Annotated in this window: 49 protein-coding genes; 22 read left to right on the top strand and 27 right to left on the bottom strand. The window is 64.9% G+C overall.

From position 1 onward, the window contains the following. Positions 1–119: 119 nt before the first annotated feature. Positions 120–710 (bottom strand): TetR/AcrR family transcriptional regulator, encoded by a 591-nt coding sequence (locus tag ACZI8R_RS20275; RefSeq protein ID WP_463381469.1) that lies wholly within the window; start codon positions 708–710, stop codon positions 120–122. A gap of 75 nt (positions 711–785) precedes the next feature. Between ACZI8R_RS20275 and ACZI8R_RS20270 the strand changes: the two genes are divergently transcribed. Together ACZI8R_RS20270 and ACZI8R_RS20265 are read left to right on the top strand one after the other, a co-directional pair. Continuing rightward, positions 786–1,235 (top strand): LIC_13387 family protein, encoded by a 450-nt coding sequence (locus ACZI8R_RS20270; protein WP_463381468.1) that lies wholly within the window; start codon positions 786–788, stop codon positions 1,233–1,235. A gap of 84 nt (positions 1,236–1,319) precedes the next feature. Continuing rightward, positions 1,320–2,723, top strand: a complete 1,404-nt coding sequence (locus ACZI8R_RS20265; RefSeq protein ID WP_463381467.1) for a carotenoid oxygenase family protein — start codon at positions 1,320–1,322, stop codon at positions 2,721–2,723. Between the two features lie 19 nt (positions 2,724–2,742). Here the strand turns inward: ACZI8R_RS20265 and ACZI8R_RS20260 are convergent, their stop codons facing one another. Beyond that, the gene (locus tag ACZI8R_RS20260; RefSeq protein WP_463381466.1) at positions 2,743–3,363 is read right to left on the bottom strand and encodes an NAD(P)-dependent oxidoreductase; all 621 of its coding nucleotides are present in this window, start codon (positions 3,361–3,363) and stop codon (positions 2,743–2,745) included. A gap of 151 nt (positions 3,364–3,514) precedes the next feature. Here ACZI8R_RS20260 and ACZI8R_RS20255 point away from each other — a divergent pair, with 151 nt between their 5' ends. From ACZI8R_RS20255 to ACZI8R_RS20240, 4 genes are all read left to right on the top strand, one after another. Next, the gene (locus tag ACZI8R_RS20255; RefSeq protein WP_463381465.1) at positions 3,515–4,495 is read left to right on the top strand and encodes an AraC family transcriptional regulator; all 981 of its coding nucleotides are present in this window, start codon (positions 3,515–3,517) and stop codon (positions 4,493–4,495) included. Between the two features lie 143 nt (positions 4,496–4,638). Beyond that, on the top strand, positions 4,639–5,757 hold the full coding sequence (locus ACZI8R_RS20250; protein ID WP_463381464.1) for an alkane 1-monooxygenase: 1,119 nt from the start codon (positions 4,639–4,641) through the stop codon (positions 5,755–5,757). 49 nt (positions 5,758–5,806) lie between these two features. Further along, positions 5,807–6,871 carry a DNA polymerase III subunit beta family protein gene (locus tag ACZI8R_RS20245; RefSeq protein WP_463381463.1) on the top strand — a complete coding sequence of 355 codons (1,065 nt, stop codon included), beginning with the start codon at positions 5,807–5,809 and terminating at the stop codon, positions 6,869–6,871. Continuing rightward, on the top strand, positions 6,868–7,362 hold the full coding sequence (locus tag ACZI8R_RS20240) for a hypothetical protein (protein ID WP_463381462.1): 495 nt from the start codon (positions 6,868–6,870) through the stop codon (positions 7,360–7,362). The genes ACZI8R_RS20245 and ACZI8R_RS20240 overlap by 4 nt, the downstream gene beginning before the upstream one ends. 50 nt (positions 7,363–7,412) lie before the next feature. Here ACZI8R_RS20240 and ACZI8R_RS20235 read toward each other — a convergent pair whose 3' ends face one another. Then, entirely contained in the window at positions 7,413–10,760 is a 3,348-nt protein-coding gene (locus ACZI8R_RS20235; protein WP_463381461.1) for a (Fe-S)-binding protein, read from the bottom strand. A 637-nt stretch (positions 10,761–11,397) separates the two neighbouring features. Here ACZI8R_RS20235 and ACZI8R_RS20230 point away from each other — a divergent pair. Continuing rightward, the gene (locus tag ACZI8R_RS20230; RefSeq protein ID WP_463381460.1) at positions 11,398–12,054 is read left to right on the top strand and encodes a DUF456 domain-containing protein; all 657 of its coding nucleotides are present in this window, start codon (positions 11,398–11,400) and stop codon (positions 12,052–12,054) included. 230 nt (positions 12,055–12,284) lie between these two features. On the opposite strand, the gene ACZI8R_RS20225 is transcribed toward ACZI8R_RS20230, so the two are convergent. Then, positions 12,285–13,283, bottom strand: coding sequence for an NAD(P)/FAD-dependent oxidoreductase (locus tag ACZI8R_RS20225; protein ID WP_463381459.1), 999 nt, complete (start codon positions 13,281–13,283; stop codon positions 12,285–12,287). 109 nt (positions 13,284–13,392) lie between these two features. Here ACZI8R_RS20225 and ACZI8R_RS20220 point away from each other — a divergent pair, with 109 nt between their 5' ends. Then, positions 13,393–13,977, top strand: coding sequence for a helix-turn-helix domain-containing protein (locus ACZI8R_RS20220; protein ID WP_463381458.1), 585 nt, complete (start codon positions 13,393–13,395; stop codon positions 13,975–13,977). 25 nt (positions 13,978–14,002) lie between these two features. Here the strand turns inward: ACZI8R_RS20220 and ACZI8R_RS20215 are convergent, their stop codons facing one another. After that, positions 14,003–14,362: an Rv2640c family ArsR-like transcriptional regulator gene (locus tag ACZI8R_RS20215; protein ID WP_463381457.1), complete on the bottom strand. Its 360-nt coding sequence runs from the start codon at positions 14,360–14,362 to the stop codon at positions 14,003–14,005. A gap of 94 nt (positions 14,363–14,456) precedes the next feature. Between ACZI8R_RS20215 and ACZI8R_RS20210 the strand changes: the two genes are divergently transcribed. Next, positions 14,457–14,870: an ArsI/CadI family heavy metal resistance metalloenzyme gene (locus ACZI8R_RS20210; protein ID WP_463381456.1), complete on the top strand. Its 414-nt coding sequence runs from the start codon at positions 14,457–14,459 to the stop codon at positions 14,868–14,870. 12 nt (positions 14,871–14,882) lie between these two features. On the opposite strand, the gene ACZI8R_RS20205 is transcribed toward ACZI8R_RS20210, so the two are convergent. The 9 genes from ACZI8R_RS20205 to ACZI8R_RS20165 form a co-directional block, all read right to left on the bottom strand. Continuing rightward, on the bottom strand, positions 14,883–15,290 hold the full coding sequence (locus ACZI8R_RS20205; RefSeq protein ID WP_463381455.1) for an arsenate-mycothiol transferase ArsC: 408 nt from the start codon (positions 15,288–15,290) through the stop codon (positions 14,883–14,885). Between the two features lie 3 nt (positions 15,291–15,293). Then, positions 15,294–16,358, bottom strand: a complete 1,065-nt coding sequence (gene arsB, locus ACZI8R_RS20200) for an ACR3 family arsenite efflux transporter (protein ID WP_463381454.1) — start codon at positions 16,356–16,358, stop codon at positions 15,294–15,296. Continuing rightward, positions 16,355–16,696 carry an ArsR/SmtB family transcription factor gene (locus tag ACZI8R_RS20195; RefSeq protein WP_463381453.1) on the bottom strand — a complete coding sequence of 114 codons (342 nt, stop codon included), beginning with the start codon at positions 16,694–16,696 and terminating at the stop codon, positions 16,355–16,357. Before ACZI8R_RS20195 ends, arsB begins: the two co-directional genes overlap by 4 nt. A 24-nt stretch (positions 16,697–16,720) precedes the next feature. After that, positions 16,721–17,044 carry a hypothetical protein gene (locus ACZI8R_RS20190; RefSeq protein WP_463381452.1) on the bottom strand — a complete coding sequence of 108 codons (324 nt, stop codon included), beginning with the start codon at positions 17,042–17,044 and terminating at the stop codon, positions 16,721–16,723. 155 nt (positions 17,045–17,199) lie between these two features. Beyond that, positions 17,200–17,514 (bottom strand): helix-turn-helix domain-containing protein, encoded by a 315-nt coding sequence (locus tag ACZI8R_RS20185; RefSeq protein WP_463381451.1) that lies wholly within the window; start codon positions 17,512–17,514, stop codon positions 17,200–17,202. A 243-nt stretch (positions 17,515–17,757) separates the two neighbouring features. Beyond that, positions 17,758–19,029 carry a glycoside hydrolase family 183 protein gene (locus ACZI8R_RS20180; protein WP_463381450.1) on the bottom strand — a complete coding sequence of 424 codons (1,272 nt, stop codon included), beginning with the start codon at positions 19,027–19,029 and terminating at the stop codon, positions 17,758–17,760. A gap of 224 nt (positions 19,030–19,253) precedes the next feature. Further along, a complete protein-coding gene (locus ACZI8R_RS20175; RefSeq protein ID WP_463381449.1) occupies positions 19,254–20,576 on the bottom strand; it encodes a S1 family peptidase in 1,323 nt (440 codons plus the stop codon). 202 nt (positions 20,577–20,778) lie between these two features. After that, positions 20,779–22,098: a S1 family peptidase gene (locus tag ACZI8R_RS20170; protein ID WP_463381448.1), complete on the bottom strand. Its 1,320-nt coding sequence runs from the start codon at positions 22,096–22,098 to the stop codon at positions 20,779–20,781. Between the two features lie 102 nt (positions 22,099–22,200). Continuing rightward, positions 22,201–23,433, bottom strand: a complete 1,233-nt coding sequence (locus ACZI8R_RS20165; RefSeq protein ID WP_463381447.1) for a hypothetical protein — start codon at positions 23,431–23,433, stop codon at positions 22,201–22,203. Between the two features lie 149 nt (positions 23,434–23,582). Here ACZI8R_RS20165 and ACZI8R_RS20160 point away from each other — a divergent pair, with 149 nt between their 5' ends. The 3 genes from ACZI8R_RS20160 (at position 23,583) to ACZI8R_RS20150 (ending at position 26,387) form a co-directional block, all read left to right on the top strand. Then, positions 23,583–24,821, top strand: coding sequence for a hemolysin family protein (locus ACZI8R_RS20160; RefSeq protein WP_463381446.1), 1,239 nt, complete (start codon positions 23,583–23,585; stop codon positions 24,819–24,821). Positions 24,822–24,990: 169 nt separating this feature from the next. Further along, positions 24,991–25,917, top strand: coding sequence for an RNA polymerase sigma-70 factor (locus ACZI8R_RS20155; protein WP_463381445.1), 927 nt, complete (start codon positions 24,991–24,993; stop codon positions 25,915–25,917). Continuing rightward, a complete protein-coding gene (locus ACZI8R_RS20150) occupies positions 25,914–26,387 on the top strand; it encodes a flavodoxin family protein (RefSeq protein ID WP_463381444.1) in 474 nt (157 codons plus the stop codon). The genes ACZI8R_RS20155 and ACZI8R_RS20150 overlap by 4 nt, the downstream gene beginning before the upstream one ends. Positions 26,388–26,463: 76 nt before the next feature. Here ACZI8R_RS20150 and ACZI8R_RS20145 read toward each other — a convergent pair whose 3' ends face one another. From ACZI8R_RS20145 to ACZI8R_RS20125, 5 genes are all read right to left on the bottom strand, one after another. Beyond that, positions 26,464–27,003 (bottom strand): DinB family protein, encoded by a 540-nt coding sequence (locus tag ACZI8R_RS20145; RefSeq protein ID WP_463381443.1) that lies wholly within the window; start codon positions 27,001–27,003, stop codon positions 26,464–26,466. 68 nt (positions 27,004–27,071) lie between these two features. After that, complete coding sequence (locus ACZI8R_RS20140; protein ID WP_463381442.1) at positions 27,072–28,295, bottom strand: RNA polymerase sigma factor; 1,224 nt, start codon at positions 28,293–28,295, stop codon at positions 27,072–27,074. Further along, positions 28,292–28,570: a YciI family protein gene (locus tag ACZI8R_RS20135; protein ID WP_463381441.1), complete on the bottom strand. Its 279-nt coding sequence runs from the start codon at positions 28,568–28,570 to the stop codon at positions 28,292–28,294. Before ACZI8R_RS20135 ends, ACZI8R_RS20140 begins: the two co-directional genes overlap by 4 nt. Before the next feature lie 4 nt (positions 28,571–28,574). Next, positions 28,575–28,961 carry a YciI family protein gene (locus tag ACZI8R_RS20130; RefSeq protein ID WP_463381440.1) on the bottom strand — a complete coding sequence of 129 codons (387 nt, stop codon included), beginning with the start codon at positions 28,959–28,961 and terminating at the stop codon, positions 28,575–28,577. A gap of 10 nt (positions 28,962–28,971) precedes the next feature. Beyond that, positions 28,972–29,721 carry a VOC family protein gene (locus tag ACZI8R_RS20125; protein ID WP_463381439.1) on the bottom strand — a complete coding sequence of 250 codons (750 nt, stop codon included), beginning with the start codon at positions 29,719–29,721 and terminating at the stop codon, positions 28,972–28,974. Positions 29,722–29,813: 92 nt separating this feature from the next. On the opposite strand from ACZI8R_RS20125, the gene ACZI8R_RS20120 reads away from it, so the two are divergent. Then, positions 29,814–30,578, top strand: coding sequence for an ABC transporter permease (locus ACZI8R_RS20120; protein WP_463381438.1), 765 nt, complete (start codon positions 29,814–29,816; stop codon positions 30,576–30,578). Here ACZI8R_RS20120 and ACZI8R_RS20115 read toward each other — a convergent pair whose 3' ends face one another. Then, on the bottom strand, positions 30,579–31,832 hold the full coding sequence (locus tag ACZI8R_RS20115) for a multidrug effflux MFS transporter (protein WP_463381437.1): 1,254 nt from the start codon (positions 31,830–31,832) through the stop codon (positions 30,579–30,581). 99 nt (positions 31,833–31,931) lie between these two features. On the opposite strand from ACZI8R_RS20115, the gene ACZI8R_RS20110 reads away from it, so the two are divergent. Continuing rightward, positions 31,932–32,402, top strand: coding sequence for a MarR family winged helix-turn-helix transcriptional regulator (locus ACZI8R_RS20110; protein WP_463381436.1), 471 nt, complete (start codon positions 31,932–31,934; stop codon positions 32,400–32,402). A 10-nt stretch (positions 32,403–32,412) separates the two neighbouring features. Here ACZI8R_RS20110 and ACZI8R_RS20105 read toward each other — a convergent pair whose 3' ends face one another. The 3 genes from ACZI8R_RS20105 to ACZI8R_RS20095 all read right to left on the bottom strand — a co-directional run bounded on the left by ACZI8R_RS20105 (position 32,413) and on the right by ACZI8R_RS20095 (position 35,548). Then, complete coding sequence (locus ACZI8R_RS20105; protein ID WP_463381435.1) at positions 32,413–33,051, bottom strand: DUF305 domain-containing protein; 639 nt, start codon at positions 33,049–33,051, stop codon at positions 32,413–32,415. 83 nt (positions 33,052–33,134) lie between these two features. Beyond that, positions 33,135–33,572: a DUF6153 family protein gene (locus tag ACZI8R_RS20100; RefSeq protein WP_463381434.1), complete on the bottom strand. Its 438-nt coding sequence runs from the start codon at positions 33,570–33,572 to the stop codon at positions 33,135–33,137. Positions 33,573–33,577: 5 nt separating this feature from the next. Then, on the bottom strand, positions 33,578–35,548 hold the full coding sequence (locus ACZI8R_RS20095) for a heavy metal translocating P-type ATPase (protein WP_463381471.1): 1,971 nt from the start codon (positions 35,546–35,548) through the stop codon (positions 33,578–33,580). A gap of 305 nt (positions 35,549–35,853) precedes the next feature. Here ACZI8R_RS20095 and ACZI8R_RS20090 point away from each other — a divergent pair, with 305 nt between their 5' ends. From ACZI8R_RS20090 to ACZI8R_RS20070, 5 genes are all read left to right on the top strand, one after another. Then, positions 35,854–36,150 (top strand): hypothetical protein, encoded by a 297-nt coding sequence (locus ACZI8R_RS20090; RefSeq protein WP_463381433.1) that lies wholly within the window; start codon positions 35,854–35,856, stop codon positions 36,148–36,150. A gap of 227 nt (positions 36,151–36,377) precedes the next feature. Beyond that, the gene (gene dnaK, locus ACZI8R_RS20085; RefSeq protein ID WP_463381432.1) at positions 36,378–38,231 is read left to right on the top strand and encodes a molecular chaperone DnaK; all 1,854 of its coding nucleotides are present in this window, start codon (positions 36,378–36,380) and stop codon (positions 38,229–38,231) included. Continuing rightward, complete coding sequence (gene grpE, locus ACZI8R_RS20080) at positions 38,228–38,896, top strand: nucleotide exchange factor GrpE (RefSeq protein ID WP_463381431.1); 669 nt, start codon at positions 38,228–38,230, stop codon at positions 38,894–38,896. The genes dnaK and grpE overlap by 4 nt, the downstream gene beginning before the upstream one ends. Positions 38,897–38,920: 24 nt before the next feature. Further along, positions 38,921–40,099, top strand: a complete 1,179-nt coding sequence (gene dnaJ / locus ACZI8R_RS20075) for a molecular chaperone DnaJ (RefSeq protein ID WP_463381430.1) — start codon at positions 38,921–38,923, stop codon at positions 40,097–40,099. Then, positions 40,099–40,512 carry a heat shock protein transcriptional repressor HspR gene (locus ACZI8R_RS20070; protein WP_463381429.1) on the top strand — a complete coding sequence of 138 codons (414 nt, stop codon included), beginning with the start codon at positions 40,099–40,101 and terminating at the stop codon, positions 40,510–40,512. The genes dnaJ and ACZI8R_RS20070 overlap by 1 nt, the downstream gene beginning before the upstream one ends. 65 nt (positions 40,513–40,577) lie before the next feature. Here ACZI8R_RS20070 and ACZI8R_RS20065 read toward each other — a convergent pair whose 3' ends face one another. Both ACZI8R_RS20065 and ACZI8R_RS20060 read right to left on the bottom strand, forming a co-directional pair. Further along, complete coding sequence (locus tag ACZI8R_RS20065; protein WP_463381428.1) at positions 40,578–44,966, bottom strand: amino acid adenylation domain-containing protein; 4,389 nt, start codon at positions 44,964–44,966, stop codon at positions 40,578–40,580. Next, a complete protein-coding gene (locus tag ACZI8R_RS20060; RefSeq protein WP_463381427.1) occupies positions 44,959–45,195 on the bottom strand; it encodes a CDGSH iron-sulfur domain-containing protein in 237 nt (78 codons plus the stop codon). The genes ACZI8R_RS20065 and ACZI8R_RS20060 overlap by 8 nt, the downstream gene beginning before the upstream one ends. Positions 45,196–45,197: 2 nt before the next feature. On the opposite strand from ACZI8R_RS20060, the gene ACZI8R_RS20055 reads away from it, so the two are divergent. Next, positions 45,198–46,253 carry an iron-containing redox enzyme family protein gene (locus ACZI8R_RS20055; RefSeq protein ID WP_463381426.1) on the top strand — a complete coding sequence of 352 codons (1,056 nt, stop codon included), beginning with the start codon at positions 45,198–45,200 and terminating at the stop codon, positions 46,251–46,253. On the opposite strand, the gene ACZI8R_RS20050 is transcribed toward ACZI8R_RS20055, so the two are convergent. Both ACZI8R_RS20050 and ACZI8R_RS20045 read right to left on the bottom strand, forming a co-directional pair. Next, positions 46,229–46,876 carry a HemK2/MTQ2 family protein methyltransferase gene (locus ACZI8R_RS20050; protein WP_463381425.1) on the bottom strand — a complete coding sequence of 216 codons (648 nt, stop codon included), beginning with the start codon at positions 46,874–46,876 and terminating at the stop codon, positions 46,229–46,231. The two genes, ACZI8R_RS20055 and ACZI8R_RS20050, sit on opposite strands and share 25 nt — an antisense overlap. A gap of 229 nt (positions 46,877–47,105) precedes the next feature. After that, positions 47,106–47,585 carry a hypothetical protein gene (locus tag ACZI8R_RS20045; protein WP_463381424.1) on the bottom strand — a complete coding sequence of 160 codons (480 nt, stop codon included), beginning with the start codon at positions 47,583–47,585 and terminating at the stop codon, positions 47,106–47,108. A 154-nt stretch (positions 47,586–47,739) separates the two neighbouring features. Here ACZI8R_RS20045 and ACZI8R_RS20040 point away from each other — a divergent pair, with 154 nt between their 5' ends. Continuing rightward, the gene (locus ACZI8R_RS20040; protein ID WP_463381423.1) at positions 47,740–48,384 is read left to right on the top strand and encodes a response regulator; all 645 of its coding nucleotides are present in this window, start codon (positions 47,740–47,742) and stop codon (positions 48,382–48,384) included. 2 nt (positions 48,385–48,386) lie between these two features. Further along, positions 48,387–49,565, top strand: a complete 1,179-nt coding sequence (locus ACZI8R_RS20035; RefSeq protein ID WP_463381470.1) for a sensor histidine kinase — start codon at positions 48,387–48,389, stop codon at positions 49,563–49,565. The last annotated feature ends 132 nt before the right edge of the window (positions 49,566–49,697 follow it).

The following is a 49,697-nucleotide window of genomic DNA, read 5'->3' as shown; positions in this document are numbered from 1 at the left end:
GGTCGCCGCCGAACTCAACGGGCGACCCCGCAAAACCCTCCTGTGGAACACTCCAACCGAACAACTCAACGAACTACTTGTTGCAACGACTGCGTGAATCCACCGAGTCCAGGGACTCGTCAACCGCGCACGGGCGACGTGAGCGAGAGGTGGATGGAACGGGCGATTCCGTCGAGGAGTTGGTCCGTGACAGGGACGTGAAAGACGAACAGTGCGCCGATCAGCGGGCCGGTGATCATCAGGTGGGCCAGATCGATGTCGATGTCGTCCGCTAGTTCGCCTCGGGCGCGGGCACGCTCGCAGATCTCGCGAACGTCCGCGAGTTCACTGGCGAGAAAGGTGTCCCCGAGTCGTTCGCGGAAGGTGTCGTCCGCAGTGAGTGTCTCGATCAGCGCGGGTAGCGCGATGCGCGCGGCGGGTGTGTTCATGACGGCGTGGACCTGCCCCACCAGGGCGCGCAGATCGGTGTCGAGTCGGCCGGTGTCCGTTGTGGGACCGGTGTCGACGCCGTGCACCGCCGATGCGAACACCATCTCGGCCTTGGATCCGAAGCGGCGGTAGATCGCTGCCTTGCCGACACCTGCCCTGGTTGCCACCTGGTCGACGGTGAAGCGTCCGTAGCCGACTTCGGCGAGAAGTTCGCGCACCGCGACAGGTACCGCCCGGTCGATTCTGTCGTCGCGGGGTCTGCCCGACTGGGACGAATTCATGCTCGCCACTATACGAAACCGTAGTTTCGATACTAGAGTTTCGTATATACCATCTTCCGACGGCAGGAGCAGGTCATGTCCCTCACGAAAGTCGCAGCGGTGAAGCGGCTGCCAACTCGTCTGCACGTCGTCGGAGCGGGTCTGGTGGGGTTCGTCGGCCTCGCGCACATCGCCGTCGTGCATGTCTTCGGTACACCTGGCGACGGCGAGCGGGCGGTGCACGACCTCGCCGAATCCACGCCGGTCCGCATGTTCGAGGGCGGAATCACCCGCAGCGTGCACGACCTCGATACCGGCTACAGCATCGCGATGGGTCTTCTCGCGGCAGGTTTTTCGGCGACATCGATAGCGGCCGTGCGACGGGAGCCGACGCTCGTGGGCAGGCGGTCGCCGTTCTCCTCGGTTTCGACCGCGACGGCCGCGGCGATGTTGGCGGTTGCGGCGAGACGATTCCCCGAGGTGCCCATCGCGGTGATCGGAGTGGGCGTGGCCTGCCTCGGCGCTGCGCAGCTGGCGAGCCCATAGTTTCGATCCATCGGGTTCGATCCATTGGGGCCTAGCGCGGTGTTACCGTGGATTCACACTGTTCAGCGACTCGGCAGGTGCCCGATGAGTGTTGCAGATTCTCAGCCTTCGACCCGTCCAGCTCCGGTGGATGTGGCCCATCACGCACACCTGACCGGTCTGTTCGAGCCTCAGCGCGACGAAGTGGATGTTCGTGGCCTCGACGTCATCGGCGAGCTACCGGCCGATCTCCACGGGGCGTATCTGCGCAACGGCCCGAACCCCCGTTTCGACCCGATCGGAACGTACATCTACCCGCTCGACGGAGACGCCATGGTTCATCGCGTCGAATTGGGTGACGGACCTCCGCGATACACGAACAGGTTCGTTCGTACCCCGATGGTGGCGGCCGAAGAGTCTGCTGGGCACGTGATCTGGCCGGGAGTGACCGATATGTACACGCCCGGCGAGGACGAAGTGGGGCCGGAACTTGCGGGAACACAACGAGAGCTGCCGGATATCAACATCGTCCGTCACGGTGGACGGCTGTTGGCGATGGCCGAGACGACTTTGCCCTTCGGATTGGATGCAGAGCTCCGGACTTTGGGGCGCGAGACCTGTGACGGTGCGCTCGCGGTAGGTAGCACCGCGCACCCGAAGATCGACCCGGTGACCGGCGAGATGGTGCTGTTCAACTATCTGCTCGAGGCCCCGTACCTGACGTGGTCGGTGGTGGGCGCCGACGGGTCGGTGGTCCGGAAGCCGACACCGGTTGCGGGGGTGGACAAGTCGCTGATGATCCACGACATGGCTCTGACGGAGCGCTACGTGGTGCTGATGTTGTGTCCGCTCGTCTTCGACATCGAAGCTGCGATGACCGGCGGGGCGATTCTCGACTGGCGCCGCGACGACGGCACGCGCATCGCGCTGATACCGCGTGATGGCGGCGACGTGCGCTGGGTGGATCGCGAGGCGTTCTGGGTGTGGCACTTCGCCAACGCCTTCGACCTTCCGGACGGCCGTGTCAATGTCGATTACGTGGAGTGGCCGTACCCCGGTGGATTCGCCGAGGAGGACCGGCCGTGCGAGGGAGCCCTGGTGCGCGCGGTCCTGGATCCCATTACAGGCCGGGTCGGCCGCGACGTGGTGTGTGACCGCGACGTGGAGTTCCCGAGGGTGGACGACCGCAGAATCACCCGCGGCCATCGGACGATTGCCACGGTGGGAAAGACCGGAGGACATGCGGGCGGCATGGATTCGCTGTGGTTCTTCGACACGGAGACGGGCTCGGAAGCACATTGGAAACAGGACGGATGCTCGGTGGGAGAACCCATCTTCATGCCGGGCGCCGAGCACGAGTACTGGGGCACCATCGGCACCGACCTCGCCGCCGGGGAGTCGTGGTTCTTCGTGCTGCCCGCCGAGGACCCGGCTTCGGGTCCGCTCGCGAAAGTGCGAATGCCGATCCGAGTCCCGGCCGGGCTTCACGGGGCGTGGCTGCCTGCGTGATCGGACCTCGTCCGAGGCCCTAGTACGAGACTGCCGGCGTCCGACGGAGGTACTCGTCGTCGGTGAGTTGGTCGATGATGAAGTCGGCAACGTCGGCGCGGGAGACCTTCAGCTTCGTCATGCGGTCGTATCCGAATCCGCGCTGATACTTTCCGGTGCGCGCGCCGTCCGTGAAGGCCGAGGGCCGAACGATCGTCCAATCGAGATCGCTGTGTTGCACGTAGCGCTCCTGTTCCACATGGTCGGCGTACGCGTCGCGCAGCAGCAGCCCGAACATGATGCGCTTCCACAAGAAGTTCAGGGTGTCCCAACTGTCGCCGACTCCGAGCGTGGACTGGCAGATCAAGCGCCGCACCCCGGCCTCGTCCATCGCGTCGATGATCGTCTTGGTGCCGCGTGCCCGCACATCGCCCTTCCTGCCGGCGCCGAGCGTGACGATCACGGCGTCCTGCCCGGCGACGGTGCGCAGCACGGCCTTCGGATCGGTGACATCACCCTGAGCGACGGTCAGACGTTCGTGCTGTTGCTGCACTCGAGCGGGGTCGCGGGTGAAGGCGGTGATCTCGTGTCCCTGTTGGAGCGCCTGCGAGGTGACGTGAGTTCCGACGCTGCCGGTGGCTCCGAATACTGCGAGTTTCATGGCTGTTCCTGACTCTGGACTGCTCGGATGGATTGCCTGCAGTCCATTCTTCGAGTCGTCGACTGGCGGAACAATGACTGTTCGTCGCGCAATCCTGCCCATTCGTCCAGCTTCTGTGGACGTGCTGCGATCCAGGTCGCAGACTCAATACATGCGAGGCGAAGATCCCTGGACCACCCCCGACCCGTTGGGCGAGGCGCTGCACGTGCTGCGGATGTCGGGCACGTTCTACTGCCGGTCGGAGCTGACCGCGCCCTGGGGGCTGGACCTGGGTCCCGAGCCCGGGTCGATGTGGTTCCACGTCGTGAACTCCGGCAGTTGCGTGCTGGAACTCGATGGCGACGAGCCGCGGCACCTACAGTCCGGCGACTTCGCTTTGGTACCGCACGGTCAAGGTCACCGGCTGGTCAGCAATGCCGGTGCGCCGTCCGCGAGGGTGGAGAAGCTGGACTACGACTACGCGAGCGATCGCTATGCGATACTGCGGCACGGCGGCGGTGGGGCTCACGCGAGCATCGTGTGTGGCACGGTCCGTTTCGGGCACCCGGCAGCGCGAAACCTGGTGGCGCTGTTGCCCAGAACGGTCGTCATCGAAGGCTCGCTGGGGTCGGCGTCGCCGGAATCCGAATGGATGCGGAGCACGCTCAGACTCATCGCGGCGGAGGGGAGTGCACTTCGGCCCGGCGGCGAGGCGGTGATCACCAGACTGTCGGACATCTTGGTCATCCAGGCGATCCGCGCGTGGATCGACGCTGATCCGGTGGGGCAGACCGGATGGCTGGGGGCGCTGCAGGATCCCCGGATCGGTCGAGCCATGTCACTCGTGCACCACGACCCGGCTCGGCCGTGGTCGGTGGCGTCCCTGGCGCAGGCGACGGCGATGTCGCGATCTGCGTTCGCGGCGCGATTCACGGAACTCGTGGGCGAGTCGGTGATGCAATACGTGACCCGCTGGCGGATGCAGGTGGCACTCGACTGGTTGCAAGCCGACGACGTTCCCATCACCGCCCTCGCCACTCGGTTGGGCTACGCCTCCGAGGCGGCATTCAGTCGGGCTTTCAAACGCACCGTCGGGATCTCTCCGGGTGCCGCGCGGTCGGTCAGGTCGAGCGTTCCTGTCCCAGCCGGGTAGTGCTCGTGGGTGACTGCCAGGTCGAGTTGCCCGCACATTGCCGGAATATTGGGGGATTCTCACAGGTGGATTTCCGGTTCGCGGGTGCTAATATATCGAATCTATAACGGAACGTCGGGCTTCGAGCAGGGACGAAAGACATAGTGGGGGAATCGAACGCGCGCGCGACCGTGTCGCAGGGGCGTACCAAGCGCTATCTGTGGCTGTTCGGTGCCGTGGTGCCCCTCAGCCCCTTTCTGGCGTGGGCCCTCGTGGAGTTGCTCGGCCCAGGCCTCTTCTGGGCCTTCGGTCTGATGCTGATGGCATTCGTCATCCCGCTCGTCGATCTGTTCACCGGCCCCGACAAGCACAACCCGAGCGACGACGAGTTCGAAGCGCTCGAGAACGACGTCTTCTACCGCTGGTGCACCTATCTCTTTCTCCCTGCTCAGTACGCAGGCCTGGTGTTGGCCTGCTACCTGTGGGTCAACGCACCGATGGGCTGGCCGGAGCGGTTGGCCCTGGCTTCCACCGTCGGAGTCGTCGCGGGCATCGGCATCAACGCCGCACACGAGCTCGGACACAAGCGCACCGAACACGAGCGATGGCTGGCGAAGGTTGCTCTCGCGCAGTCGTTCTACGGACACTTCTACGTCGAACACAACCACGGCCACCACCTTCGTGTAGCGACACCGGAAGACGCGGCCTCCGCGCGTTACGGGGAGACTTTCTGGAGGTTTGCTCCCAGGTCGGTAGCGGGCGGTATCCGCTCCGCGTGGGCTCACGAGAGCGCCCGGCTCCGTCGTCGCGGTAAGCGGGTGTGGAGCCTGGAGAACGATGTACTCACGGCGTGGGCCATGAGCGTCGTTCTGTTCGGCGGGCTGATTGCAGCGTTCGGGTGGTCGGTGGCGCCCTGGCTCGTGTTCCAGGCCGGTTTCGCGATCCTGATGCTCGAGTGCGCGAACTACCTCGAGCATTACGGATTGCTGCGTGAGCGCAAGGCCAACGGCCGTTACGAGCGCTGCTCCTACAAGCACAGTTGGAACAGCGACCACCTGTGCAGCAACCTTTTTCTCTATCACCTCCAGCGACACAGCGACCATCACGCCAACCCACTGCGCCGATACCAAACCCTTCGCACGATGCCCGAGGCTCCGCAACTGCCGGCCGGCTATGCCGTGATGATGTGGCTGTGCCTCGTGCCGAGCCTGTGGCGCAAGGTCATGGACCCGCTCCTGCTCGAGCATTACGACGGCGATCTGACGAAGGTGAATCGCGGTTAGCGCAGTCCGGTCTTGACCTTCGACCAACTCGAAGGCTCATGATTGCGGAGTGCCCGATCAACCATTGATGCCCATCGGAGAGTTCGCTCGCGCAAGCGGACTGACGTCCAGTGCACTGCGCTTCTACGCCGATTCCGGTGTGCTGTTGCCCGCCGAGGTGGACGCCGCCTCCGGGTACCGCTTTTACGCCGCCGATCAGCTGCAACGTGCAACGCTGCTTCGTCGTCTGCGTGAGACCGACATGTCACTCGTCTCCGTGGCAGCGGTCCTGGATGCCGACCCGGCCGAGGCTGCGCGACTGATCGACCAACACGTCGGCACGGTCACCGACAGCGCCCGTCGTGCGCAACGCACCGCGACTGGCATCAAGGCCACACTCTCCGACAGCGCGTGCCTGCCCATCGCTGTGTTGAAAGGCCCGGTGCTGGCTTCGGCGGTGGAGCAGATTCTCGCGGCCACGGCGCGGGAACCGGAGCTCCCGATGCTGGGCGGAGTGCGGATCGAGGTTGATCCCGCGTCTGTCACCTTGACGGCCACCGACCGCTATCGGCTGTCGATCCGATCCCTCGTGCCCACGACGTCCATCTCGCCCGCGTGGACGGCCACCGTCGACGGAGACGATCTGCGCGATGCAGTTCCGGAGATTCGCCGCAGCGCATCGGTCGGCCTGGAGGCAACGGAGCACGAACTCCGGCTGGCCACCGACGGCCGCGCCGATCGGCATTGCCGGATCTTGCCGGACGAGTTCCCGGACTATCGGCGAATGTTGGAACTGCTCGGTCCAGCCGTCCAACAGATCACCGTCGACAAGCAGCGGCTCCTCCGCGTACTCGAGGACCATTCGGATGACCGGGTCATGCTGCGGGCGAGTGGCGCCGAGCTTCTTGTTGCCTCCGGTGAACCGGGATCCGAGTGTGCACTGCCCGCGTCGATCGAAGGGAAGAGCGAGACCATCTGGTTCGAGATGACGACGCTCTATCCCGCCGTCGGCACGGCGATCGGGGCCGACGTGATGATCGACATCCGAGATCCGGGCCAGCCCATCACCATCCGTTCCGCGGATCGCGGCGACCTGACGACGGTCGCCATGCCCATCGAAAGTGGAGTCTCATGACCGACACATCTGTCCCAACCAGCACGGACGCCGCGATGGACGCCATCACACGAGCGGTGACAGCCGGTCACGCGGGGGAGACCGAGGACGCTCGTCGGCAACTCCTCGACATCTGGGAGTCGACCGGAGTCACAGGGGACAGCCTCCACCGCTGCACACTCGCGCACTACCTCGCCGACCTGTACGACGACCCCGCTCAGGCACTCACCTGGGACGTGCGGGCTCTGGATGCAGCAGATGCGCTGACCGACACGCGCGTTCAGGAACACCATCGTGATCTACGGGTCGCCGGTTTCTACCCGTCGCTGCATCTCAATCTTGCGGACAATTATCGACGTCTGGGCTCGTTCGAGGCAGCGGCCGAACACATCGACGCTGCCCACAGGCTCGCGCCGAGCCTGGGCAACGACGCGTACGGCGAGATGATTCGCGGAGCAATCGACGCAGTCGGCGCTGCTGTCGAGGCGAAGGATACGACCAAGAGGCACTGAGAAACGACTGCGCCCCACCGGAATCCCGGTGGGGCGCAGTCGTTGTTGTGTTACTTGCCTGGCGGCTTCACGCCCGACTTGAAGCCGAGCCCGCCCTTGGCAGCCGGAGGCGGCTTGGGAGCCGACTTCTCGGTCGCTTCCGTAGCCGGAGCCTCGGGCTCGGTTGCGTCCGCCTTGGGGGCCTCCGCTTCCGGTTCCGGAGCGTCCTGCTTCGGCTCGTCCTTCGGCGCCGCTGCGGGTGCCGCCGGAGCTGTGGCCTTGCCGGCGCCCGGTGCCTTCGCTCCACCCTTGAATCCGAGGCCGTTCTTGGCGGCCGGCGGAGCCTTGGGAGCCTCTGCCTTCGCTTCGGGCTCGGAAGCTTCGGACTTGGGGCCCTCGGTGTCGGGCTCCTCTGTCTTGGCTTCGTCTGCCTTCGGTGCGGAAGCTGCCGCCGCTGCGGCTCCGGCAACCCCAGCGCCTGCAGCGGCTCCGGCAGCAGCCTTGCCTGCGCCCGGTGCCTTGGCGCCGCCCTTCATCGCCAGTCCACCCTTGGCTGCGGGGGGACCCTTCGGCTTCTCGGCTGCGGGTGCCTCGGCGGCTGTCGCCTCCGAAGTCGACGCGGACTCTGCGGATTCCGTGGCATCGGCTGCAGGAGCCTTGGCTCCCGGAGCCTTTCCGGCGCCCTTCATCTGCAGACCCTTGCCACCGGGTGCCTTGCCTCCACCCTTCATGGCGAGACCACCCTTGGCTGCTGGTGCGGCCTTGGGCTTGTCCGACTGTGCTGCGTTGTCCGACTCTGCTGTGTCGTCCGAGCCTGCTGCAGCAGCGGGTGCCTCCGCCTTCGCTCCGGGCGCCTTGCCGCCGCCCTTCATGGCGAGTCCGCCGCCAGGGGCCTTCGCTCCCGGCGTTTTTCCGCCGCCCTTCATGGCGAGTCCGCCGCCACCGGGGGCCTTCGCACCCGGCGCCTTGCCGCCGCCCTTCATGGCGAGTCCGCCGCCACCGGGGGCCTTCGCACCCGGCGCCTTGCCGCCGCCCTTCATAGCGAGTCCGCCACCGGCAGGTGCTGCCTTCTCGGTCTCGGCTGCTTCCTCGACCTCTTCGACGCGATCCTGCTCGACGGTCTCGGCCTTCGCCTCTGCTGCCTTGGCAGGTTCGGCGGGCTTCTCGCGGGGGATGACCTTGATGTTCTCGGTCAGTGTCTTCGGCTCGAGGCGCGTGATCGAGGACAGCATCAGCTGCGCGACGTCCACGACCTCGACGCCTTCGCCCTGGCCCGATTCCTGACGTGCGGTGACACCGTCGGTGAGCATCACACGGCAGAAGGGGCAACCGGTCGCGATCTTCTTGGTGTTGGTGGTGAGCGCCTCGTCGACCCGGTCGATGTTGATGCGCTTACCGATGTTCTCTTCCATCCACATGCGGGCGCCACCGGCACCACAGCACATCGAACGCTCACCGTGACGCGGCATCTCCTTCAAGGTGCTGCCGGACGCTTCCATCAGCTCACGCGGAGCGTCGTACACCTTGTTGTGACGGCCCAGGAAGCACGGGTCGTGGTAGGTGACGTCTTCGCCGACGGAGGCCACCGGGATCAGCTGCTTCTGCCGCACGAGGCGGTTGAGTAGCTGCGTGTGGTGGACGACCTCGTATTGGCCGCCCATCTCCGGGTACTCGTTGCCCAGAGCGTTGAAGCAGTGGGCGCAGGTGACGACGATCTTGCGCTTGCGCTGCTCGACCCCCTCGAACACCGTGTTGAACGTTTCGATGTTCTGCATGGCGAGCTGCTGGAAGAGGAACTCGTTGCCCGCACGACGAGCGGAGTCGCCGGTGCAGGTCTCGTCGGCGCCGAGAACCATGAACTTGGTTCCGGCGGTGGCGAGGAGCTCGGCCACGGCCTTGGTTGTCTTCTTCGCACGGTCTTCGTAGGCGCCGGCGCAACCGACCCAGAAGAGGTATTCGTAATCCTCGAAGCTGTCGGCATCCTGGCCGAACACGGGGATGTCGAAGTCCATCTCGCTGATCCAGTTGAGACGGTCCTTGGAGTTCTGACCCCAGGGGTTGCCCTTGTTCTCGAGGTTCTTGAACAGACCGGCCAGCTCGGACGGGAACTCCGACTCGATGAGCACCTGGTAGCGGCGCATGTCGATGATGTGGTCGACGTGCTCGATGTCCACCGGGCACTGCTCGACACAAGCACCACAGTTGGTGCAGCTCCACAGAGTCTCGGCGTCGATGACGGGCTCGAGTTCGCCGGCCTCGAGCAATTTCTCGGTGTCACCGACGAGCTTGCGTCCGGCTTCGGCACGCGCATCCTCGGAGATGGCGCCGAGCTTGTCCTCGAGGACGTTGCCTTCGGCGTCGACCAGTCCGACCTCGTCGCCGCCCATGTCCGTGCGGCCACCGGCCAGCAGGTAGGGAGCCTTGGCCTGGCCGTGGTCACGCAGCGACATGATGAGCAGCTTCGGCGACAGCGGCTTGCCGGTGTTCCACGCGGGGCACTGCGACTGGCAACGGCCACACTCGGTACAGGTCGTGAAGTCCAGCCAGCCCTTCCAGGAGAAGTCCTCGATGTTTCCGGCACCGAACGTGTCGTTGTCGGGATCGGCTTCTTCCATGTCGATGGGCTTGCCACCGGACATCATGGGCTTCGCTGCGCCGAGTGCGACGCTGCCGTCGTCTTCACGCTTGAAGTAGATGTTGAAGAAGGCGGAGAACCGGTGCCATGCGACACCCCAGTTGATATTGCGACCGACGACGTACAGCCAGACCATCGCGGACATCAGCTTCACGAAGGCGAAGACGGACACCATCTCGGGGCTGGCGGGCAGCAGCTTCGCGACGTTCATCGTGAAGAAGTCGGTCCAGGCGTTGGCGTGGCCGTAGGTCGCGATCTTGCCGGCCTTGACCAGGATCATGCCGAGGCCCTCGATGAGGACGACGAATTCGACGAAGTACGCGGCGCGGAAATTGGATCCGCTGAAACGCGAGAGACGTGCGGGCACTCGCGGGTGGTTGAGCTGGCGAATGATGATCAGCGTGATGCCACCGATGACGGTGCCGATGCCGAGCAGCTCGTCGATGAAGTGGTAGACGCCGGTTCCACCGATGAGCGGCCAGTGACCTTCTGGGTTGAAGGTCTGGATGTAGGCCTCCATCGCAACGATGGATCCGAGCAGGAAGCCGATCATGACCAGCCAGTGCGCCCAGCCGACCGTTCGGAACTTGTTCATGCGCGTGTGCGCGAGGAACTCCACCACCAACTGCTTGAAGCGTGGGAAGAACGGGCGCCATCTGTCCGGAGCGGGCTGGCCGATCCGGATGGCGCTGACGATCTTCCATACGCCGCTGAAGAACGACCCCCAGGCGGGAATGCTCAGCAGAACGCCGATGGTGCCCAACGTAATCGTCAGGGCATTCATGTCGCGGCCTTTCGTTCGGGGCGGCGGTCGGCCACCGCGGGACTGCACGTGATCCTAAACCCGCGCAAGTTACTCATGGGTAACTTTAGCGATGCTACCGCTCGGTAACAAGGTTCGAGATGAGCAGCGGACACATCTGAGTGATCACGTTATGCCGTCTGGTATGGGTGGTTCACCGAAGGATCACCTAACTGTGGGCGCGGCGGTCGGGATCGCTCGGCCGGCTCGCGATCCAACGTCGCCGCCACCGCGTGGCGTTATCGAATCGTGAATGCGCAGTTGTGTCTTTACGGGCATATGGGTGAAGTAAAGGACAACAATGTAATTAGCGCGGGTATGAATGGGGTTGAAACCCGGTGTCGGTCGTTCGAATTATTGCATTCTTCAACCAGTCCCTGTAGCTCGCTGACCTGGAGTGGGTCGAGAGTGGCAACACTACCGAGCGGTAGCTTGGTTGAATTCGAGAGTTCTGTCTTCAATGTGAAGAGTGTCCAATTCTCCTGCTACTATGACTTCGGTTTCAGCCCAATTTCCGCACGCGGGAACTGAGAAGCTGTTCAGCCTCCATGTCAGTCTGGGGGGTGCCGTTCGTTCGGGGGGCGCGCACCAACATTCAGAGAACGGAAACAAGAGACACATGAAGCTCCGCAAGTTCGCCGCTGTGGCGACCATGATGGTGGCGTCGATGGGCGTTGCCACCGGAACGTCTTACGCAGATCCCGCCCCTGCTCCTACGCAGCCCGGGATCGACTACAAGTCCGAGATCGAGGACAAGTCCGTCGTCACCACTATCGACGCAGGCGCGTTCAAGGTTGCCGGCGATGGTGAAAACGTCGAGATCAAGGACAACCAGGGCAACACGGTCGTGTCGCTTCCGCTCGCGGTTCAGCTGAACGGTCTCGAGTTCCCGTTGGACGAGAAGGTCAGCGACGACGGTCGCACCCTCACGCTCACGCCTGACCTGAACCCGGCCAGTGCCACCGTGGTGCCCGCCGACAAGCATATCGAGGGTATCGCGCTCAAGGATGTCGCCTCCCCCGAGGAGAACCTGATTGCACAGGAAACATTCGGTGCGCAGTTGGGTATCGCCACCGCTACCGGTGGCCTGATCGGGACCATCGCCGGTGCCGTTGTGGGTGGGTTGCTGTTCCCGGCCATCGGCATCATTCCGGGTGCTGGAGTCGGCGCCATCCTCGGCACGATCATCGTCGGTGGGCCCACGCTGATCGTCGCGGGCATCGGCCTTGGTCAGACTCTGCTGGCAGAGCCCGGCACCACGGCCTACGCGAAGTAGTCCGTCTCCAATCAGTCTCCGTTCGTAACCAGAGCTAGGAATTACTCATGGATATCCTCAGCGTCCTGCTCGACGTCGTCGGCTATGTGATCACCATCGCCTTCAACGCGCCTGTCCTGAGCTGACCGGTCGACCTCTCGACACACGAGGCGGGCCCGCTACCGAAGAAGGTAGCGGGCCCGCCTCGTGTCGTGGGAGGGGTCATGCAGTAGTTGGAGCGGCGCTCGGCATCAACCGGCGACAGCCGGAACATCTGAGTCCCATCCGATCTCGTCGCTTGCCCGAACTTCAGCTTCGGCGGCCACTGCGCGGTCGAGGTCCTTCATCATCAGGTCGGTATTGATGTGCTGGGCGGCTCGGGCCCCGTCGGCAGCGGCATTACTGACCTGTGCGCCGATGTCGGAGGAGTTGCCGGCGGCCCATACCCCTGGCACCGAGGTGGCGCCGAACTGGTCGGTCTCGATGAACGCCCCGGCTGGATGGGTCTTCGGCTCGATACCGATTCCGGCGAAAACCTCTGTGCGGGCGACCATCTGCGTCGACACCACCACCGCGTCGACTTCGACGACCTGGTCGTTCTCGAGTCGCACACCACTCACGTGATCGTCCTCGATCTCCAACCGTGCGATCTTGCCGACGACGACTGGGACGTCGAGCGCATCGAGTTTGGCGCGGTCCGTCGGTTCGAGCTCTTGGTCGTGGGCGAGGAACACCACATCGGAACTCCATTGACGAAACAGCATGGCCTTGTGCAACGCCATCGGGTCGGTTCCCAGGACACCGATCTTGCGGTCGCGGACTTCCCAACCGTGGCAGTAGGGGCAGTGCAGAACGCCGCGGCCCCACTGCTCGCGCACACCTGGCACGTCCGGCAGTTCGTCGACCAGTCCGGTTGCAATCAGGAGGCGACGCGCAGAAAGGACGGCGCCGCCGCGAAGCGTGACCGAGAAGCCATACGAAGTGCAGGAAACGTCGATCACCTCGCCCGTGAGGATCTCGCCGCCGAAGCTGCGAACCTCGTCACGTCCGCGCGCCAGCAGCTCCACCGGGCTCACGCCTTCGAGACCGAGCAGCCCGTGCACACCGTCAGCGGGTGCGTTCCTCGGCTCGCCTGCATCGACGACCGTCACCGAACGGCGCGCCCTCGCCAGCGTCAACGCAGCACTGAGACCGGCTGCGCCGCCCCCGACCACCACTACGTCTCGAACTTCTTCCGTTGGATCTGCCATGTCGGTCCTCCCAGAATTCGGTGGATGTCAGCGCGACAACCCTCTTCCGAGAATGGCTATCACCGGGCCTATTGGCAAACCTCATTGCCGAATGGCAAAGTGCTTTCGTATGGACAACTCGACCGACCGCACCCTCGACGCAGTGGGACCACGGCTGAAGCAGCTGCGACAGCGGCGCGAAGTCACCCTGACCGACCTCGCCGCGGAGACCGGTATTTCGACCAGTACGTTGTCCAGGCTCGAGGTCGGGCTTCGGCGTCCGACCCTGGAGCAGTTGCTGCCGCTGGCGCGCGCGTACGGCGTCACGCTGGACGAGCTCGTGGACGCGCCACCGACCGGCGACCCGCGCATCAACTTGCGTCCGATCCCCACCGACGACGGTCGATTCATCCTGCCGTTGAGCCGCAGAGCCGGCGGCATCCAGGCGTACAAATTCATCCTGCCGACCGGACGCGACGACGCCGAGCCCGACTTGCGCACCCACGAGGGCTACGACTGGGCTTTTGTTCTCAATGGCAAACTCAGGCTCGTCCTCGGCGAGCACGACCTGATCCTCGAACCTGGGGAGGCCGCCGAGTTCGACACTCGCACACCGCATTGGTTCGGTGCCACCAGTTCGGGACCGGTGGAGTTCCTCAGTCTTGTCGGCAAACAGGGAGAACGCGCGCACGTCCGCGCCGCGCCCAAGCAGTAGAGGTCGAACTGGAGGCGGCTGAACTTCAGGTGCAGCAGTTGGGGTCGAGCACGAGTCGGAGTGCGTCGAGGGCCTCGCTGCGGGCGCGGTGGTAGACGTTCATTCCCCGGCGCTCGGATTCGACCATGCCGGCCTTGCGGAGTTGGCCGAGGTGGTGGCTGACGGTCGACTCGCCCAGATCGACGCCCGTCGCGAGGTCGCACGTGCACACGGCGCCTTCGCTGGCGGTGAGCAGGATCGACATCAGCTTGATCCGGACCGGATCTGCGAGTGCTTTCAGTCGTAGTGCCAGCTGTAGGGCGTCGTCGTCGCTCATCGGAGCGGCGGAGACCGGCGCGCAACAGATGGGCGCGCTGACATCGATGACCGGCAATGCTTTCGGCATGGCAACCAGCATACCGAACCATCTTGACTTATGTCGAAAAGGTGGCATTCTGTCAGCGTAAGCACTTCGACATATATCGAATAGGTGGATGGTCATGTCACGCGCACAACTCGCTCTCAACGTCGACGACCTGCAGTCGGCGGTCACGTTCTACTCCAAGCTCTTCGGCACGCAGCCGGCCAAGGTCAAGCCGGGATACGCGAACTTCGCGATCGTCGAGCCGCCGCTCAAGCTCGTACTGCTCGAAAACCCAGGCAAGGGCGGCACGATCAACCACCTCGGTGTGGAGGTCGAATCGTCGGAGAAGGTGCACGCGGAGATCGCGCGCCTCACCGACGAGGGACTGTTCACCGACGAGGAAATCGGCACGACCTGTTGCTTCGCGACCCAGGACAAGGTGTGGGTCACGGGACCGGCGGGGGAGAAGTGGGAGGTCTACACCGTCCTCGCCGACTCTGACACCTTCGGAACGGGGCCGAAGGAGCAGACCGAGAACGCCTGCTGCTGAACGTTGGTGGTGTCAGTGACGGAGTCGGGCGGCGAGCTCGTCGACACGAGCGGCGATGTCGTCTCGAACCAACCGCATCCGCTCGATTCCGTCGATGCCGCGTTCGGACGGCTCGTCGGTGTCCCAGTTCTCGAACGCGGGCCCCGGCACCGATTCGACGCGGGCCTCGCGGCCGAGGGTGACCACCAGGTCGACGTCGCGGACCAGCTGCGGATCGAGCAGTTTGGGTGTCTCGCCGGAGATGTCGATGCCGACCTCGCGGAGAGATTCGGCCGAGAGGTCGTTGATCGCGGTGCCGGGTTTGGTTCCGGCCGAGTGGACATCGACGGTGTCGCCGGCGGCAGCGCGCATCAGCGCGGCCGCCATCTGCGACTTGCCGCCGTTCTTCACGCACACGAACAACACGCTCGGTGTGGACATGATTCAGGACTCCTTACGGGTGAACCGTTTGCGCAGCGCCAGTGAGACATAGACCAGACCGACCAGAACCGGGACCTCGATCAGCGGGCCGACCACGCCGGCGAGTGCCTGCCCCGAGGTGACGCCGTAGGTCGCGATCGCCACGGCGATCGCGAGTTCGAAGTTGTTGCCGGCGGCGGTGAACGCGAGCGTGGTGGTGCGTTCGTAGCCGAGGCCCATCACGGCGCCGAGGACGAAGCCGCCGCCCCACATGAGCGCGAAGTACGCGAGCAGCGGGATCGCGATTCGCGCGACATCGAGCGGCCGTGAAGTGATCTGTTCACCCTGCAGAGCGAACAGGACCACGATCGTGAACAACAGCCCGTAGAGCGCCCACGGTCCGATTCGGGGAAGGAACTTCTCCTCGTACCAGCTGCGCCCCTTGGCTTTCTCCCCGAAATGGCGGGTGAGGAACCCGGCGAGCAACGGGATGCCGAGGAAGATCGACACGGACTTCGCGATCTGCCACGGGGAGGTGTCGATAGTGGTCTGCTCGAGTCCCAGCCAGCCCGGCAGCACCGAGAGGTAGAACCAGCCGAGCACGGCGAACATCACGACCTGGAACACCGAGTTGATGGCCACCAGTACGGCAGCGGCCTCCCGGTCGCCGCAGGCGAGGTCGTTCCAGATGATCACCATGGCGATGCACCGGGCCAGGCCGACGATTATCAGTCCGGTCCGATACTCGGGCAGGTCCGGGAGGAGAGTCCAGGCGAGCGCGAACATCAGCGCCGGGCCGAGGACCCAATTCAGTAGCAGCGATCCGAGCAGCATCTTGCGGTCGCCGGTGACGGTGTCGAGGCGGTCGTAGCGGACCTTCGCGAGCACCGGATACATCATGATCAGCAGGCCGATCGCAATCGGCAGCGAGATGCCGTCCAACTCGACGGTGCTCAGGGCGTCCCCGAGCCCCGGGATCATCCGCCCCAGCAGCAAGCCCGCGACCATCGCCACCCCGATCCACACCGGGAGGAATCGGTCCAGGGTCGAGAGCTTTCCGACGACGGGTTGGGTGGTCGTCTCGGTCACTGCGCCACCACCAGCACTGCAGACAGTCGGTCAAGCGCGGACGGGATCACCCGGTAGTACACCCAAGTCCCGCGTCGCTCACAGTCGAGCAGCCCCGCTTCTCGCAGCACCTTGAGGTGGTGCGAGATAGTCGGCTGTGACAGCTCGAACGCCGGTGAGATGTCGCACACGCAACTCTCGCCACCTTCGTGACTGGCGATCAGGCTCAGCATCCGTAGACGCACCGGATCACCGATGGCTTTGAACATACGAGCCAGATCCTCGGCCCAGTCCTCGCTCAACGGTTCACGCGCGAGCGGGGCGCAGCAGGCCTCGCCATCAACTTCTTGTATCGACACTCGTCGATATTGACAGATATCGAATCAGCGTTCAAATGACTGGTCGGGATCTTCCCGTCTTACAACGTATGCCGTGCCGGATGGGTCGATGGGGCGGTCCGGTATCTCGCGCAGGGTGTTGGCGATTTTTCGCCACCGGGCGCGGTCGGCAGCAAGGGCGCGATGTGCTCCCTGTCGGGACGCTACAGCCAGCTCCGCTCCGGGGTCTGGGGGAGTCTTGGTGAACCGTTGGATTTCAGCGTCGAGTGCATCGATCTCCACCTGGATACCCGCGAGGACTTGTTCCGCTGCATTGGCGAGGGGCGTGTCGATCGGCAGCATCTCCGCAAATCGGGCTGCAGCGCCCATGAGTTCCTTGCTGTGTCCGTACATAGAAAGCAATCTTCCACGATGACGAGGGGTTGGTCGCTGTACTCAATCTGGGTGGCGATGACTCAGGTCGAATGGTGGATAGGGTCCTGTTCGGGACCAGGTAGTGCCGCGAGCTGCGTTATGTGCCGTGCTCACCCCAAGGTCAAGGACCGGTCTCCAAAGTCTGCCACTACGCGTAGACGACCACCAAGGGCTTCTACGTAGGACTCCAAAGTTCCGAGCTGGGCGTGTCGGAGGTCGCCTCGCTCGATCTGGGAGACCCGAGACTGGGAAATTCCCATCACCTCGGCCACCGTCTCCTGGCGAGTCCATCCTTGTTCGCGACGGATCTCGACCAGGCGGTGGGCTCGGACCTCCTCGTGCATGGTCTTGCTGGCATCGCCGACGGCCTGCTCGTCGAGTCGCTCGGCGACCTCAGCTCGCACCTCGCGCCAGTTTCGCGCCATTTCCCGCACCTCCTGGGGGATATTGTCGGTGTACCACTGCTTCCATTCGCCAGCCTTGTCGCCTGCGACTAGCAGGACCGACTGTCGCTGAGGACCAGTGAATCACCAAAAGTATAACCTTTACCTTCTATTTTCGATAGAGATGCTCCTTATAGGGGTCTCGACGCAGATCCCCCAACGGCGCCATCTACAAGCTGACCGCGCAAGTGTTGTCCGAGCCGAGCGACCACCGGCCCAGTCGCGTTACTCGCCCGGGAAGTCGACGCCCACCACTCGGGCCTCTCCGGTGGCAACGGGATCGGGTCGATCGACCGAATCAGTGGCAGTCATCTGTAGGCCGTCCAGGTCGGTACGCATGTAGATCACGTTGTAGCGATTCCATGTGGTGGCAACGAAGTGCAGGTTCTGCCCGCTCGATTGCGGGTGCATGAAACCGCCGTAGAGGCCGGGCAACATCGCCGCGTTGAGCAAGGTCTGTGTGCCACTCCACGGGCCCTCGAGCCGGTCGGCCTGCCGGATCACCAGCCCCTTGGCCGGGTCGGTGTACATCGCGACGTACTTGTTCAGGTAGTCGTTCCACTGCACGGACAGTTCGCTCACCGTGCCCGGGATCACCTCGGCGGCTGCCGTGATGTCACGCTCCCACGACGATCCGTTCCAATACTCGTACGCGGCCAGATCGTTGATCTGGGCACCCTGCACACGAGAGAGCCGCGCCGGCCCGAATCGCCCTGAAGGCGTTCCGAATTCGTAAACCCAGCCGTCGGAGCCGGATACGAAAGCGCTCTGCTGGAAGTTCTCGTTACCGGCGGAGATGGCAGGGATGCCAGGGATTTCCAGTCCGGACGCGTTCACTCGCGCGGTCGACGGCTCGGTCGTCCAGGTCTCGCCGTTGTCGGTGGATCTGGCGAGACCCGAATAGTTGGTGGTCCAGTCTCCGGGTGTGTCCCAGCTGCGCACGGACATGTACCGCACGTATTGGTCGGCCCCGACTGCAACACCCGCTGTCGGAATGACCGTGTACTCGACCGGGCTGCCCGGTGGCAGGTCGAGTAGGCCGTTGATGATCTGCTTGGAGTGATTCGGCGCATCGAGCGGCGAACTGTCGATCCTCATCCCGTCCGTGATGTCGGCGTCGTTGCTACGGAACAGCACGTTGCTGCGCCAGTCGGCCCCCGAGGTGGCGCAGTCACCGACGGTATCGCCGAACGCCATGAGAACGTCGCCGTTGCGTCCGTCCCACATGATCCCCAGGTCGGTGCCGGAGACGCTGAAGCGATCGATCGTGTTGTTCGGGCTGCCGGGGCCCGTCACCATCTCGATGGCCTTCGTCCGGCCGATCAGCTGAGGTAAGCCACCGTCCGGCGGGCCCGTCAACCAGGGCAGGCCGAAGTCGCGAAGCAGGCCACTCGAACTACCCAGCGCGGCGCTGCCGCTACTCCCGGACGACTGACCGCAGGGCCCGCCCTGCGCTGCGGCCGAGGATCCGGTCGCCACCGACAGAGACACTGCCATTGCGGCGACCGCGGCCACCGATAAGCATCTTTTCACCTGCACGAACCTGTCCCTTCGACGTACCGGTTTCGCGCATGATCGAATCACGGCCGATGCGAACCTGTGTGACCTGTGTGAATATTGTTACAAAAGGGACATGGCGGCCAGCCTCGGAGGACCATCGCCCCTGAACACAACTGTGGCCCGGCAGCGATTGCTGCCGGGCCACAATGTTCGGTGAGTGACTACGAAGTGCGCAGTTTCAGTCCCGGGTTCTCGCCGAGCACCGTGTTGATCGGTGTCGCGTAGAGCTCCGGTCCTTCTCCGAGGATGAAGGTGACCAAGCTGGCGACCTCGCACAGCGGGTACTGGCCGACGTTGGAGGCGCTCGAGATACCGAGAGCCTGCGTGCCCGTCACGATCGTTCCGCCACTGTCACCCTGCAGGGCGCAGATGTTGGTGGAGAAACCGTTGGTGAGCGTGCGATCGCCGACCGACACCGTCTGGTTGGCGGCGGTGACGACACCACAGTTGAAGCCTGTGGTGAGGCCGGACTTGCAGGCAGGTGCACCGACCACAGGCTCTGCAGTTCCGGTGATGCCGAGCGGGGCTGCACCGGGAACGCGGACGCCGTTGTTCTCGAGGCGGTGGCCTGCGCCGTCGTCAGCGCGGATGAGGGCATAGTCGTGGTTCGCGAGGCTCGTCTTGGCGAAGGTGCCGATGCGCTGTCCGGCGCCACCGTCGGGCGCGAGGGTGAATGCTTCGGATGCCCCAGGCGTGCCGGCAGCCGCGCGGTTGGGATCGCAGTGGCCCGCCGTGATGTTGACCGGCTGTCCCGAACCGTTGGTGGCGTTGAAGCCGAGCGAACAACGGAGTCCGACGTCGCCACCGATCGCGCCGTAGGCGTCGCCGCCGAGCAGCGAGTCCGCAGGGGGCGGTCCCGCAATGGGTGTCAGGTCGGTCGACGGTGCCGGCGTCTGAGGTGCCGGGGACGGGACGATGCGCGCGCCCGTCAGGAAGTCGGGCAGCTGCAGACCGGCACTGGTGTCGGCGCGAAGCACAAGATTGTTGTGAACGATGTCCACGGCGAAGCCGCGGACGATGTCTGCCACTGCGGGAGGCTGGTTGTCGAGCCAGCCGTCGAGCTTGTCGGCCTGCTCGCGCAGTTCCCGTTCGCTCTGTGCGACGTCGGTGACCGTGAAACCGGCGCCCTCCGCAGCCTTGCGGGCAGCGGGCTTGTCTTTGCCGTCGGCGAGTGCGACGACGGCCTTGCCGCCTTCGTCGAGCCAGGTGCCCGCGAAGGCATCCGGGTACTGCATGCGCGCGATCTTCGTGAACTCGGCAAGCTTCTGGCCGAGCTCGGACTGCTCCACGTACTGATCAGGGCTCAGCTTCAGGTCGCGCTGGATTGCGTCGACGAGCTCGGCGGGGAGCTTGGCAGCCTGGTCGGAGACCTGGGGCTCGACGGGCTCTACAGGCTCGGCCTGGGCGATAGTGGTCGCCGGTCCGAGTAGCAGGAGCGCGGCGGAGCCGAATACGGCGGCACGACGTGCGATGGAGCTTCGCATGGGGGCCTTTCTATGGGTCAGGTCGGGCGACTCCTGGAAGGGAGTGCGCACGACAACGACCCCCCGTTTGGAAAGCCGTTCAGAGTCGCAGTCGACTATATGGGTTCGGAGCCGGTATTCCCACCCGCAACAGAGGTGAGCAGTAACAAAAATCGGCCCGCCTCCCCGACAGCTCGAGGAGGCGGGCCGATTGGAACGAGAATCAGCTGTTCACTGTGCGAACTTGGAGGCCGTTTCCGGCGGCAGAAACTATGTCCTCGACCGGAATTCCCAGATTGGCGGTGCCGCCCTCGGGGGCCAGAACGAGGTTCGCCTCCGTGCAGTTGGGGGCGCCGCTGGCATTGGAGCCACTGGTGATTCCGAGGGCGAGAGTGCCCGACACGATGGCCCCGCCGCTGTCGCCAGCGAGGGTGCAGGCGGTACCGGCGAATCCGCGGATGGTTCGCGAGGATCCGTCGTGCACGTGCAGTTGGGTCTCGACGTGGTCGGCGGCGACGATTCCGCAGGTGAACGACGAGCTCTGCCCCGACTTGCAGATCGGTGCGCCGACGACCGGACGTGCGGTGCCGGTGATCTGCAGGGTGGTGCCGTTGGCGCCGCGGACGGTGGGACGGTCGAGGCCGGCCTTCACGCCCTTGTCGTTCAGCGCGATCACGGAGTAGTCGAGGCCGTTGGCCGGGTCGCCCACGGACGACTGCGAGAACGAGCCGACCTTGGTGCTGTTGTCGATGTTCTGCGGATCGGGCAGGTAGACCGGCGAGGGTTCCCCGAGAGCCGGGTTGCAGTGGCCGGCACTGATGTTCACCGCGTCGCCGTTGCCGTCGACCCCGTTGAATCCGAGTGAGCACACGGAGATCTGCCCCAGCTCGGTGTCCCGGATCTCGCCTGGCGTGGTGATGTAGGTGTCGCCGCCCATCGGGCCGTGATCGACCGGGCCGCCGCCACCCGGGCTGAGCATGACCTTGACGTTGGCCAGCAGGGTTGGCAGGTTGAGTGCCTGTCCCACAGGGCTGTTGACGACATCGATGACGATTCGGTTGTCGAGGTAGTCGATCGAGGTCGAATTGATCTGGGACGAGATGTCTTTCGGGAGCCCGCCGATCCAGTTGTTCAGATCCGAGAGGCTCTTCTCGAGTCCGTTCGCGGAAACGGGAGACATGCGGGTGTTGTAGCCGGCGGCCGATGCGCGGCTCGCAGCCTCGTCGGAGGTGACGGCGACGACAGGCTTGCCGTCGAGACCGATCCACGCGCCCGCGAACTCGTTGGGATGCTGCTGACGGAAGTCCTGGGCGTAGGAGCCGAGGTCCTGCGCCTTCGCGGCGCGGTCCAGGTACTCCTCGGGGCTGATCTTCAGATCGCGCTGGATCGCCTCGACGAGCTCTGCCGGCAACTCCTGGGCGCTGAGCTGATCGACACCGTTCTGCGTAACAGGTTCCGCCTGGGCAGTGCCCGTGAACGAGAAAAGAATGAGCGCCGCCGCGGCGCTCACAGCTGCGGCGCGAGGCGCCAGCTTGTTACGCATGAAGTCCCTTCGGGTCGAAGTATCAGCGACCCAGCTTAATTATGCTGCCGCGCAACTTCAGCGCCGGGTGTGATCTCCGACTCGGACACGCCGACAAAACGGTCAGGGCAGAAGCGTGTCGGCGACCGCGACCCTCTTTGCACCCTCTTCTTCGCTGGGATCGGCAGGGTCCGGGACGTCCGGATTCTCAGGATCCGCTGGGTCTGTCGATTCGTCCGGAGTCGTCGTTTCGGGTGGAGTGGTCGGCTCCGTGGTCGTCGTTTCGGTGGGGGTTTCGGTGGTCGGAGCAGGCGGTTCCACGGTGGTGGGCGCAGGCGGCGCTGCCGTCGGAATCTGGACGGGGGGCGCGGCAGGAACGGGCTGCTCCACTACCACCGGCAACGGGTCCGCTACCTGGTGCGGGATCGGCGCCTCGTGGACTGCGGCCTCGTGCGGCGCGACCGTGGGGAACTTGATCGGCGCGTTCCGGGTAGTCGTGGAGGTGGCATCGGCCTGGGTCACATCCCGGATGGGCGGGGCATCGGTGGAGCCGGTGTAGCCGAATGCCAGCGCGGCGGCGATGCCGGCCAAGGTCAGGATTCCGGCTGCTGCGCCCGCGAGGAGCAGTGGTTTGCGCGCCGGGACGGGTACGTCTTTCTCGATGGGTGCGGCTTGCGCCGCAGCCGGAGTGGCGGCCGGGAGCGCGGTGCCGATGTCTGCCGCGACGAAATGCTCCGAAGCCGGGATGACGATGGCTTGCGAGTAGGCCATCGCCTCCTCGCGCGGAACGGCCGGGAACGAGTCCGTGTCGAACGGTTGTGCGTTGCGTGGAAGCCGGACGCCGGAGCCGATCAATGCACCACCGTGGGCGGCGGCCCAGCCGGGGCGGCTGTCGGATACGGCCGAGTCGGCCTCGTCGTCGGTGGCGTACGACTCCGCGGAGACGGCGACCGCTTCTTCGGCGGAGACCAGCTTGGCGTGCTGCAGGCCCATGTAGTCGAGCGATTCACGGAGTGCTCGGGTTGCGTCCTCCGACCAGCCGCAGGGATGGGCGGCCACCACGTCCACGTCACCGTGCAGACCTGTGGCGAGGTCGCGGAAGAGGCAGAACATGGCGGTGGCGATCAGGTCCTCGGCGCGAGTCTCGGCCCCGGCGTACCGGATCCCTTCTGTCGCGCCGACCTTGCTCACGAACCCTTCGACGGAATCGTTGGAGCGCGTCCCCAGTTCGACGCCGCCGTCCGGTCCCGGTGTCAGCACCGTGGCACGCTCGACGGTGCGCAGGGCGGCTCCGGGGGTGGTTACCACCGCGACGCTTTGTGTCTCCCCGACATAGAGCCCGACTCCGGTAGCCATCACATTCCTCACGGTTCGTTCCGGGTGCGCCGCTTGGTGCGCCGTGACCTGTGTGTCGCGTCGGGGGCGCGAATGGTTACAGAAACTTCCATGTCCGAAATGTCGGTATTGCTCTAGACTGAGTGCACTCGACCGAGGATGCACCCGAGATGACTCAACCGCTCGTCGCCAACCTCGTGCTGGTCCTGGTGTTCATCCTGGTCGGAGGCGTGTTCGCCGGGGCCGAGATTGCCCTCGTCACGTTGCGCGACAGCCAGATTGCGAATCTGGAGAGCCGGGGATCACGCGGTGCGCGGACCGCCGCCCTGGCCCGTGACCCGAACCGCTTCCTCTCCGCCGTCCAGGTTGGCGTCACCGTCGCCGGCTTCTTCTCTGCGGCCTACGGTGCTTCCGCCGTCGCACCGGACCTGGTGCCGACCCTCGAACAGTGGGGCCTTTCACCGGGAGTGGCGAACGCATGTGCCCTCGTCGGGACAACCCTCGTCATCGCTTACGTGTCACTGATACTCGGCGAACTGGTGCCCAAGCGCATCGGGCTGCAACGGGCCACCGGCGTCGCGCTGGCAGTCGGTCCGGTCATCGATCGATTCGCGGTGGTGATGAGGCCAGTCATAGCGATGCTGTCCGCGTCGACGGACCTGTGCGTGCGCCTGCTCGGCGGAGACCCGACGAAGAAGAGCGAGAGCATCACTCACGCCGAACTGCGTGACCTGGTGACCGGCCACACCGCGCTCGGTGACGACGAACGCCGCATCCTCGCAGACGTTTTCGACACTCAGCAGCGCTCTCTGGCGGAGGTGATGCGTCCACGCACCGAAGTCGAATTCATCGATGCGGGTACGCCCGTCGACGACGCACGCGCGCAGGCGCTGCACGGCGGACACACTCGCTACCCGGTCAACCGCGACTCGCTCGACGACGTCGTCGGAGTGGTCCACGTTCGTGATCTCCTCGTTGCGGGTGCGGGCGTATCGACTGCTCGCGACGTGACGACCGAGATTCTGCACCTACCCGGGTCGAAACCGGCCCTGTCCGCCCTGTCGGTGATGCGAACCGAGAACATGAGAATGGCTGTGGTGGTGGACGAATACGGCGGCACCGCAGGGATCGTCACGTTCGAGGACATCGTCGAGGAGCTGATCGGCGAGATCGGGGCAGGCCGCGAGAGCGCACCTCGAGTGGACGGGCTGCTGATCATCGAGGAGTTCGGCGAACGCACCGGCATCGTGATTCCGGAGGGTCCGTACGAGACCGTTGCGGGGTTCGTGATGTTCGAACTTCGTCGAGTTCCGCATGCCGGAGACAGTGTGGTGGTCGGCGACCATCGGCTGACCGTCACGCGCATGGACGGGAGGCGGATTGCCCAACTGGGTATCGCGCCGATGTGACCCCCCGCCCCTGACCAATGTCACACCGGTTCAGCTGACGCGAACCGGTGTGACATTGGTCAGGGGAAATGGGGAGGGAAACCGGGCGAATCCGGCCTGTTGTCACATCTTCGCGACGGTCGGTGTCCATACGTTGTCGGACCGACCGGCGAAAAGGTAAGGAGGTCGTATGCCAGACGCGACCACAGAGGTGTTCACAGAGTGCCGTCCGCTGCTGTTCACCATCGCATACGAGATTCTGGGCAGCGCCGCAGACGCGGAGGACGTCGTGCAGGAGAGCTACCTACGCTGGTCTGCCGTCGATGCGACGACGATCGAGAGTCCACGCGCATTTCTGGCGCAAATCGTCACCAGGCAGGCGCTCAATCTGTCGCGAGGGGCACGGCGCCGCCGCGAGGACTACGTGGGCAGCTGGCTCCCCGAACCGATCAGCACTGCGCCCGAGGTCGACGAGGATGCTCTTCTCGCCGAGTCGGTATCGATCGCGATGTTGTTGGTGCTCGAGACGCTCGGTCCACACGAGCGGGCCGTGTTCGTTCTCAGCGAGGTGTTCGGGTACAGCCACAAGGAAATTGCCGTCATGGTGGACAAATCCGATGCGGCCGTTCGGCAGATTGCGCATCGTGCCCGTGGGCACGTCCATGCACGTCGGCCGCGCTTCCGGCCCGATCGAGAGTCGAGTGACACCATCGTCGGACAGTTCCTCCTCGCTGCCAGAAACGGGGACGTGCGACAACTGATGGATCTGATGGCGCCAGGGGTCGTCGAGATCACCGATGGCGGCGGAAAGGTGACTGCGGCACGTAAACCCGTCGTCGGGTCCGAACGGGTTGCCCGCTTCATCGTCGGTCTCGCATGTAAGTCCATGGCGGGATTCGGGGCGACCCTGACGACTTTCAATGCGCTACCCGCTCTGTTGATCACCGACGAGGGACAGACCGATTCCGTGCTCGTATTCGACATCCACGACGGGCTCGTGCACGGCCTCTACGTCGTCCGGAACCCCGACAAGCTCGGCGATAGCAGTACCTTGCGCCCGCTCACACGCGTGACACGACCCGACGAGAACTCGAAATCGACAGGAGACCCACTGTGAAGACACTGATCGTGTGCACGTCCGTTTCGCACGGAAATACTCGCAAGGTCGCCGACGCCATGGGCGACGTGCTGTCGGCTCGGGTCCTGACTCCCGAACAAGTCGATCCAGCCACGTTGGGAGATTACGACCTGGTGGGCCTCGGATCCGGGATCTTTCACATGTCTTTTCACCCGCAGCTACGAGAATTCATCCGAACCATGCCCTCGCAGCGCGGAACCCCAGCGTTCATCTTCTGCACCAGCGGGTTTCCCGAGCCGCCCTTTCGGCGGTACAGCCGTTCTCTCGCACGACTGGTCAGTGACAGGGGGCTGACCGTGGTCGACACGTTCTCGTGCCGGGCGTTCGACACCTGGGCGCCGTTGAAGTTGGTCGGCGGGGTGAGGAAGGGCCGGCCGGACGCCGACGATCTGCAGGCCGCCCGCGCGTTCGCCCAGGGTCTGAAGACGCAGATAGCCACCGCATCCTGACTCCCGCCCCCTGACCAATGTCACACCGGTTCGCGTGAGCTGAACCGGTGTGACATTGGTCAGGGAAAGGGTTGGGTCAGAACTCCATCCCGGCGTCCGCGCCCATCTGCATCGTGGTGTTCGCGCCGTCCAGGGATTCGCGAATGATGTCCGCGTGCCCCGAGTGGTGCGAGGTCTCCCTGATGATGTGCAGCAGGACCTTTCGGGCCGTCCACCATTCGCGCTCGGGTGCCCACGGAGCGGTGGGCAGCGGCACCAGCACGTCCAGGTCGTCGAGGCCGGCGATCGTATCTCTTGTCCGCTGTGCCACCGCCTCGTACTTCTTCACCTGCTCGGAGAACAACTCGCTTTCGTTGAGCTGGTAGGTGTCCATCGCGGACTCCATGTCGAACTCGGCGTTCTCGTCCGGTTCGAGAATCTTGGTGATCCAATCACCTTCGACGTGGGCGAGATGTTTGACGAGCCCACCGAGCGTCAACGTGCTCACGGTGGTCCGCGCGAGTGCCTGCTCCTGATCGAGCCCGCGCAGGGTGATGAGGAAGTTGTGCCGCTGATCTTCGAGAATCGCCAGCAGGTCTGCGCGTTCACCGGTGAGTGCCGAGGCCGTGTTGCTCATGTCGCGTGCTCCTTCGAGTTGGTGGTGATGGCTACGCTATGGGGGATTGAGGTCAGGAACGGTCCTAGTTAAACGTCTCGACCCTTCTTTTCCAGATATCGCTGTTCGGGGAGGCTGGTAGTGCGGCGCGCGGCCTCTTCGTAGGCCGTCCGAGCGGCGGCCGAATCGCCGGCGAGGTCGAGAAGGTGAGCGCGCACCGCGAACCACCGGTGATGTTCGGTGATTCGCGCATCGCCGGTCATCGAATCCAGGGCGAGGAGACCGGTCTGCGGTCCGTCGGCCATCGCCAGTGCGACAGCCCGATTGAGCGACACCATCGGCCCGTCGTCGAACTGCGCGAGAAGGTCGTACAACGCCACGATCTGTGGCCAGTCGGTATCCGAGGAGTTCGACGCTTCGCAGTGGATCGCAGCGATCGCGGCCTGTAATTGATAGGGGCCGAGCGGGTTGCGCGCCAACGCTGCAGTGATCAGGTCGATTCCCTCGCTGATCTGGTCGCGGTCCCACGAACCGCGGTCCTGTTCGTCCAGCGGAACGAGTGTGCCGTCGGCGCGAGTACGTGCCTCCGACCGGGCATCCGTGAGAAGCATCAACGCGAGTAGCCCGGCAACCTCGCCGTCGTCGGGAAGCAGGCGACGCACTGTTCGGGTGAGGCGAATGGCCTCGGCGGTCAACTCCGGGGAGTGCAGGTCCTTCCCCGAGGTGGACGTGTAGCCCTCGTTGAAGATCAGATAGAGCACGTGCAGAACGGCCCTCATACGGTCGGCATCCACGCGTGTCGGCATCTCGAAACGGGCGCCCGCACGTTTGATGCTCTGCTTGGCCCGGCTGATCCGTTGGGCCATGGTCGTTTCCGGAACGAGAAACGCACCCGCGATCTGCGCAGTGGTCAGGCCGACAACAGCGCGGAGAGTGAGCGCGATCTGCGACGCCGAGGACAGCGACGGGTGACAGCACAGCACCAGCAGCGAGAGGGTGTCCTCTACCCCTGATGTGGGCGAGTGTTCATCGGCAACCAGCGGGGCAGTCAGTGCCGCGACATTCATTTCGCGGGTTCGTCGCGCGCTGTCGCTGCGCAACTGGTCCATCTGTCGCCGAGCGGCCACCGTGATCAGCCAGCCGAGTGGATTCTCCGGCAAGTCCTCCGCTTGCCACTGATTCGACGCGACCAGCAGGGCTTCTTGGACCGCATCCTCGGCGGTATCGAAATGCCCGTAGCGGCGGACCACCGCACCGAGAACCTGTGGTGCCAACTCCCGCAACAAGTCCTCGGTGGGGCGGTCCGCTGTCACATCTCCATTCCTGCCGCGCGCATGACCGGCCGAATCGCGATTTCGGTAGACCGGTCGGTCAGGGTGCGTGCGATTCCGCGGGCCCGATCCATCGATTCGCATTCGACCACGACGTACCCGGAAAGAGTTGCGCCGGTGCCATGTTCGCGCGTGCCGAGACTCGGATGCGCAAGCACCGCCAAGTCGATGAGCTCACCGGACGAAGTGATCGCATCGACCGACGACTCGTCGAACTCCACTGGGCTGTCGCCGTGTGCGAGGAGTATGTATCGCATTGCGCTACTCGGGTTTCGGCCAGATCACGTCGTCCTCGCCGCGGGTGAACGACTCCAGGATCGGCCGCACTTCGACCGCGTTGTAGCGCGCATCCGGAATGCGTGAGGCGATGTCGATCGCTTCCTGTTCGGTGTCGCACTCCACCACGTAGTAGCCCGCGAGCTGTTCCTTGGACTCCGCATACGGACCGTCGGTCACGGTCGGCACTCCGCCGCGCACGACGACGCTCTTGGTCGTGCCGGGCTCGTCGAGCCTGCCCGTGTGGACGAGGTCGCCCCGGTCGATCAGCGGATTCCCGACTGTACGGTGCTCGTCCATCATGGCGTCGAAACGTTGGTTGACCACGGCGGACGACTCCGGGTTGTGCAGGATGAGCAGTAGATACTTCATCGAATCTCTCCTAGTCGTCCTGCAGCACGGACAGGACGTTGCCCGAGGGGTCGGTGAACCAGGCGATCAGTGGTCCGCCGCCTCGGAAGATTCCCTTCTCGTCGGCGGGCATGTGCTCGTACTTCTCGAACGTCACGCCCCGCGAACTCAGTTCGTCGACCGCCTGCTCGATGTCGGGAACGGGCAGATTGAGGATCGTGTAGCCGGCGGGCTGGTGATCGGGCTTGGGGTAGAGCAGGACGGTGTGCGTGCCGCCCAGGTGCAGCCCGAGGGTTCCCATGTCCTCGTCCGTGACCTCGAGACCGATCGTGTCGGTGTAGAAACGCTTCGCCTCGTCGGTGTCGCGAACTGCGAACCCACTGAAGGGCCGGCGTGCCAAGGGTAATGCTCCTGCTGGTTGCTGTGTCGCGTAGTAGTCCGGCTTCATTCCGATGATCTGGACGTAGTTACCGTCCGGGTCGACGACGGTGCCGAACAGGCCGGGACCGCGGTCTTCGACGTGTGCCAGCCAGTTCACGCCGAGGGTGTTCAGGTTCGATTCGGCTGCGCGTACGTTGTCGGGATTGAAGTTCAGGATGACCCGTCCGGGTTCGGGAGTGGTGGTCGCGACGTCGTCCCGATGCTCGAAGAGGATGCCGACCTCCCCGAACAGGACCGGGCCGTTTCCGGTATCGGTACCGCCGAAAGCATCGATGTACCAGGAGCGCAGTCGGTCGGGGTTGGTGCTGCCGAGCAGAATGGAGCCGAGTGGGGTGTTCATGTCGTCCTCCTGAGGTGGTTGGTACAGGGAACGTCGAACCAGTGTGCTCGATCTCGACATCCGCCACGGATCTTTTGGGGAAGACTGAGCCGGTGAGTACGTCATTGGCCGACCCCGGTGTCGCGCTCGCCGTTCTGTGCGTGGTCATGCTCGTGTGCGCAGCGGTCGTCTATCGCGTCACGGCGCTGGGGCGACCGTGGGTACCGCCCGCCGCAGCGGCGCGCGGAGCGCTTCAGCTCGCCGCTGTGTCGCTGGTGCTGACGGCAGCGCTCACGCACCTGTGGTCGTCGATTCTGGTCCTGGTGGTGATGCTCGGGGCCGCGGTGTTCACGTCCGTACGGAGGGCGAACGCAGGGCGCTCGGCGTGGTGGCTGGCCGTTGCGCTCGTCTCCGGGATCGGCGCGGTGCTTCCCATGATGTTGATCAGTGGGGTGGTGCCCTTCGAAGGAGTCGCACTGGTGCCGGTCGGTGGCATCGTGCTCGGGAACGCGATGACCGCCACCTCCCTTGCTGCCCGAAAAGGACTCGACGCGGTCGGGCAGCGATGGGGTGAGGTGGAGGCCGCCATGAGCTTGGGGATGACCGACCGCGACGCACGACTCGAAGTGGTCCGTCCGGCCGCCTCCGACGCGTTGCTCCCGGGGCTGGACCAGACTCGGACGGTGGGTCTGGTGACGCTGCCCGGTGCCTTCGTCGGTGTGTTGCTGGCCAGCGGTTCGGCAGTTCAGGCGGGAGCCGTCCAGATCCTCGTTCTCGTCGGACTGCTACTGGCCCAGACCATCACGGTGGCGGTCACCATCGAACTGGTGGCTCGTGGAACGGTGGCAAGGACATCCGCGACCGCCCGGAGAAGCTGATCAGCCGACGGTGGCCACGGACTCGGTGTCGACATCGATGTCATCGGTGGTGGCACCTCGGGCGGTCATGGTGAACATCGCACCGGCCACGAACGCGGCAACGACCATGGCGACCGCCATCGGTGCGGCGGTGTTTTCGCCACCGAGTCCGACGATCGGGGAAATGATCGCGGCCAGACCGAACTGCACCGCACCGAGTACAGCCGAGCCGGTACCTGCACTTCCCGGAACTTCGAGGGTGGCCAGGGTCGCGGCATTGGCGAAGATGAAGCCCAAGCTCAGAACGGTGAAGAACAGCAACACCAGGGCAGGCCACAGGCTGATGCCCACCAGTACCCACACCAACAGCGCCGTGGTGGTCACCGCAAGTGCCAGGATGCCGACGCCGAGCATGCCGCGGAGACTGAAGCGATTGGCCAGCCCCGCTGCGAGCGAGCTCGAGAGCATCAAGCCCAGCGAGTTCACGGCGAACACCACCGCATACATACCGGCGGACAACCCGAAGATGTTCTGTAGCACGAACGGCGAGGCCGAGATGTACGCGAAGAACGCGGTGAAGGCGAATCCGAAGGCCAGCGTGTACCCCATATACGTGCGGTTGCGCACGACCTTGCCGACGCTGACGAGCAGGTTGGACAGTCCGCCGGCGTGACGGTCTTCGGCGGGCAGGGACTCTGGGACGAACAGGGTTGCTGCGACCACCATGAGAGCCGTCAGGCCCGAAAGAATCCAGAACACCCCCCGCCACCCGATGGAATCGATCAGGAGCCCACCGACCAGTGGGGCCACGACGGGTGCGACACCGCCGATGATCATCAACAAACCGAACAATTGTGCTGCGCGTGGCCCCTGTGTGCGATCGGCGACGATTGCGCGAGCGAGTACTACACCTGCCGCGCCGGCGAACCCTTGGACGAAGCGTGCGGTGATGAGCATTTCGATCGAGGGTGCCAGCGCCGTGCCGATGCCGGCGACGAGGCAGACGACAGAGCCGATGAGCAGCGGAGTCCGTCGGCCCCACTGATCCGAGAGGGGCCCGATCACCAATTGTCCCAATGCCATTCCGATGAAGAAGGCGGTCAGGGTCAATTGGATGCTGCTGGCGCCGGTGCCGAGATCTTCTGCCATCGCGGGGAATCCGGGCAGGTACATGTCCGTGGCCAGTGGCGGCACGGCGGTCAGCAGAGCCAGTACGGCCATCAGTAGCGCCGAAGGGGGCAGGGGCGCCGAACGTTCGACGACGGAGGTAGTCATGGGGCTGAAGGGATCCAATCGAGCATGAGGAGTGGCGGACCAGGCCGGTCCAGTTACCTATTGAAACATAGGCTATTGGTTCATTGGTAATATCGCGGGATGCCCAGCACCGATCGCGTCGCCGATCCCACTCAGGACCTCGCTGCGATTCTGCGTGATCTGAGCTGGCTGATTCAGCGCCGGGAACCGGTGGAAACAGTCGGATTGAAAGCGCTTCCCGCCCCCGAGCTTGCGGTCCTCAAAACCGTTCACGACCAGCCCGGGATCAGCGTCTCGGCCGCAGCGGCCGGACTGGCGATGCATCCGAACAACGTCAGCGCCGCGGTCCGGGCACTGGTCGCGGAGGGCCTGGTCAGGCGCAGCCCCGCACCCCATGACAAGCGGATAGTCGAACTGCACCCCACTGCAACCTCGATCCGGCACCGCGACATGATCAGGGCGGCATGGTCGCAACACATCGCCGAGGTGATCGATCGGCTCGATGCAGACCACCGCCGGCAACTGCTCGATGCGCTGCCGGCGGTGGAGGCGTTGGTCGCCGAGCTGCGCACGACGTCCCCGGAAAAATAGCCCGGTCGTACTACTTCTGCGACAACATGGCATTCATGGTGGTGATTTCAGCCTGCTGCGCCTCGATGATCGCGGTGGCCATGTTCTTGGCGTCGGTGTTCTCGCCATCCGCGAGTTCCGTCTCCGCCATGTCGATGGCACCGGCGTGATGATCGACCATCATCGTCAGCCACATGGTGTCGAACTCGGCGCCACTCTTGCCGGCGAGTTCGGTCATCTGCCCGTCGGTCATCATCCCGCTCATATGGCCACTGCCGTGATCCATGCCGCCCATCTCGGGTGCGGGTTTGCCCCATTGCTGGAGCAGGGTGGTCATCTCTTTCATCTCGGGTCCCTGAGCGGCCTCGATGTCGTTGGCCAGATCGATAACCTGCTGGTCGGTTGTGCGGCCGTCGACCATGTTCGCCATCTCGACGGCTTGCTCGTGATGCGGATACATCATCTGCAGGAACTCCGCGTCGGCATCGTTGAACGCAGCGGACTCGCTCTCCGCGTTCGCGGTCTCGGATTGGACGGCGGACGTGCCAGGCATGTCGCTCATATCGTGCCCGTCGTTGTTGTCGTCACTACAGCCGGCAACGGCAAGCACTGCGATGGCAGCTCCGGCGGTCACGGCGAACTTGGCGCGGTCGAAACGGTTGATCCACATGATGAAGCTCCTCGGAAGTCGAAGTAAGAAGGGGTGTTCGGGCAGATGTGCCCGGTCGGTGACCCACCGCGGTGGGTCACCTGTCACACCCTCGAGATCGACAGTTGAGTGAGGGTCGGGGTGGTCCAAGGTGGTGCTCGGGGCTCCCCGCGTCGTAGCCAGGAGACTCGGGGACGCAGATTCCGTTCGGCGGGAGCAGCGACGAGATGCAGACGTGAGATCGACAGCAGCGCGGCGACCACCACCACAGCCATGCACAGGTGCAGCCCCGTGTGCTGAGAGCAGTGGCCGCCCTCGCATCCGTTCTCGGAGGCTGCGGCGATCGACGACGCGCCTGTGCGGTTCTGGTCCGCGCGCTCCGATGATGCGACGCCGTGATGCCCGGTGGAATCGGGGGCGGGGGAAACGAGAGGAGCCGAATGCATGAACACGATGCCCAGCAGGACCGCCCCGACCGCGATCAGTCGAGACAGTTGCCGTCGAGGGCGTGTCGGTGACCCTGGAACCGACGAGGTTGGCATCAGATTCATTGTCGCATGAGCCGGTCGGGGTCCAGGTCGAGGCGACGCAGTAGTTGTGCGTTGAGTGCGACGACGATCGTCGAGATCGACATCAACACGGCTGCGACTGCAGGGGAGATCGCGATGCCGGCGAAGGCGAGCACTCCGGCGGCCAGGGGGACCGCGATGATGTTGTAGCCGGTGGCCCAGACCAGGTTCTGCCACATCTTCCGGTAACTGGCATGGGAGAGGTCGACGATCGACAGCACCGCTCGCGGATCGTTGCCCGCCAGGACCACGCCGGCCGATTCGATCGCCACGTCGGTGCCTGCGCCGATCGCGATCCCGACGTCGGCCCGCGCCAGGGCGGGGGCGTCGTTGACGCCGTCCCCGACCATCGCCACTGTGTGGCCGCGGCCCTGTAGCTCGGCGACCTCGGTGTCCTTGTTTTCTGGGAGGACCTCCGCGAACACCTCGTCTATGCCGAGGTCGGCGGCGACGGCGTCGGCGACCTGACGGGCGTCGCCGGTGATCATCGCGACTTGGAGTCCGCGCTCGTGCAGGGCGTCGACGGCCTGACGCGATTCGTCGCGGACGGTGTCCTCGAGAGCGATCGCCCCGACGACCCGGCCGTCACGCACGACGTGCAGCACCGAGGCGCCGCGTGCCACCCACCGCTCGGTCACTCGGGCCACCTCCGGCGGCGCGCTGGTTTCGAGATCGGCAAGCATCGCGGGCCCGCCCACGCTGACCTCGGCATCGTCGACCGTGGCACGTACCCCGCGCCCGGGCAGTGACTGGAATCCTTCGGCACGGCGTTGTGTTCCGGCGGGGGCCTTCGACCCGGCGGCGGCGACGATGGCCCGGGCGACGGGGTGTTCGCTGTCAGCTTCGACTGCGGCGGCGAGCAGGAGCAGTTCGTCTTCGTCGGTGCCGTCGGCGGCGGTGATCCCTGTGACGGCGTGCTTTCCCTGCGTCAGGGTGCCGGTCTTGTCGAACAGGACCACATCGACGGTGCGCATCCGTTCCAGCGAGAGGCGGTCCTTGACCAGCACACCGGCCTTGGCTGCGCGTTCTGTGGAAATCGCGATCACCAGAGGGATGGCCAGACCCAGAGCGTGCGGGCAGGCGATGACCAGAACGGTCACGGTTCGGACCACGGCCTCGTCGAGGTTGCCCAATGCTGCCCACACGGCGAACGTGATTGTCGCTGCGCCGCTGGCGAAATAGAACAGGAAGGCGGCGGCCCGGTCGGCCAATGCCTGGGCCCGCGACGACGACTCCTGGGCGTCGGCGACCATGCGTTGGATGCCGGCCAGCGCGGTGTCCTCGCCGACTGCGTCGACCGTGACCCGTAGTGCGCTGTCGGTAGCGACGGTCCCGGCGACCAAGGTGTCACCGACCCGGCGGGTGACCGGCTTGGATTCGCCCGTGATCATCGACTCGTCGACCTCGGCGCTGCCCTCGATCACGGTGCCATCAGCCGGCACCCGTGCCCCCGCGCGGACAAGAACGACATCGCCGGTCTCGAGGTCGGAGATCGAGACTTCCACGACGCCGTCGTCGGTGACCTTGTCCGCGGAGTCCGGTAGCAGTGCGGCCAAGGCGTCGAGTGCTCCCGAGGCCGAGCCCAGTGCGCGCATCTCCAGCCAGTGCCCCAGCAACATGATCACGATCAGCAGCGCCAGCTCCCACCAGAAATCGAGATCGAAGCCGCCGATCTCGAGGGTCGTGATCCAGGACGCGATGAAGGACACCGAGATGGCCATGCCGATCAACAACATCATTCCGGGTCGGCGCGATCGCATCTCGGCGACTGCGCCGGTCAGGAACGGCATGCCGCCGTAGACGAAGATCACCGTGCCCAGCACCGGTGCGACCCACCCCGCCCCGGGGAAGTCCGGCACCGAATACCCGAGTAGGTCGGCGAACATGTGACTGAAGCCCACTACCGGTATCGACAGGGCAAGGCTCACCCAGAACTTGCGCCGGAACATCTCCCCGTGAGCCCCGTGAGCCCCGTGTCCCTGGTGTTCGTCGTGCCCCTGGTGCTCGGCGGGTACGTGTTCGTGCTGTGTGGTGGTCGCCGAATGCGAGCTCGGATGTTCCACTTCTCCTCCTCGAATCAGCGTCTCCGCCTGCCCGGGCGGCGTGATCTGGTAGTGCAAACCATACCCCCCTACCGTATACGTGTCGATAGGTTTCGAGTTGCGAGCCAGGGTCGGCTCGGGGTCGATTTCTCAGGGGCGGAATCAGGTGCTTCCTGGATGTTGTTGTTCCTGGTGAGACGAAAGATCGAACTATGAACATTCGAAGCGCATTGACAGGTTCGGCCACCCTCGTTGCATCGGTCGCTCTGGCGTCGGTGGGAATCGGCGCGGCAGTGGCTCTGGCTCCGCCGGCGGGCGCCGACCCGGTGGTCTACTGCAGTGCTTCGGTGCCCGGGGGATCGAACGATCCCTACGACCCGGACCCGCACTACGGCGGCACCAGCAACGACGAATACGACCCCGATCCGTACTACGGGGGGTCCTCGGCGGACGAGTACGACCCCGATCCGCATTATGGCGGAACGGTCAACGACTACTGCACGATCTGAGCTGATGCCTCACCGAGCTGGGGATTCTCCGCGGCGGGAACAATCCTGTCGCGTGCTCCGTTGAGCCCTATGACAGAGTTGAGCGCAAGCGACTCAGGTTCGAGTTGACGCCGGAAAGCCTTCGGGTGCAAACTTGAGCGGAGGGCGCTCACCAGCGTCACACACAAGCGCCCACCGCAGCATTCACGCAAGTCCACCAGCTGCAATACGAAAGTGAGGAAACACTTATGGCTCGTGCCGTCGGTATCGACCTCGGTACTACAAACTCGGTCGTGTCTGTGCTGGAAGGCGGCGAGCCCGTAGTGGTCGCCAACGCCGAAGGTTCACGCACCACCCCGTCGGTCGTCGCATTCGCGAAGAACGGTGAGGTCCTGGTCGGTCAGCCCGCCAAGAACCAGGCCGTCACGAACGTCGATCGCACCATCCGCTCCGTCAAGCGCCACGTCGGCACCGACTGGAACGTGGAGATCGACGACAAGAAGTACACGTCGCAGGAGATCAGCGCCCGCACGCTCATGAAGCTCAAGCGTGACGCGGAGGCGTACCTCGGCGAGGACATCACGGACGCCGTCATCACGGTTCCCGCGTACTTCGAGGACGCTCAGCGCCAGGCCACCAAGGAAGCCGGCCAGATCGCCGGCCTCAACGTGCTGCGCATCGTCAACGAGCCCACCGCCGCCGCACTCGCGTACGGCCTGGACAAGGGCGACAAAGAGCAGACCATCCTGGTGTTCGACCTCGGTGGCGGCACCTTCGACGTCTCGCTGCTCGAAATCGGCGACGGCGTCGTCGAGGTTCGCGCGACCTCCGGTGACAACCACCTCGGTGGCGACGACTGGGACGAGCGCATCGTCAGCTGGCTCGTCGACAAGTTCAAGGCGCAGAACGGCATCGACCTGACCAAGGACAAGATGGCCCTGCAGCGTCTGCGTGAGGCTGCAGAGAAGGCCAAGATCGAACTGTCCTCCGGCCAGAGCACCTCGATCAACCTGCCGTACATCACCGTCGACGCGGACAAGAACCCGCTGTTCCTCGACGAGCAGCTGTCCCGCAGCGAGTTCCAGAAGATCACCTCCGATCTGCTGGACCGCACCCGCGCGCCGTTCCAGGCCGTCGTGAAGGACAGCGGCATCGCCGTCAAGGACATCGACCACGTCGTGCTCGTCGGTGGCTCCACCCGTATGCCCGCAGTGTCCGAGCTCGTGAAGGAACTGACCGGCGGACGCGAGCCCAACAAGGGCGTCAACCCGGACGAGGTCGTCGCCGTCGGCGCCGCACTGCAGGCCGGTGTCCTCAAGGGCGAGGTCAAGGACGTTCTGCTCCTCGACGTCACCCCGCTGTCCCTCGGTATCGAGACCAAGGGTGGCGTGATGACCAAGCTCATCGAGCGCAACACCACCATCCCCACCAAGCGGTCCGAGACCTTCACCACGGCTGACGACAATCAGCCTTCGGTGCAGATCCAGGTGTTCCAGGGTGAGCGCGAAATCGCCTCGCACAACAAGCTGCTCGGCTCCTTCGAGCTGGCCGACCTGCCGCCCGCCCCGCGTGGCGTGCCGCAGATCGAGGTCACCTTCGACATCGACGCCAACGGCATCGTGCACGTGACCGCCAAGGACAAGGGCACGGGCAAGGAGAACACGATCAAGATCCAGGACGGCTCCGGTCTGTCCAAGGACGAGATCGACCGCATGGTCAAGGACGCCGAGGCTCACGCCGAGGAGGACAAGACCCGCCGCGAAGAGGCCGAGACCCGCAACCAGGCCGAGTCGCTCGTGCACCAGACCGAGAAGTTCATCAAGGACAACGAGGAGAAGGTGCCCGCCGAGACCAAGGAAAAGGTCGAGGCAGCGATCAAGGAAGCACAGGAATCGCTTGCAGGCACGGACATCTCGGCAGTCAAGGCAGCCGTCGAGAAGCTGAGCACGGAGTCGCAGGCACTCGGACAGGCCATCTACGAGGCAAGCGCTGCCGAGGAAGCGTCCAACACGGATGGCGCATCCGCGGACGGCCAGGGTGACGACGTAGTCGACGCCGAGGTTGTCGACGAGCCGTCCGAGTCCGACTCGGAGAAGAAGTGACGTCCGAGAATTCCGAGCAGGAGCCGGTAACTTTCGTGGACAAGCGAAAGATCGACCCCGATACCGGTGAAGTACGGGAAGCGGCTGGGGAAGCTCAGCCGCTTGCCGGCTCGGAAGTTGCAGGGGACGCAGCAGAGGGCGTTGCTCCGGAGGCCGACGAAGCCGTAGCCGAGGTGGTGGAACCGGAGAACACCGAACTCGCCGAGCGCACCGCTGATCTGCAGCGTCTGCAGGCCGAGTACGCCAACTACCGCCGCCGTGTGCAGCGGGACAAGCAGGCCGACATCGCCGGCGCCAAGGCGTCGGTGGTGAGCGAACTGCTCGGCGTTCTCGACGACCTGGATCGTGCTCGGGCCCACGGTGATCTCGATTCGGGGCCGCTGAGGAGTGTTGCGGACAAGCTGACCGGTAGTCTCACTTCGCTCGGTCTGAGCGAGTTCGGTGCCGAGGGCGATCCGTTCGACCCGGAGCTGCACGAAGCGGTCCAGCACGAAGGTGAGGGCAGCGATCCTGTTCTCGGCACGGTGATGCGTAAGGGCTACAAGTTCGGTGATCGCGTTCTGCGACATGCGATGGTGGCCGTGACGGATCGTGCCGACGGGGCTGCTCCTGCCGACCCGATCGACACCGACGAGGCATCCGCTGCCGAGTCGGAACAACAGTAAGAAGCGAGAGGAGGGAGACGCCCAGTGAGTCAACGGGAGTGGATCGAGAAGGACTTCTACAAGGAGCTGGGCGTCTCCTCCGACGCCTCGCAGGACGAGATCACGCGGGCATACCGCAAGTTGGCCTCGAGCCTGCACCCCGACAAGAACCCCGGCGACACGAAAGCCGAAGAGCGGTTCAAGACGGTAAGTGAAGCAAAAGCAGTGCTCGGCGATCCGGCCAAGCGCAAGGAGTACGACGAAGCGCGGCGTCTGTTCGCCAGCGGCGGTTTCAGTCGTGGCGGCGGTGGGGGCTTCAGCCCCGGCGCCGGCGGCGGCGGTTTCCAGGGCGGCTTCGACATCAACGACCTGTTCGGTGGCGGTGCAGGCGACGGCGGCCTGGGAGACATCTTCGGTGGCATGTTCAACCGGGGCGGAGCGCCCGGCGGGGGAACCCGTACCAGCCGCCCGCGTCGCGGCAGCGACGTCGAGACCGAGACCTCTCTCGACTTCCGTGAAGCCGCACTCGGCGTCACGGTTCCGCTCCGGCTGACCAGCCCGTCCCCCTGCACCACGTGCCACGGCAGTGGCGCCAAGCCGGGGACCAGCCCGCGAGTGTGCCCCCACTGCAACGGGTCCGGCGTAGTGAGCCGCAACCAGGGCGCATTCGGGTTCAGTGAGCCGTGTGACGACTGCCGGGGGACCGGATCGATCATCGATTCGCCGTGTGACGACTGCAGAGGAAGCGGAGTCACCAACCGCACTCGCACCATCACCGTCCGTGTTCCCTCCGGCGTCAGCGACGGGCAGAAGATTCGTCTCGCCGGTCAAGGTGAGGCCGGTCTGCGCGGTGCGCCGTCGGGCGATCTGTTCGTCACCGTTCGCGTTCGCTCCGACAAGGTGTTCGGGCGTACCGGCGACGATCTCACGCTCGTCGTTCCGGTCAGCTACGGCGAACTGGTTCTCGGCACCACCGTCTCCGTTCCGACTCTCGAAGGCCGCGTCGGAGTGAAGATTCCGGCAGGCACAGCGGACGGACGGATCCTGCGTGTTCGCGGCCGCGGTGTTCCCAAGCGCGGTGGCGGAAGCGGTGATCTGCTCGTCACGGTGAAGGTCGCCGTCCCGCAGAAGCTGGACGATCCCGCGACCGAAGCATTGAAGACGTATCTGGAAGCTGAACAGGCCAGTGGATTCGATCCTAGGGCCGGGTGGGCAGGTGTCTGATGAACGATCGCTCACGCGATGCGCGCGAAACGGCCATCGATCCTGACGCCCAGATCTTCGTGATCTCGGTTGCGGCAGAGCTGGCAGGGATGCATGCGCAGACGCTGCGCAACTACGACCGTCTCGGTCTCGTCATCCCGCACCGCACAACAGGCGGCGGGCGCCGTTACTCACCCCGCGACGTCGCCATGCTTCGTGAGGTACAAAGACTTTCACAGGACGAAGGCGTCAACCTCGCCGGCATCAAACGCATCATCGCTCTCACCAATCAGGTGGAAGCATTACAACACCGAGTGCGGGAGTTGGCAGACGAGATCGCCCGCCTGCACGGCGGCTACCGAGGTGACCTCGTGCCGATTCCGCGGAGCACCGCGCTGGTCGTGTGGAAGCCGAAACATCAGCGCGATCGCTGATTCTCTCTCCCCACCCCTGACCAATGTCACACCGGTTCAGCTCAGCTGAACCGGTGTGACATTGGTCAGGTGCCGGCGTCGAGGATCGTGCCGAGGGTCTTCACCATCACCTTGACTGTCGATTCGTCGAAGAGGTCGGCTGCATACAGCGCATGGCCGTCGATTCCCGTGGGTGCGCCATTGTCGTCGAACCGCTCCGTGAAGTAGAAATGCACGTCGCATTTCGCGATGCGCGGCTGAGCGGGAGTGACGTCGAAAACCAGTCCGTCCAGCTCGAGCCGGGCGGGGGCGAAGTTCTCCAGGGACATCGCCACTTGGAAGAACGGGTGCAGCGCCGGTGAACGGGGTGGATCGAGCAGTTCCACCAGACGTTCGAACGGAATGTCGGATCGGGCGAACCCCTCCAGCTCGGTGTCGCGGGCCGCGTCGACGACGTCGATGAACGACATCTGCGGCACCACCTCGGTGCGAAGGACGACTGTGTTGACGAACATGCCGACCATCTCGTCGAGCTCGGGACGTCCACGCCCCGAGACCGGCACTCCGACAGTGACGTCCGAACTACGGGTCAGTCTCGACACCAGAACTGCCACCGCAGCGTGCAACACCGAATGAACCCCTGTTCGTCGGCTGCGTGCGACGTCGACGACGGATCGGTGTCGTGCGGAGTCCAGGGTGAAGTCCACCCGACCTCCTTCGTATGTCCATCGCTGTGTCCGTGGGCGGTCGGTGGGTAGCCCCGTCCCGGACAGCCCGTTCAGTCGGTCCCGCCAGTAGACGATCTGCGAGGCAGCGGTACTCGACGAGTCCGCTTCGTAGCCGAGTGTGGCCAGCCGCCACATCGTGTAGTCGGCGAATGTGATGTCGGACTGCGGCCACCGGGGTGCGCCACCGTGCGCCCGCGCGGAGTACGCGGCGATCAGGTCACGAGCGATCACGGCCATGGACCATCCGTCCACGGAGATGTGGTGGACGGCGCATGCGACCGTGTGATCGGTCGTGCTGTTCTCGAAGACGACGATCCGCAGCGGAGGCTCCACTCGCACATCGAACCCGGCGTGCAGAACTCGATCCATCGTCTCCGAATCCAGGGCCGCAATCTCGAGCCGGGAAGTGACGTCGTCCACCGGGAGGACCTGCTGGTGCGGGCCGGTCGGGGAGTCCGGGTAGATGGTTCGCAGGGTGCGATGCCGACGCACGACGTCACCGAGCGCAGCTCTGAACGCGTCTGGGTCCAGAACGCCTCGCACGCCCACCGTGAACGCAATGTTGTACAGGGCAGGCTCGATCGTCTCTCGGTCGATGAACTGTTGCGACGGTGCGAGCGGGACCATTTCCGGTACGTCGAGGGCGCCCAGCTTCGTGGCGTTCTCGGCCGAGGCGGTTGCGGGCAGCCGCGCTGCGAGGCTCGCAACGGTGGGGGCGTCGAACAATTCGCGAACTCCCAGGTCGGTTCCCCACCGATCGTTTATGCGGGCCACCACTCTGGTTGCGGAGAGCGAGTCGCCGCCGAGGTCGAAGAAGGACTGCTCCGCGTCGAGGTTGTGGACAGCGAGGACTTCGGAGAATGCCTCTGCCACCACATGCTCGGTTGGAGCTTCGGGGGAGCGGCACGTACTCCGGCCGAACCGTGGCTCGGGGAGGGCGGATCGATCCAGCTTGCCGGTGGGTGTCAACGGAATCGAGTCGATCACGGTGACGACCGCGGGCACCATGTACTCCGGCAAACACTCTCGGAGCGTCGACCGCAGCACATCCAGATCGATCGTGGAATTCTCCGTGGGCACGACGTACGACGCAAGGAACGGATCGGTGCCCTCTGGACGGCGCACCATCGTCACGGCGAACGTGACGTCAGAGAATCCTCCGAGTGCAGCATCGATTTCGCCGAGTTCGATGCGCAACCCGCGAAGCTTCACCTGTCCGTCCGATCGGCCACGAAACTCGAGATCGTCTTCGTCGTCCCATCTGACGTGGTCACCGCTTCGGAACGCACGTGCACCGGGCTTTCCGCCCGGATCGGCAACGAACTTGGTGGCGGTGAGGCCAGGTCGCCGGTGGTAGCCACGGGCAAGGCTGGGGCCGGAAATGTACAGCTCCCCGTACACACCTGGCGGAACCGGCCGGAGACGAGAGTCTCTGACCGTGGCCGCCACACCGCGCATGAGGCCACCGATGGATACGGCGCGATCAGGGTCCAGCGGATCGGTGATCGTCACGCTGCACGTGGTTTCGGTGGGACCGTACGCGTTTCGCATCGCGCGCCGCTCGGCCCACCGATCGACGAGTGCGGGAGGGCACGGCTCTCCGCCCACGATCACGAGATTCAGATCGTTCAGTCCGTCGGGGTCGGCAGTGGCGAGGGCAGACGGTGTGGCGAGCAGGTGGGTGATGCGCTCGTCGCGTAGAAGCCGCGTCAGTGCCTCGCCGCCGAAGGACATCGTGGGGGCGACGACGAGTGTGGCACCGGCCATCGCTGCGGAAAGGACTTCCACGACAGCCGTATCGAAGGTCGGTGAAGCGAGATGGAGTACGCGGGAATCGGAGGTGATGCCGTACTTCTCGGTGATCACTGCGGCGAGGTCTGCCAGTCCGGAATGGGTGACCGCAACGCCTTTGGGTCTTCCCGTGGATCCCGAGGTGTAGATGATGTAGGCGGGGTTCCGATGATCGAGCGGCACAACTCGATCGGATCCGGACAGCGGTTCGTTCGGTCCGCGACGTTCGAAATCGGGACCGTCGATCGCGATCCATTCGAGGGAACGGGGCAGTGTCCCCAACTCGTCGGACACGGTGAGCCCGCAGGCGGCCCCGGAGTCGTCGAGCATGTACTTGATTCGGTGATCCGGGTGACGCGGGTCCACAGGAAGGTACGCGACGCCGGCCTTCGCGGCCGCCCAGAATGCGATCACCGAGAGTCGAGATCGTGAGATTGCCACGGCAACGACATCTTCCGGTCCGAGGCCACGGTCGACGAGTGCGCGAGCAAGCCGATCGGACGCGCGGTCCAGGTCTTCGTAGGTGAGCGTGCCACGGTCGTCCGCCAAGGCGATTGCGTCGGGGGACCGCTCCACCATGCCTGTGAGTAGCCGGTCCAATGTGGTCGGTGAGCGGGACGGCTCACCGTGCAACCGCGCATGACTGCGGCGTTCATCGGAATCGAAAGGATCGAGATCGGTGACCGGGGTGGACTGTTCGGCTGCCGCGAATTCGTCGAGGAACCGCATGAAGCGACGGTGATGGGTGCCGAGTTCCGCTCTCGTGTACGCAGCACTGTTGCCTTCGAAGTCGAGGCGGGGCTTCGTCCCTCTCGCGCCCGGGTAGACGTTGACGGCGAGGTCGGGAATGGGGCCGGTCGTCAGCACCTGGATACGGCCGGTCACCTCGCCGAGGTCGATCCGCTGTTCGAACATCATCAGGTTCACGACCGGCCCGAACTGCGCTGGATCGGTGGACCCCGTCGCATACTGGCGTCCGATGTCTTCGCGCCGGTAGCGCTGGTGGCGCAGCACCGAGACCAACGCCGCTTCGGTCCGGGCGACGATCTCGGCGACGGTGCAGGAAGTGACGTCGCGGATGTGGAGCGGCAGGACGTTCGACACCGAACCCGCCGACGCTCGGAGTAATGCCGAGGTGCGGGCCGTGACCGGGAGGGTGAGGAGTACGTCGTCGGTCTCCGTGCACACCGCGACGAACGTGGCGAAGGCGGCGATGATGCGGGCCGCGGACCGAAGGCCGCTTCCAGCCAGCTCGTCGGTGGATACGGATCCGCTCACAGTGTGGGAGGTCGTGGACGCAGAACCAGGGGCAAGGGCCCGGCTCAGGCCCACGCCGGGTGGCAGGTCGTTCGCCTGCGCGCGCCAGAAGGACTTGTCCCTGTCCCGGCGCGACGACGACCGATACGCGCGGTCCTCCTCCAGCATTCGACTCGGGGACGCGGCGGTGAACGGCGTGGGCGTGGAACCCGAGCTTCGAGACGCGTAGACCTGCGCGGTCCGCTCGATCAACCGCATGGCGCCATAGCCGTCGAGAGCGATGTGATGTGCGCGCGAGTACCAGAAACAATGGTCGTCTCCGGTTCGAAGGAGATACGAGACGACGAGATGTTCGTCGTACATGTCCAGTCGGCGACGGTGATCGTTCGTCATCCACTCGAGCGCCGCATCGACGGGGGCCCCGGCGTCCCGCAGGTCCACGACCGTCACGGGCGCATCGGCGGTGAGATCCGGGACGGTGTGGGGCGTGCCCTCGATGTCGACCAGACGGCATCCGACGTGCAGTTCGAGGTATGCCCTGCGATACGCCGCCACCAGGAGGTCGATGTTCAGACGGCCGTGGAGTTCCGCGTACTGCGCGATCACGAACGGGACGTCGGGGGCGATCCTCTGCGCGAACCAGATCGCCGATTGGGCCGCAGTGAGGGCCAGGGGTTCCGTGACCGTCCGGTCAGTCATCGCTACCCGCCGGATTCCTGCGCACCTTCTTCTTGTGCGAACTGTCGCAGAACGGCGCAATGGACGTACGGCCGCAGCGGCACAGCGCAACGGTCGCCCGGTTGTTCGGGATTGGGTTACCGTCGGTGTCGAGGATTGTCGGCGCACCACGTACGAGTAGCGGCCCGTCGGCGCAGACCGTGATCGTGACGTCGGGTTCGGTGTCGCCGGACCCGGGGACGGAGTTCATGAATGACCACCTCGGACTCGCATTCGATGCCTGTTCCGGCTCCGCGTGGGCCGATGAGCGAGCTCCTCGTCTCCATTCTCCTCGGACACGGCCGTAATGCATGCGAGCTGACTGCTCTGATCGAGACCCTCGTCGCCGAGCCTGCTGCTGATCCAGTGGAGATCGTCCACGACGGCGACATCCAGATCTGCCTCACCGTGCTGTACGAGCTGCATCTGCAGGGTGTCGTCGGCGTGGGTGACGGATGGGAATGGAACCCGGACCTCCTGGCTGCGAGGAGCGCGCTCGAAGCTCCGTTCGCGGCGGGAATCCGTGCGCTGGCAGACCCGCCTGCCGTCGGTGCGAACGTGGTACAGGCACTGTGGGACCTCACCGCGCCCAGCGTGGGGCCGGGTCTCGCCGGCTTCATGGCCACCGAGGCGACCGAAGACCAGTATCGCGAGCTGTTGATTCACCGCTCCCTCAACCAACTCCGCGAAGCCGACGTCCACACCCTCGGGATCCCGCGACTGGCCGGAGGTCCCAAAGCGGCGCTCGTCGAGGTGCAGTCCGACGAATACGGAGGCGGACGCGCCGAGCGAATGCACTCCACGTTGTTCGCCACCACCATGCGGGAGCTCGGGCTTCGCGACGACTACGCCCGTTACGTCGATGCCGTGCCTGCGGTCACGTTGGCTTCGTTGAACGCGTTGTCCATGTTCGGCCTGCATCGCAGTCGAATCGGTGCTCTCGTCGGACACCTGTGTGCGGTGGAAGCGACCTCGGCATTGCCGTGCAAGAAGTACAGCGCCGGACTGCGTCGTCTGGGATTCGGCAAGGAGGCGACGCGATTCTTCGACGAACACGTCGAGGCCGACTCGATGCACGAGCAGATCGTGATCCGAGACCTGGCCGGTGGCCTCGTCGCCGACCGTCCCGAGGTTGCCGACGACGTTCTTCTCGGTGCCGCGGCGTGTCTCGCGTTCGACGACCTGCTCGGTGATCACCTCACCGAAAGCTGGAGTGCCGGGAGAAGTTCGCTGCGCACAACCGATCATTTGACGGCCCTGAGTACGTAGAGCGTCTCCGAATCCTGCCCGGGTGAAGTGAAACCCTGTGCTTCGAGCAGTTCTCGCCGGCTTCCGAGAACCGGGCCGAACGGAATACAGGTGGTCTTCGGGACCGATACGCGAAGCCCGGCCTCTTCCAGCATGTTTCGAGTCTTCTCTACGTCGCTCATCTCGGATTGTGCGAGCAGGAGCACGCCGTCGGGTGCGAGGAGATCGGGCACGTCCTCGCAGATCCGGTCCAGCAGTGCGCGCCCGTTCCTGCCCGCGTCCCACGCACGGCTCGGCCCGCTGGTGGGCAGTGCGTCGACCGGAGCGGGAACATAGGGCGGATTACTGACCACCAGATCGAACCGCTCGTGCTGCACGTCAGCGATGAGATCTCCTCGGATTGCACGAATCCGCGTCGCGGCCAGGACCGCATTGATGCGGGCGTTCAATACGGCTCGGCGTGAGATGTCGACAGCGGTGACGTGACCGGCACCCGCTTTCGAAGCGCGTATCCCGAGCGCGCCGGTGCCGGTGCAGACGTCGAGTACGCGTGACTGTGGACCGAGGTCTTCGTCGTCGATCTGGCCGGCCAGCAGCCAGGTGTCTTCCCGAGGCCCGTACACGCCCGGAAACCGCAACAGCATGTCGACTCCTCGCGTTGTCGATCGGGCCCGGAGTTCGGGTCCCGACCATTCGACGATACTGATCCGGCGTCCTCACGGCACCCCGAAAGCTGGATGAACCGCGTGTCCACCTGGACGTTTGTCCACCGAAATACGCGGTGCGCGAGCATTGTCTGTTTCTCTCCTCCCCGCCCCTGACCAATGTCACACCGGTTCAGCTGACGCGAACCGGTGTGACATTGGTCAGGCGTCAGGGGCGGGGTGTTGCGCAGTGAAGGCGGTACTCGAGCGCCATCGCGGGGTAGCAGGTGTCGATTCGCGTGCTGATCCCGTATCGCGCGCGGTTCGCGCCCTCGATCCTGGTCCCGGCTATGTCCGCGCCGTAAGGGGTGCGGTTGCCTGCGCTGAATACGGCTTCGACGTCTCGCACCGCATATCTGACCCCGAAGTTGAGGCCGTCGAGGCCGTCGAGGCCGTTGCTCCATGCAGACACCATCGCAGTGGACCGGGGCGGGAGCGTCGCGGGTGGTGCGACGACCCAACGTCCTCGGGGATTCGACGAGCCCACCAGGGTCATCTCCGCGTCGGTGTCGTTCGTGATCGTCATGGACACCGTGGTTCCGGTGCCCTGCAAGCCCTGGGGGCGGGACCGACTGGTGGCCGCCACGAAGAGTCCGGTGAGGGCCGGAACCGTGACGAACGTGGTCAATCGGCGGCGAAGGGTGTGCATGGAGACTCCTCGAATCGGTGTGATCTCACTATCCGGCGAATCCGAACTCCCGTATGTCGGACGTTCGGCTCTTTCCGTGGACCACCTGTTTGTCCCCCGATCGGTGGACCCTGCGTCCGCGCACGTGCGATCCTGAGCTGAGGAGATGGTCCGGATGGCACCGAATCAGAACGTGCGCGCCGTGGTCGGAGACGATCACCCGCTGTTCCGTGACGGTGTCGTGCGTGCCCTCACCGCCAGCGGAGTGGTGGACGTCGTCGGTGAAGCGGACGACGGCGCCGCCGCCCTCGAGATGATTCGCGAACTACGTCCGCAGGTCGCCGTCGTCGACTACCGGATGCCGCACCTCGACGGAACGCAGGTCGCCGCTGCTGTCCGCGACGAAGAACTCCCCACTCGGGTTCTCCTTCTCTCCGCGCACGACGAGGCCGCGATCGTCTATCGCGCACTCGCGGACGGCGCCGCGGGCTTTCTGCCCAAGGAGTCGACTCGCGCCGACATCGTGCGTGCCGTACTCGACTGTGCGGGCGGGCGCGACGTATTGCCGTCGGGACTCGCGGCCGGTCTGGTGGGAGAGGTGCGACGACGTCATCGGCCGGAGGGTCCCGCTCTCAGTGCCCGTGAACGAGAGGTGCTGGCCATGATCGCCCGCGGAATGTCGGTGCCGGCCATCGCCGCCGAACTCTTCCTCGCACCCTCCACAGTGAAGACTCACGTGCAACGTCTCTACGAGAAGCTAGGTGTCAACGATCGTGGTGCGGCGGTCGCGGAAGCGATGCGCAGCGGATTGTTGGAGTGATGTTGCCCCACGACGAGAAGCTGGGCATCCTCAGGCACCACACCCGAGAAGCGGTGCGGGTCATCGCAGTTCTACGGTTGCCGCTTCTCGGGCTGATGGCGTTGTTGGGCACTGTAATTCAGGTGACGCATTGGCAACCACACGTGTTCACCGCACTGCTGATCGCGTACGGCGCGTTCTCCGTGGTGTGGGTGATCGTCGTGTTCACAGTGGACCTCGGTACGTGGTCCGGCTGGGCGTCGACCGTCGTGGATGTCGTTGCGGTGGTGGGCTTGTGCGTGGCATCCGGCGGCGCGACCGCGCTGTTGTTGCCGGTCTTCTTTCTGCTCCCGATATCGGTGGCGTTCCAGTACCGGCCGGTGCTCACGGCCGTCGTCGGGCTCTGCACGGCAGTCGGTTACCAGATCGTCTGGGTCGTCTACTCCAAACGTGACGACACCGTGGGATTTCCCGACGAGGTCTACCTCTACTTCGGTTTCCTGCTCTGGTTGGCGGCGGCCACCACCGCACTGTCGTACGTATTGGTGCGGCGTTCCGCTACTGTCGCAGCACTTCTCGACATTCGGAGGCGGCTCGTCGCGGAATCGATGAACGCAGAGCAGCGCGAACGCCGTCAACTGGCCGAGCATCTTCACGACGGGCCGCTGCAGAGCGTGTTGGTGGCGCGGATGGACGTCGAGGAAGTGCGTGAGAACCATCCGAACGCGATTCTCGACGCGGCGGAGACAACCCTCCGAGACGCGGCCTCGCAACTGCGATCCACTGTCACGACGCTGCACCCGCAGGTACTGGCACAGTTGGGGCTCACGGCGGCTCTGCGCGAACTCGCCGAGTTTCACAGCCGTCGGGACGTGGAGGTCACGCCCCACGTCGAAGAGGTGGGGCACCCCCAGAACGAAGAACTGATCTATCAGGTGGCTCGCGAACTGCTCACCAACGTGACCAAACATGCGGGCGCCACGGCTGTGAATCTCGACCTCGCCGTGACCGATGGGCCGATGGTGCTGACGGTTGCCGACAACGGGCGAGGATTCGATCTGGACGTGGTGTCGGAGCGCGTTGCCGAGGGGCACATCGGTCTGGCGTCGCACTTGGTTCGCGTCGAGAACGTCGGCGGCACCTTCGACGTCACCTCGGCCCCTGGTTCCGGCACGACCGTCGTAGCCACTTTCCCCATCTGATGGTGCCGACCAATGTCACACCGGTTCGCGTCAGGCGGTTTCAAGTGGTGGATGCACCGATGAGCTCAGCGAACTTTTCGACTGGTGGGCGGTAGCCTAGCGCCGCCCTGGGGCGTTCGTTGAGTTCGGTGG

It is taken from the genome of Rhodococcus huquni, from assembly GCF_055231055.1.
The sequence above is the reverse complement of the archived record's forward strand: the minus strand, read 5'-3'. Positions and strand labels throughout refer to the sequence as shown.

Coding starts and splice junctions, on each gene's coding strand:
- ACZI8R_RS20275 (WP_463381469.1), bottom strand. CDS start 710: ATGAATTCGTCCCAGTCGGGCAGACCCCGCGACGACAGAATCGACCGG.
- ACZI8R_RS20270 (WP_463381468.1), top strand. CDS start 786: ATGTCCCTCACGAAAGTCGCAGCGGTGAAGCGGCTGCCAACTCGTCTG.
- ACZI8R_RS20265 (WP_463381467.1), top strand. CDS start 1,320: ATGAGTGTTGCAGATTCTCAGCCTTCGACCCGTCCAGCTCCGGTGGAT.
- ACZI8R_RS20260 (WP_463381466.1), bottom strand. CDS start 3,363: ATGAAACTCGCAGTATTCGGAGCCACCGGCAGCGTCGGAACTCACGTC.
- ACZI8R_RS20255 (WP_463381465.1), top strand. CDS start 3,515: ATGCGAGGCGAAGATCCCTGGACCACCCCCGACCCGTTGGGCGAGGCG.
- ACZI8R_RS20240 (WP_463381462.1), top strand. CDS start 6,868: ATGACCGACACATCTGTCCCAACCAGCACGGACGCCGCGATGGACGCC.
- ACZI8R_RS20235 (WP_463381461.1), bottom strand. CDS start 10,760: ATGAATGCCCTGACGATTACGTTGGGCACCATCGGCGTTCTGCTGAGC.
- ACZI8R_RS20230 (WP_463381460.1), top strand. CDS start 11,398: ATGAAGCTCCGCAAGTTCGCCGCTGTGGCGACCATGATGGTGGCGTCG.
- ACZI8R_RS20225 (WP_463381459.1), bottom strand. CDS start 13,283: ATGGCAGATCCAACGGAAGAAGTTCGAGACGTAGTGGTGGTCGGGGGC.
- ACZI8R_RS20220 (WP_463381458.1), top strand. CDS start 13,393: ATGGACAACTCGACCGACCGCACCCTCGACGCAGTGGGACCACGGCTG.
- ACZI8R_RS20215 (WP_463381457.1), bottom strand. CDS start 14,362: ATGCCGAAAGCATTGCCGGTCATCGATGTCAGCGCGCCCATCTGTTGC.
- ACZI8R_RS20210 (WP_463381456.1), top strand. CDS start 14,457: ATGTCACGCGCACAACTCGCTCTCAACGTCGACGACCTGCAGTCGGCG.
- ACZI8R_RS20205 (WP_463381455.1), bottom strand. CDS start 15,290: ATGTCCACACCGAGCGTGTTGTTCGTGTGCGTGAAGAACGGCGGCAAG.
- ACZI8R_RS20190 (WP_463381452.1), bottom strand. CDS start 17,044: ATGGGCGCTGCAGCCCGATTTGCGGAGATGCTGCCGATCGACACGCCC.
- ACZI8R_RS20185 (WP_463381451.1), bottom strand. CDS start 17,514: ATGGCGCGAAACTGGCGCGAGGTGCGAGCTGAGGTCGCCGAGCGACTC.
- ACZI8R_RS20180 (WP_463381450.1), bottom strand. CDS start 19,029: ATGGCAGTGTCTCTGTCGGTGGCGACCGGATCCTCGGCCGCAGCGCAG.
- ACZI8R_RS20175 (WP_463381449.1), bottom strand. CDS start 20,576: ATGCGAAGCTCCATCGCACGTCGTGCCGCCGTATTCGGCTCCGCCGCG.
- ACZI8R_RS20170 (WP_463381448.1), bottom strand. CDS start 22,098: ATGCGTAACAAGCTGGCGCCTCGCGCCGCAGCTGTGAGCGCCGCGGCG.
- ACZI8R_RS20165 (WP_463381447.1), bottom strand. CDS start 23,433: ATGGCTACCGGAGTCGGGCTCTATGTCGGGGAGACACAAAGCGTCGCG.
- ACZI8R_RS20160 (WP_463381446.1), top strand. CDS start 23,583: ATGACTCAACCGCTCGTCGCCAACCTCGTGCTGGTCCTGGTGTTCATC.
- ACZI8R_RS20155 (WP_463381445.1), top strand. CDS start 24,991: ATGCCAGACGCGACCACAGAGGTGTTCACAGAGTGCCGTCCGCTGCTG.
- ACZI8R_RS20145 (WP_463381443.1), bottom strand. CDS start 27,003: ATGAGCAACACGGCCTCGGCACTCACCGGTGAACGCGCAGACCTGCTG.
- ACZI8R_RS20135 (WP_463381441.1), bottom strand. CDS start 28,570: ATGCGATACATACTCCTCGCACACGGCGACAGCCCAGTGGAGTTCGAC.
- ACZI8R_RS20130 (WP_463381440.1), bottom strand. CDS start 28,961: ATGAAGTATCTACTGCTCATCCTGCACAACCCGGAGTCGTCCGCCGTG.
- ACZI8R_RS20125 (WP_463381439.1), bottom strand. CDS start 29,721: ATGAACACCCCACTCGGCTCCATTCTGCTCGGCAGCACCAACCCCGAC.
- ACZI8R_RS20115 (WP_463381437.1), bottom strand. CDS start 31,832: ATGACTACCTCCGTCGTCGAACGTTCGGCGCCCCTGCCCCCTTCGGCG.
- ACZI8R_RS20110 (WP_463381436.1), top strand. CDS start 31,932: ATGCCCAGCACCGATCGCGTCGCCGATCCCACTCAGGACCTCGCTGCG.
- ACZI8R_RS20105 (WP_463381435.1), bottom strand. CDS start 33,051: ATGTGGATCAACCGTTTCGACCGCGCCAAGTTCGCCGTGACCGCCGGA.
- ACZI8R_RS20100 (WP_463381434.1), bottom strand. CDS start 33,572: ATGCCAACCTCGTCGGTTCCAGGGTCACCGACACGCCCTCGACGGCAA.
- ACZI8R_RS20095 (WP_463381471.1), bottom strand. CDS start 35,548: ATGTTCCGGCGCAAGTTCTGGGTGAGCCTTGCCCTGTCGATACCGGTA.
- ACZI8R_RS20090 (WP_463381433.1), top strand. CDS start 35,854: ATGAACATTCGAAGCGCATTGACAGGTTCGGCCACCCTCGTTGCATCG.
- dnaK (WP_463381432.1), top strand. CDS start 36,378: ATGGCTCGTGCCGTCGGTATCGACCTCGGTACTACAAACTCGGTCGTG.
- ACZI8R_RS20070 (WP_463381429.1), top strand. CDS start 40,099: ATGAACGATCGCTCACGCGATGCGCGCGAAACGGCCATCGATCCTGAC.
- ACZI8R_RS20065 (WP_463381428.1), bottom strand. CDS start 44,966: ATGACTGACCGGACGGTCACGGAACCCCTGGCCCTCACTGCGGCCCAA.
- ACZI8R_RS20060 (WP_463381427.1), bottom strand. CDS start 45,195: ATGAACTCCGTCCCCGGGTCCGGCGACACCGAACCCGACGTCACGATC.
- ACZI8R_RS20055 (WP_463381426.1), top strand. CDS start 45,198: ATGACCACCTCGGACTCGCATTCGATGCCTGTTCCGGCTCCGCGTGGG.
- ACZI8R_RS20050 (WP_463381425.1), bottom strand. CDS start 46,876: ATGCTGTTGCGGTTTCCGGGCGTGTACGGGCCTCGGGAAGACACCTGG.
- ACZI8R_RS20045 (WP_463381424.1), bottom strand. CDS start 47,585: ATGCACACCCTTCGCCGCCGATTGACCACGTTCGTCACGGTTCCGGCC.
- ACZI8R_RS20040 (WP_463381423.1), top strand. CDS start 47,740: ATGGCACCGAATCAGAACGTGCGCGCCGTGGTCGGAGACGATCACCCG.